At 73.8% G+C, this 56,421-nt stretch carries 53 protein-coding genes (2 of these 53 running past the window's edge); 30 read left to right on the plus strand and 23 right to left on the minus strand.

Annotated elements, in window-relative coordinates:
- Both IE308_RS20310 and IE308_RS20315 read right to left on the minus strand, forming a co-directional pair.
- Nucleotides 1–402 carry the 5' portion of a dihydrofolate reductase family protein gene (locus IE308_RS20310; RefSeq protein WP_190219019.1) on the minus strand. The gene continues 177 nt to the left of window position 1, outside the view, so 402 of the gene's 579 nt are visible here — the first part of the coding sequence; it begins with the start codon at nt 400–402; its stop codon lies beyond the left edge, outside the window.
- A gap of 322 nt (nt 403–724) precedes the next feature.
- The gene (locus IE308_RS20315) at nt 725–1,771 is read right to left on the minus strand and encodes a LacI family DNA-binding transcriptional regulator (RefSeq protein ID WP_229908968.1); all 1,047 of its coding nucleotides are present in this window, start codon (nt 1,769–1,771) and stop codon (nt 725–727) included.
- Nucleotides 1,772–2,031: 260 nt separating this feature from the next.
- On the opposite strand from IE308_RS20315, the gene IE308_RS20320 reads away from it, so the two are divergent.
- From IE308_RS20320 to IE308_RS20330, 3 genes are read left to right on the plus strand one after another with little or no spacing between them, the layout of a single operon-like run.
- Nucleotides 2,032–3,183, plus strand: coding sequence for a Gfo/Idh/MocA family protein (locus IE308_RS20320; RefSeq protein ID WP_190219020.1), 1,152 nt, complete (start codon nt 2,032–2,034; stop codon nt 3,181–3,183).
- Entirely contained in the window at nt 3,180–4,331 is a 1,152-nt protein-coding gene (locus tag IE308_RS20325) for a dihydrodipicolinate synthase family protein (RefSeq protein ID WP_190219021.1), read from the plus strand. The genes IE308_RS20320 and IE308_RS20325 overlap by 4 nt, the downstream gene beginning before the upstream one ends.
- Complete coding sequence (locus IE308_RS20330) at nt 4,328–5,158, plus strand: sugar phosphate isomerase/epimerase family protein (protein ID WP_229908969.1); 831 nt, start codon at nt 4,328–4,330, stop codon at nt 5,156–5,158. The genes IE308_RS20325 and IE308_RS20330 overlap by 4 nt, the downstream gene beginning before the upstream one ends.
- A gap of 191 nt (nt 5,159–5,349) precedes the next feature.
- Here IE308_RS20330 and rbsD read toward each other — a convergent pair whose 3' ends face one another.
- Genes rbsD through IE308_RS20355 form a run of 5 tightly spaced genes read right to left on the minus strand, consistent with a single transcriptional unit; the run spans nt 5,350 to nt 11,141 of the window.
- Nucleotides 5,350–5,739, minus strand: a complete 390-nt coding sequence (gene rbsD / locus IE308_RS20335) for a D-ribose pyranase (protein ID WP_190219022.1) — start codon at nt 5,737–5,739, stop codon at nt 5,350–5,352.
- Nucleotides 5,736–6,638, minus strand: a complete 903-nt coding sequence (locus tag IE308_RS20340; protein ID WP_190219023.1) for a ribokinase — start codon at nt 6,636–6,638, stop codon at nt 5,736–5,738. Before IE308_RS20340 ends, rbsD begins: the two co-directional genes overlap by 4 nt.
- A 15-nt stretch (nt 6,639–6,653) precedes the next feature.
- Entirely contained in the window at nt 6,654–8,600 is a 1,947-nt protein-coding gene (locus IE308_RS20345) for an ABC transporter permease/substrate-binding protein (RefSeq protein WP_190219024.1), read from the minus strand.
- On the minus strand, nt 8,590–10,110 hold the full coding sequence (locus tag IE308_RS20350; protein ID WP_190219025.1) for a sugar ABC transporter ATP-binding protein: 1,521 nt from the start codon (nt 10,108–10,110) through the stop codon (nt 8,590–8,592). Before IE308_RS20350 ends, IE308_RS20345 begins: the two co-directional genes overlap by 11 nt.
- Nucleotides 10,107–11,141 (minus strand): LacI family DNA-binding transcriptional regulator, encoded by a 1,035-nt coding sequence (locus tag IE308_RS20355; RefSeq protein WP_110628311.1) that lies wholly within the window; start codon nt 11,139–11,141, stop codon nt 10,107–10,109. The genes IE308_RS20350 and IE308_RS20355 overlap by 4 nt, the downstream gene beginning before the upstream one ends.
- A gap of 281 nt (nt 11,142–11,422) precedes the next feature.
- Between IE308_RS20355 and IE308_RS20360 the strand changes: the two genes are divergently transcribed.
- Nucleotides 11,423–11,938, plus strand: a complete 516-nt coding sequence (locus IE308_RS20360; RefSeq protein ID WP_308440118.1) for a DUF6624 domain-containing protein — start codon at nt 11,423–11,425, stop codon at nt 11,936–11,938.
- A gap of 48 nt (nt 11,939–11,986) precedes the next feature.
- Here the strand turns inward: IE308_RS20360 and IE308_RS20365 are convergent, their stop codons facing one another.
- Complete coding sequence (locus IE308_RS20365) at nt 11,987–12,535, minus strand: DUF1062 domain-containing protein (protein ID WP_229908970.1); 549 nt, start codon at nt 12,533–12,535, stop codon at nt 11,987–11,989.
- Nucleotides 12,536–12,725: 190 nt separating this feature from the next.
- A complete protein-coding gene (locus tag IE308_RS20370; RefSeq protein WP_162655515.1) occupies nt 12,726–13,205 on the minus strand; it encodes a hypothetical protein in 480 nt (159 codons plus the stop codon).
- Nucleotides 13,206–13,252: 47 nt separating this feature from the next.
- Here IE308_RS20370 and recD2 point away from each other — a divergent pair, with 47 nt between their 5' ends.
- Together recD2 and IE308_RS20380 are read left to right on the plus strand one after the other, a co-directional pair.
- A complete protein-coding gene (gene recD2, locus IE308_RS20375; RefSeq protein WP_110628307.1) occupies nt 13,253–15,505 on the plus strand; it encodes an SF1B family DNA helicase RecD2 in 2,253 nt (750 codons plus the stop codon).
- Between the two features lie 231 nt (nt 15,506–15,736).
- A complete protein-coding gene (locus tag IE308_RS20380) occupies nt 15,737–17,026 on the plus strand; it encodes a citrate synthase (protein ID WP_110628306.1) in 1,290 nt (429 codons plus the stop codon).
- Between the two features lie 618 nt (nt 17,027–17,644).
- On the opposite strand, the gene IE308_RS20385 is transcribed toward IE308_RS20380, so the two are convergent.
- Complete coding sequence (locus IE308_RS20385) at nt 17,645–17,884, minus strand: heavy-metal-associated domain-containing protein (protein ID WP_110628305.1); 240 nt, start codon at nt 17,882–17,884, stop codon at nt 17,645–17,647.
- Between the two features lie 162 nt (nt 17,885–18,046).
- Between IE308_RS20385 and IE308_RS20390 the strand changes: the two genes are divergently transcribed.
- Complete coding sequence (locus tag IE308_RS20390; protein ID WP_190219026.1) at nt 18,047–19,090, plus strand: zinc-dependent alcohol dehydrogenase family protein; 1,044 nt, start codon at nt 18,047–18,049, stop codon at nt 19,088–19,090.
- Between the two features lie 13 nt (nt 19,091–19,103).
- On the opposite strand, the gene IE308_RS20395 is transcribed toward IE308_RS20390, so the two are convergent.
- Together IE308_RS20395 and IE308_RS20400 are read right to left on the minus strand one after the other, a co-directional pair.
- Nucleotides 19,104–19,664, minus strand: a complete 561-nt coding sequence (locus IE308_RS20395; protein WP_373314542.1) for a GNAT family N-acetyltransferase — start codon at nt 19,662–19,664, stop codon at nt 19,104–19,106.
- 50 nt (nt 19,665–19,714) lie between these two features.
- On the minus strand, nt 19,715–19,915 hold the full coding sequence (locus IE308_RS20400) for a helix-turn-helix transcriptional regulator (RefSeq protein ID WP_110628303.1): 201 nt from the start codon (nt 19,913–19,915) through the stop codon (nt 19,715–19,717).
- A 326-nt stretch (nt 19,916–20,241) separates the two neighbouring features.
- On the opposite strand from IE308_RS20400, the gene iolC reads away from it, so the two are divergent.
- From iolC to mmsA, 3 genes are all read left to right on the plus strand, one after another.
- The gene (gene iolC / locus IE308_RS20405) at nt 20,242–21,192 is read left to right on the plus strand and encodes a 5-dehydro-2-deoxygluconokinase (RefSeq protein ID WP_110628302.1); all 951 of its coding nucleotides are present in this window, start codon (nt 20,242–20,244) and stop codon (nt 21,190–21,192) included.
- Nucleotides 21,189–22,178 carry a Cgl0159 family (beta/alpha)8-fold protein gene (locus tag IE308_RS20410; protein WP_229908971.1) on the plus strand — a complete coding sequence of 330 codons (990 nt, stop codon included), beginning with the start codon at nt 21,189–21,191 and terminating at the stop codon, nt 22,176–22,178. Before iolC ends, IE308_RS20410 begins: the two co-directional genes overlap by 4 nt.
- 418 nt (nt 22,179–22,596) lie before the next feature.
- Nucleotides 22,597–24,099 carry a CoA-acylating methylmalonate-semialdehyde dehydrogenase gene (gene mmsA / locus IE308_RS20415; protein WP_190219028.1) on the plus strand — a complete coding sequence of 501 codons (1,503 nt, stop codon included), beginning with the start codon at nt 22,597–22,599 and terminating at the stop codon, nt 24,097–24,099.
- Nucleotides 24,100–24,165: 66 nt separating this feature from the next.
- Here the strand turns inward: mmsA and IE308_RS20420 are convergent, their stop codons facing one another.
- Complete coding sequence (locus IE308_RS20420; protein ID WP_190219029.1) at nt 24,166–25,005, minus strand: SCO4651 family lipoprotein; 840 nt, start codon at nt 25,003–25,005, stop codon at nt 24,166–24,168.
- Nucleotides 25,006–25,363: 358 nt separating this feature from the next.
- Here IE308_RS20420 and IE308_RS20425 point away from each other — a divergent pair, with 358 nt between their 5' ends.
- The 4 genes from IE308_RS20425 to IE308_RS20440 all read left to right on the plus strand — a co-directional run bounded on the left by IE308_RS20425 (nt 25,364) and on the right by IE308_RS20440 (nt 32,098).
- Complete coding sequence (locus tag IE308_RS20425) at nt 25,364–26,794, plus strand: APC family permease (protein WP_190219030.1); 1,431 nt, start codon at nt 25,364–25,366, stop codon at nt 26,792–26,794.
- A 112-nt stretch (nt 26,795–26,906) separates the two neighbouring features.
- Nucleotides 26,907–29,555 (plus strand): alpha/beta fold hydrolase, encoded by a 2,649-nt coding sequence (locus IE308_RS20430; RefSeq protein WP_190219031.1) that lies wholly within the window; start codon nt 26,907–26,909, stop codon nt 29,553–29,555.
- On the plus strand, nt 29,552–30,439 hold the full coding sequence (locus IE308_RS20435; protein WP_190219032.1) for a DUF2705 family protein: 888 nt from the start codon (nt 29,552–29,554) through the stop codon (nt 30,437–30,439). Before IE308_RS20430 ends, IE308_RS20435 begins: the two co-directional genes overlap by 4 nt.
- A gap of 141 nt (nt 30,440–30,580) precedes the next feature.
- A complete protein-coding gene (locus IE308_RS20440; protein ID WP_190219033.1) occupies nt 30,581–32,098 on the plus strand; it encodes a VWA domain-containing protein in 1,518 nt (505 codons plus the stop codon).
- 58 nt (nt 32,099–32,156) lie between these two features.
- Here IE308_RS20440 and IE308_RS20445 read toward each other — a convergent pair whose 3' ends face one another.
- Nucleotides 32,157–32,549, minus strand: coding sequence for a rodlin (locus IE308_RS20445; protein ID WP_110628295.1), 393 nt, complete (start codon nt 32,547–32,549; stop codon nt 32,157–32,159).
- 242 nt (nt 32,550–32,791) lie between these two features.
- Between IE308_RS20445 and IE308_RS20450 the strand changes: the two genes are divergently transcribed.
- The 4 genes from IE308_RS20450 to IE308_RS20465 all read left to right on the plus strand — a co-directional run bounded on the left by IE308_RS20450 (nt 32,792) and on the right by IE308_RS20465 (nt 36,219).
- Nucleotides 32,792–33,184, plus strand: coding sequence for a rodlin (locus tag IE308_RS20450; protein ID WP_110628294.1), 393 nt, complete (start codon nt 32,792–32,794; stop codon nt 33,182–33,184).
- A 229-nt stretch (nt 33,185–33,413) separates the two neighbouring features.
- A complete protein-coding gene (locus tag IE308_RS20455; protein ID WP_110628293.1) occupies nt 33,414–33,644 on the plus strand; it encodes a chaplin in 231 nt (76 codons plus the stop codon).
- A gap of 133 nt (nt 33,645–33,777) precedes the next feature.
- Nucleotides 33,778–34,758: a chaplin family protein gene (locus IE308_RS20460; RefSeq protein WP_190219034.1), complete on the plus strand. Its 981-nt coding sequence runs from the start codon at nt 33,778–33,780 to the stop codon at nt 34,756–34,758.
- Nucleotides 34,759–34,953: 195 nt separating this feature from the next.
- On the plus strand, nt 34,954–36,219 hold the full coding sequence (locus tag IE308_RS20465; RefSeq protein WP_190219035.1) for a glycoside hydrolase family 26 protein: 1,266 nt from the start codon (nt 34,954–34,956) through the stop codon (nt 36,217–36,219).
- On the opposite strand, the gene IE308_RS20470 is transcribed toward IE308_RS20465, so the two are convergent.
- The 8 genes from IE308_RS20470 to IE308_RS20505 form a co-directional block, all read right to left on the minus strand.
- Nucleotides 36,216–37,316: a GNAT family N-acetyltransferase gene (locus tag IE308_RS20470; RefSeq protein ID WP_190219036.1), complete on the minus strand. Its 1,101-nt coding sequence runs from the start codon at nt 37,314–37,316 to the stop codon at nt 36,216–36,218. The two genes, IE308_RS20465 and IE308_RS20470, sit on opposite strands and share 4 nt — an antisense overlap.
- A complete protein-coding gene (locus tag IE308_RS20475) occupies nt 37,313–37,978 on the minus strand; it encodes a YveK family protein (protein ID WP_190219037.1) in 666 nt (221 codons plus the stop codon). Before IE308_RS20475 ends, IE308_RS20470 begins: the two co-directional genes overlap by 4 nt.
- Nucleotides 37,975–39,141 (minus strand): glycosyltransferase, encoded by a 1,167-nt coding sequence (locus IE308_RS20480; RefSeq protein ID WP_190219038.1) that lies wholly within the window; start codon nt 39,139–39,141, stop codon nt 37,975–37,977. Before IE308_RS20480 ends, IE308_RS20475 begins: the two co-directional genes overlap by 4 nt.
- Nucleotide 39,142: 1 nt before the next feature.
- Nucleotides 39,143–39,877, minus strand: a complete 735-nt coding sequence (locus IE308_RS20485) for a polysaccharide deacetylase family protein (RefSeq protein WP_190219039.1) — start codon at nt 39,875–39,877, stop codon at nt 39,143–39,145.
- Nucleotides 39,861–41,477, minus strand: coding sequence for a lipid II flippase MurJ (locus tag IE308_RS20490; protein WP_229909003.1), 1,617 nt, complete (start codon nt 41,475–41,477; stop codon nt 39,861–39,863). Before IE308_RS20490 ends, IE308_RS20485 begins: the two co-directional genes overlap by 17 nt.
- Nucleotides 41,478–41,977: 500 nt before the next feature.
- A complete protein-coding gene (locus IE308_RS20495) occupies nt 41,978–43,342 on the minus strand; it encodes an O-antigen ligase family protein (RefSeq protein ID WP_190219041.1) in 1,365 nt (454 codons plus the stop codon).
- Between the two features lie 9 nt (nt 43,343–43,351).
- Nucleotides 43,352–44,770 carry an exopolysaccharide biosynthesis polyprenyl glycosylphosphotransferase gene (locus IE308_RS20500; RefSeq protein ID WP_190219042.1) on the minus strand — a complete coding sequence of 473 codons (1,419 nt, stop codon included), beginning with the start codon at nt 44,768–44,770 and terminating at the stop codon, nt 43,352–43,354.
- On the minus strand, nt 44,767–45,951 hold the full coding sequence (locus IE308_RS20505) for a glycosyltransferase (protein WP_190219043.1): 1,185 nt from the start codon (nt 45,949–45,951) through the stop codon (nt 44,767–44,769). Before IE308_RS20505 ends, IE308_RS20500 begins: the two co-directional genes overlap by 4 nt.
- A 354-nt stretch (nt 45,952–46,305) precedes the next feature.
- On the opposite strand from IE308_RS20505, the gene chpG reads away from it, so the two are divergent.
- The 8 genes from chpG (at nt 46,306) to IE308_RS20545 (ending at nt 51,320) form a co-directional block, all read left to right on the plus strand.
- Nucleotides 46,306–46,545: a chaplin ChpG gene (chpG, locus tag IE308_RS20510; protein WP_190219044.1), complete on the plus strand. Its 240-nt coding sequence runs from the start codon at nt 46,306–46,308 to the stop codon at nt 46,543–46,545.
- Nucleotides 46,546–46,725: 180 nt separating this feature from the next.
- Nucleotides 46,726–47,457 (plus strand): hypothetical protein, encoded by a 732-nt coding sequence (locus IE308_RS20515; RefSeq protein WP_190219045.1) that lies wholly within the window; start codon nt 46,726–46,728, stop codon nt 47,455–47,457.
- A gap of 119 nt (nt 47,458–47,576) precedes the next feature.
- Nucleotides 47,577–47,858: a hypothetical protein gene (locus IE308_RS20520; RefSeq protein WP_190219046.1), complete on the plus strand. Its 282-nt coding sequence runs from the start codon at nt 47,577–47,579 to the stop codon at nt 47,856–47,858.
- Nucleotides 47,859–48,029: 171 nt separating this feature from the next.
- Nucleotides 48,030–48,530 (plus strand): DUF5949 family protein, encoded by a 501-nt coding sequence (locus tag IE308_RS20525; RefSeq protein ID WP_190219047.1) that lies wholly within the window; start codon nt 48,030–48,032, stop codon nt 48,528–48,530.
- The gene (locus tag IE308_RS20530; RefSeq protein ID WP_190219048.1) at nt 48,530–49,147 is read left to right on the plus strand and encodes a vitamin K epoxide reductase family protein; all 618 of its coding nucleotides are present in this window, start codon (nt 48,530–48,532) and stop codon (nt 49,145–49,147) included. Before IE308_RS20525 ends, IE308_RS20530 begins: the two co-directional genes overlap by 1 nt.
- A 109-nt stretch (nt 49,148–49,256) precedes the next feature.
- Nucleotides 49,257–49,778, plus strand: coding sequence for a hypothetical protein (locus IE308_RS20535; protein WP_190219049.1), 522 nt, complete (start codon nt 49,257–49,259; stop codon nt 49,776–49,778).
- Between the two features lie 176 nt (nt 49,779–49,954).
- Entirely contained in the window at nt 49,955–50,470 is a 516-nt protein-coding gene (locus IE308_RS20540; protein ID WP_190219050.1) for a tyrosinase family oxidase copper chaperone, read from the plus strand.
- Nucleotides 50,454–51,320, plus strand: a complete 867-nt coding sequence (locus IE308_RS20545; RefSeq protein WP_190219051.1) for a tyrosinase family protein — start codon at nt 50,454–50,456, stop codon at nt 51,318–51,320. The genes IE308_RS20540 and IE308_RS20545 overlap by 17 nt, the downstream gene beginning before the upstream one ends.
- A gap of 73 nt (nt 51,321–51,393) precedes the next feature.
- Here the strand turns inward: IE308_RS20545 and IE308_RS20550 are convergent, their stop codons facing one another.
- The gene (locus tag IE308_RS20550; protein ID WP_190219052.1) at nt 51,394–51,666 is read right to left on the minus strand and encodes a chaplin; all 273 of its coding nucleotides are present in this window, start codon (nt 51,664–51,666) and stop codon (nt 51,394–51,396) included.
- A 235-nt stretch (nt 51,667–51,901) separates the two neighbouring features.
- Between IE308_RS20550 and IE308_RS20555 the strand changes: the two genes are divergently transcribed.
- From IE308_RS20555 to IE308_RS20570, 4 genes are all read left to right on the plus strand, one after another.
- The gene (locus tag IE308_RS20555) at nt 51,902–52,612 is read left to right on the plus strand and encodes a TetR/AcrR family transcriptional regulator (protein WP_190219053.1); all 711 of its coding nucleotides are present in this window, start codon (nt 51,902–51,904) and stop codon (nt 52,610–52,612) included.
- Between the two features lie 128 nt (nt 52,613–52,740).
- Nucleotides 52,741–53,577, plus strand: a complete 837-nt coding sequence (locus IE308_RS20560) for an AfsR/SARP family transcriptional regulator (protein WP_190219054.1) — start codon at nt 52,741–52,743, stop codon at nt 53,575–53,577.
- Between the two features lie 201 nt (nt 53,578–53,778).
- On the plus strand, nt 53,779–54,552 hold the full coding sequence (locus IE308_RS20565) for a thioesterase II family protein (protein WP_229908972.1): 774 nt from the start codon (nt 53,779–53,781) through the stop codon (nt 54,550–54,552).
- Nucleotides 54,553–54,758: 206 nt separating this feature from the next.
- Nucleotides 54,759–56,421: the 5' portion of a 1-deoxy-D-xylulose-5-phosphate synthase N-terminal domain-containing protein gene (locus IE308_RS20570; protein WP_190219055.1), read on the plus strand. The gene runs 215 nt beyond the window's last position; only the first 1,663 of its 1,878 coding nucleotides appear in the window; its start codon is at nt 54,759–54,761; its stop codon lies beyond the right edge, outside the window.

Consider the following 56,421-nt stretch of genomic DNA (forward strand, 5'->3'; position numbering starts at 1 on the left):
CGTCCGCGCCAGGGTCGGGCTGCCCAGGACCAGCACATCGCCGCCCTCGGAGGCGCAGAGGTCACGGACGCGGCGGACGGCTCCGCCGGCCGGGACGAGGGTGGTGGGCCGCCAGGCCAGGTCCGCCTCGCCGAGCGTCCCGGAGACGACGTACTTGGGGATCGCGTTCATCCGGTCCGCGAACGGCTCCCCGGCCAGCCGTGGCCACCGCCGGGCCATCGCCTGCCAGGTCCGCCGCCCGAGCAGCAGCGCGTCCGCCTTCCGCAGGGCCCCGTCCAGCGCCCCGCCGACCACCTCCGGCTCGACATACGGCCGCGACCAGCCACCGGTGTCCTCCAGGGGCTCACCGGGCGCCTGCACGACCCCGTCGAGACTGATGAACACGCTGATCACGATGCGCATGGGCTCGTTTCCTCGGCGACCGGCAGCGGACATGCCCAGGATGCGCTCGCCGGGGGTGGGGACGCCAACCGGGCGGGCGCAGGGTGGTCATCCGGCGGACGACACGCTCCGCCGACGAGGCGGCAGCGCCCTGCTGAGCCTGCGCATTGCCCTCCAGCGTGGCCGAGGGCAGTACCCCCAGCCCGTCCGGCGTTTGAGGACGAGGCCGTTCAGGCCGAAGCGGGGGTGCGGGGGCGGCAGCCCCCGGCGAGGCCGGAACGGACGCCGGGCGCCAGGACAGCCGGCGGCGCCACCCCGTGCGTCAGGACAGCCGGCGGCACGCTCAGTCCCGAGGCCCCCCGGAGGACCCCCGCACCATCAGCTCCCCCCGCACCGTCGCGATCCCCCCGGGCGGCGGCTCCTCGCGGCCCATCGCGATGCGGCCCGCCCGTGCCCCCGCCTCCGCCAGCGGCAGCCGTACCGTCGTCAGGGCGGGCACCGCGTCGATGCTGAACGGCAGGTCGTCGAAGCCGGCGACGGAGACGTCCTCGGGGATCCGCAAGCCGGACTCCCGCAGAGCCGCGCACGCGCCGAGCGCGACGGAGTCGTTCGCGGCGACCACCGCCGTCAACGACGGGTCGCGCCGCAGCAGTTCGAGCGTGGCCTCGTACCCGGAGCGCCGGTCGTAGCGGCCGTACACGGTCCAGCCCGGCTCCTCCTCGATCCCGGCGGCGGCCAGCGCCGCGCGGTGCCCCTCCAGCCGGTGCCGGGTCGTCGTCCGCTCCTCGGGGCCCGCGATGTAGCCGAGCCGCCGGTGGCCGAGTCCGATCAGGTGCTCGGTGAGCGCCCGCCCGCCCCCGCGGTTGTCGAAGGTCAGCGCGATCGCCCCGGTGTCCTCGGCCGGCGGCCGCCCGCACAGCACGACCCGCGTCCCGGCCTCGGTCAGCTTGCGCAGCTTCTGCGCGACCGCCGCCTGGTGCGGCGCGTCCTCCACCGCACCGCCGGTGAGCACCACGGCCGCGGCCCGCTGCCGCTGGAGCAGCGTGAGGTAGGTCAGTTCGCGCTCGGGCGAGCCGCCGGTGTTGCAGACGACGGCGAGCCGCTCGCCGCCGGCCCGGCCGCCCGGACCGCCGATCTCGGACTGGATGGCGCTGGCCATGATCCCGAAGAAGGGGTCGGCGATGTCGTTGACGAGGATGCCCACGAGGTCGGAGGTGGCCGCGGCCAGCGCGCTGGCGGGCCCGTTGAGCACGTAGTCCAGCTCGTCGACCGCGCGCAGCACCCGCTCGCGGGTGGACGCGGCCACGGGGTAGTTCCCGTTCAGTACGCGCGACACCGTCGCGGGGGAGACCTGCGCGCGGGCCGCCACGTCCGCCAGGGTCACCGTCATCGTCGTCCTCCGGTCGCGCATCGTCGTACGCACTTGTACACACCAGGGCCCACGCCCTCGGTTCCGAGCAGACCATACGGCCAGACGGCCGACGTGTTCGCCCCCTCGAACAACTCCGGGCATCCACACCCTTGTCCGGAGCGCTGCTCAGAGGCTAGCTTCTCCCTCATAGAAAGCGCTTGCTAAAGGGTACTGCGGAGCGCTGCAGAGTGCTCCAGCGGCACGAACGAAGGGCGCCCGGCGCCCACGAAGGGACTGACGTGACACGCAAGACGGTGCGTATCGCCATGAACGGCGTGACCGGGCGCATGGGCTACCGCCAGCACCTGGTCCGTTCCATCCTGGCCCTCCGCGACCAGGGCGGCCTCGACCTCGGCGACGGCACCGTGCTGTGGCCCGAGCCGGTGCTGGTCGGCCGCCGCGAGCACGCGCTGAAAGCGCTCGCTGAACGGCACGGTCTGGAGCACGTCGCCACCGACCTCGACGCCGTCCTCGCGGACGACACCGTCGACATCTACTTCGACGCCCAGGTGACCTCCGCCCGTGAGGAGGCGATCCGCAAGGCGATCGCCGCGGGCAAGCACATCTACACCGAGAAGCCCACCGCCACCGGCCTCTCCGGCGCCCTCGAACTGGCCCGGCTCGCCGAGGGCAAGGGCGTCAGGCACGGCGTCGTCCAGGACAAGCTCTTCCTGCCGGGCCTGCTGAAGCTCAAGCGCCTGATCGACGGCGGCTTCTTCGGCCGGATCCTGTCCGTGCGCGGCGAGTTCGGCTACTGGGTCTTCGAGGGCGACTGGCAGCCCGCCCAGCGTCCGTCCTGGAACTACCGCGCCGAGGACGGCGGCGGCATCGTCGTCGACATGTTCCCGCACTGGGAGTACGTCCTGCACGAGCTGTTCGGCCGGGTGAAGTCCGTCCAGGCGCTCACCGCCACCCACATCCCGCAGCGCTGGGACGAGAACGGCAAGCCCTACGACGCCACCGCCGACGACGCCGCCTACGGCATCTTCGAGCTGGAGGGCGGCGCGATCGCCCAGATCAACTCCTCCTGGACCGTCCGCGTCAACCGCGACGAACTCGTCGAGTTCCAGGTCGACGGCACCGAGGGCTCGGCCGTCGCCGGGCTGCGCAACTGCCGCGTCCAGCACCGCAGCGCGACCCCCAAGCCGGTCTGGAACCCCGACATCCCCGCCACCGAGGTCTTCCGCGACCAGTGGCAGGAGGTGCCGGACAACCAGGAGTTCGACAACGGCTTCAAGGCCCAGTGGGAGCTGTTCCTCAAGCACGTCTACGCCGGCGCCCCCTACCACTGGGACCTGCTGGCCGGCGCCCGCGGCGTCCAGCTCGCCGAGCTGGGCCTGCAGTCCTCGGCCGAGGGCCGCCGTATCGACGTACCGGAGATCGCGCTGTGACCATCCAACTGCCTGACGCCGACGGCCGGTTGCGGACCTACGAGCCCCGCACCGAGCCCCTCGCCGTCACCCCCGGCGCCCCCCTCACCTCCCGTACGGTGTTCTCGGCGGCGCACGTCGTCGCCGATCCGTTCGCCGACGTCACCCCCGACTCCCCGGCCGCCGTCGACTGGGACGCCACCCTCGCCTTCCGCCGCCACCTGTGGTCACACGGGCTCGGCGTCGCCGAGGCGATGGACACCGCCCAGCGCGGCATGGGCCTGGACTGGGTGGGAGCGGCCGAGCTGATCCGCCGCAGCGCCGCCGAGGCCAGGGCGGTCGGCGGCCGGATCGCCTGCGGTGTCGGCACCGACCAGCTCGCCTCCGGCACGCTCGCCGAGGTCCGCGCGGCCTACGAGGAGCAGCTCGCCGTCGTCGAGGCCTCCGGCGCCCAGGCCATCCTGATGGCCTCCCGCGCCCTCGTCGCCGCGGCCCGGGGCCCCGAGGACTACCTGGAGGTCTACGGCCATCTGCTGCGCCAGGCCGCCGACCCGGTGATCCTGCACTGGCTCGGCCCGATGTTCGATCCGGCGCTGGAGGGCTACTGGGGGTCCAGCGACCTCGACGCGGCGACGGACACCTTCCTGGAGGTGATCGCCGCCCACCCCGACAAGGTCGACGGCATCAAGGTCTCCCTCCTCGACGCCCGGCGCGAGATCGACCTGCGCCGCCGCCTGCCGCAGGGCGTGCGCTGCTACACCGGCGACGACTTCCACTATCCCGAGCTGATCGCCGGCGACGACCAGGGCTTCAGCCACGCCCTGCTCGGCGTCTTCGACCCGCTGGGCCCGCTCGCGGCCGAGGCGGTCCGGGTCCTGGACACCGGTGACACGGCGGGCTTCCGCGCCCTTCTCGACCCCACGGTCGAGCTGTCCCGCCACCTCTTCCAGGCCCCCACCCGCTTCTACAAGACGGGCGTGGTCTTCCTGGCCTGGCTGGCCGGCCACCAGAGCCACTTCACCATGGTCGGCGGGCTGCAGTCGGCCCGCTCCCTGCCGCACTTCGCCCGCGCCTACGAACTCGCCGACTCCCTCGGCCTGTTCCCCGACCCGAAGCTGGCCGAGGAGCGGATGAAGAACCTGCTCGCCCTGTACGGAGTCGCCCGGTGACCGGTCTCGAACGCTTCAGCATCAACCAGATGACGGTCAGGCAGCTGACCCTGCCCGAACTGGTCGACGCCTGCGGACAGTTGGGTGTCGGCCTGGTCGGCCTGTGGCGGGAACCCGTCCAGGAGTACGGCGTCGAGGCCACCGCCAAGCTGGTCCGCGACGCCGGTCTGACGGTGACGACCCTGTGTCGGGGCGGCTTCCTCACCGCCACCGACCCGGCCGAGCGGGCCCGCGCCCTGGCCGACAACCGGCGGGCGGTCGACGAGGCCGCGACCCTCGGCACGGACGTCCTGGTCCTCGTCTCCGGCGGCCTCCCGGCGGGCTCCAAGGACCTGCACGGCGCGCGCGAGCGGATCGCCGACGCCCTCGCGGAACTCGGCCCGTACGCCGAGCGGCACGGGGTGAAGCTGGCCATCGAACCCCTGCACCCGATGTACGCCGCCGACCGCTGCGTGGTCTCCACCCTCACCCAGGCCCTCGACCTCGCGGAACGCTTCCCCGCCCACCAGGTCGGCGTCACCGTGGACACGTACCACATCTGGTGGGACGACCGGGCGCCCGAGCAGATCGCCCGGGCGGGCGCGCAGGGCCGTATCCACACCTTCCAGCTCGCCGACTGGACGACCCCGCTGCCCGAGGGCGTCCTCAACGGCCGCGGCCAGATCGGCGACGGCTCGATCGACATGCGCGCGTGGCAGTCCTGCGTGGAGGCGGCCGGCTACACCGGCCCGATCGAGGTCGAACTGTTCAACGACGGCCTGTGGGCCCGGGACGGCCGGGAGGTGCTGGCGGAGACGGCGGAGAGGTTCGTGCGGCACACCCTGTAGCGCGCCTGGCGCGCCGGCCCGGAAAAAAATCTTGGAAGCGGTGTGCAACCCTTCGCGCCCGCGGCGGGTCGTACGTGGCATCAGGACTTCTGGAGGGGGGATCTGGGGGGATCCGCGGGGGTTCTGATGCGGAGGGGGTGAGCCGAGGGGGCTGCGGTCGACGGACCGCGGCCCCCTCGCAGCTTCCCGGGTCAGAAGAAGACGCCGCAGGTCAGCAGCACATTGGCGTACGGCCGTGCCTCGCCCGTGCGGACCACCAGCCGGGCGCCCGCCGACCGCTCCTTGAGCGCCGCGTGCGGCACCAGCTCCAGCTCGGGGAAGCGGCCGTCGAGCAGCGCCGCCGCCTCCGGGTTCGCGCCGCGCACCTCGCTCGCCGCCGTCGCCCCCTCCACCACCAGCTCCGCCAGCAGCCCGTCCAGCACCTGGGCGAAGGACGGCACCCCGGCCCGGAACGCCAGGTCGACCACGCGCGGCCCGTCCGGGATCGGCATGCCCGCGTCGCACACCAGCACCCGGTCCCCGTGTCCCAGCTCGGCGAGGGCCCCGGACAGGTGCCGGTTGAGGATTCCCGCCTTTTTCACAGCGCAGCGACCTCCGCCGCCGTCGGGAACGACTCCTGCGCCCCCGGCCGGGTGACGGCCAGCGCCCCGACCCGGGCCGCGTACCCGGCCGCTTCCGCCAGCGGGGAGCCCGTGCCCAGCCGCCACGCCAGCGCCGCGGTGAACGCGTCGCCCGCGCCGGTCGTGTCCACGGCGTCGACCGCGACCGGCGCGATCCGCGCGACCCCGTCCGCCGACGCCACGAGCGCGCCCTCCGCGCCGAGCGTGACCACCACCGACCGTGGCCCCTTCGCCAGCAGCAGCCGCGCCCAGTCCTCCGGCCGGTCGCTCACCGCGGCTCCGCCCAGGATCACCCGCGCCTCGTGCTCGTTGACGATCAGCGGGTCGCAGGCGTCCAGCACCTGCCGCGGCAGCGGACGCGGCGGCGAGGGGTTCAGCACGAAACGGCTGTCCGGCCCCAGCGCGCGCACCACCTCCACGACCGTCTCCAGCGGGATCTCCAGCTGGGCGGACACCACCCGCGAGGCGTGGAAGAGGCTGCCCGCCGCGCGCACGTCCTCGGGGGTGAGCCGGCCGTTCGCGCCCGGCGACACCACGATGCTGTTGTCCCCGGACGGGTCCACCGTGATCAGCGCGACCCCGGTCGGCGCCCCGCCGACCAGCACCCCCACCGTGTCCACCCCGGCCGCCCGCTGCGCGTCCAGCAGCAGCCGGCCGTACGCGTCGTCGCCGACCCGCGCCAGCAGCGCCGTACGCGCCCCGAGCCGGGCCGCCGCCACCGCCTGGTTGGCGCCCTTGCCGCCCGGGTGGACGGCCAGGTCGGAGCCGAGGACGGTCTCCCCGGCCGCCGGGCGGCGTTCGACCCCGATCACCAGGTCGGCGTTGGCCGACCCCACGACCAGCAGGTCGTAGTCGTACATGAAGTGACTCCCCTGTCAGCCGCTGAAACCGGCCACGTTGTCCCGCGTGACCACCTTCACCGGCACCTTGACCGTCTGCTCGGTCTTCCGGCCCTTCAGCGCCGTCAGCGCGTTGTCGACGGCGATCTTCCCGAGCCGGCTGGGCTGCTGGGCCACGGACGCGTACAGCGTGCCCGCCTCGACCGCCTTCAGCCCGTCCGGGGTGCCGTCGAAGCCGACCACCTGCACGGACTTCCCGGCCTTGGAGCCCAGCGCCTTGACCGCGCCGAGCGCCATCTCGTCGTTGGCGGCGATGACGCCCTGCACGTCGGGGTGGGCCTGGAGCAGGTTCGACATCACGTCGAGGCCCTTGGTGCGGTCGAAGTCCGCGGGCTGCTGGGCGACGACCTCGATGCCCGGGTAGGCCTTCAGCCCCTGTGCGAAGCCCTGGGCACGCTCCCGGGCGGCGGACGTACCGGCCTGCCCCTGGAGGATCACGATCTTCCCGTGGCCGCCCAGCTTCCCGGCGATGGTCTTCGCCGCCAGCTCGCCGCCGGCCACGTTGTCCGAGGCCACCAGCGCCTTCGTCTGCGCCTTGCTGACGCCGCGGTCCACGGCGATCACCGGGATGTCCGCCTTGTCGGCGGCCCGTACGGCGGGCCCGGCGGCGTCGGAGTCCACCGGGTTGACGACGATCGCGTCCACGCCGGAACTGGTGAAGTTCTGGAGCTGGTTGGCCTGCTGCGAGGCGTCGTTCTGCGCGTCGGTGACCGTGAGGTCCACGCCCAGCCGCTTCGCCTCCGCCCGGGCGCCCGCCTCGATCTGCACGAAGAACGGGTTGTTCAGGGTGGACAGCGCGAGGCCGATCCGCGGGTTCGCCGCCGCCGACGAGCCGCCGTGCAGGAAGGACGTGGCGCCCACGACGGCCACCGTCACCACGGCCGCCAGCCCGTACGTCACCGCCTGCCGCCCCTTGCCGCCCTGCGAGGCACCCGCCACCGGCGTGGCACCCGCCTTGCGGCGCAGGGTGTCCAGGAGCACCGCCAGCGCGATCACGACACCGATGACCACCTGCTGCCAGAACGCCGACACGTTCAGCAGGTTCAGGCCGTTGCGCAGCACCGCCAGGATCAGCGCGCCGATCAGCGTCCCGGACGCCTTGCCGGTGCCGCCCGCGAGCGACGCCCCGCCGATGACGACGGCGGCGATCGCGTCCAGCTCGTAGCCGTCGGCGGCCTGCGGCTGCGCCGAGGACAGCCGCGCGGCGAGCACGACACCGGCCACGGCGGCGAACAGCCCCGACAGCGCGTAGATGGCGAGCTTCTGCTTCCTCACCCGCAGCCCGGACAGCCGCGCGGCCTCCTCGTTGCCGCCGATCGCGTACATGGACCGGCCGATGTACGTCCGCCCCAGCACGAACGCGGCGACCAGCCCCATGACGGCCATGACGAGCACCGGCACGGGCAGCCATCCGCCGAGCGTGTCCCCGAGGTGGGAGACGGAGTCGGGGAACGGGATCGGGGAGCCCTCGGAGATCACCAGCGACAGACCGCGCCCCACCGACAGCATCGCGAGCGTCGCGATGAACGGCGGCAGCTTGCCGTACGCGATGAGGAAACCGTTCACCAGCCCGGCCGCGATCCCGGTCGCGACGGCGAGGACCACCGCGAGCGCCACCGGCACGCCGTGCTGTGTGGCGCTCCAGGCCAGCACGGTCGCGGACAGCGCGGCGACGGAGCCGACCGACAGGTCGATGCCCGCGGAGACGATCACGAAGGTGACACCGAAGGCGAGGACGGCCGTCACGGCCGCCTGCACCCCGATGTTGAGCAGGTTGTCCGTCGTCAGGAAGTCCCCGGACAGCGCCGACAGCGCGACGACGAGGACGATCAGCGCGGTGAGCGCGCCGTTGTCGAGCAGCACACGGCGGACCGCCGCGGCGCCACCGGCGCCCGAGGTGCTCTTGAGCGTTTCAGCGGCCACGGACGGCCTCCTTGTCGGTCGTGGGGTTGCTGACGGCGAGCGCCATGACGGCGTCTTGTGTGGCCTCCTCGGCGGACAGCTCTCCGGCGATCCGGCCCTGGGCCATGACCAGCACCCGGTCGCTCATGCCGAGCACCTCGGGCAGATCGCTGGAGATCATGAGGACGGCGGCACCGGCGGCCGTCAGCTCGTTGACGAGCTGGTAGATCTCGACCTTGGCGCCGACGTCGATGCCGCGCGTCGGCTCGTCGAGGATCAGCACCTTGGTGTCGGCGAGCAGCCACTTGCCGATGACGACCTTCTGCTGGTTGCCGCCGGACAGGGTCCGCACCCGCTGCCCGAGGCCCGCCATCCGCACGCCGAGCTGCCCGGCGATCCGCTCGGCCGCCGCGCGCTGCCCCTTCAGGTCGACCAGCCCGGCCCGGGTCGCGGACCGCAGGGTCACGAGCCCCAGGTTCTCCTCGACCGACGCGTCCAGCACCAGCCCCTGGCCCTTGCGGTCCTCGGGGACGAGCCCGATCCCGGCGGCCATCGCCGCGCCCACGTCATGCCGCCGCACGGCGGCACCGGAGACCTTCACCGCTCCCTTGTCGTACGGGTCGGCGCCGAACACCGCCCGCACGACCTCGGTCCGCCCGGCGCCGACCAGTCCGGCGATGCCGACGACCTCGCCCGCGTGCACCTCGAAGCCGACGTCGTGGAAGACGCCGTCGCGGGTCAGCCCCTCGACGGTGAGCAGCGGGGCGCCCTTGCCGGCCCGCTCGCGCGGGTACTGCTGCTCGATCGACCGCCCCACCATGAGCCGTACCAGCTCGTCCTGGGGTGTGGAGGCGGGCACCTGGCCGACGCTGCGGCCGTCCCGGATCACCGTCACCCGGTCGCCGAGGGCGGCGATCTCCTCCAGGTGGTGGGTGATGAAGACGATGCCGACGCCGTCCTCGCGCAGGGTGCGCACCAGGCCGAAGAGCCGGTCGACCTCCTCGGAGGTGAGCACGGCGGTGGGCTCGTCCATGACGAGCACCCGCGCCCGCAGGCTCAGCGCCTTGGCGATCTCGACCATCTGCAGCCGGGCGATGCCGAGTTCGCGCACCCGCGCGCGGGGCGACACGTCGACGCCGACCCGCTCCAGCAGGGCCGCGGCGTCGGCCTCCATCCGCTTGCGGTCGATCATCCCGAAGCGGCGCGGCTGCCGGCCGAGGAAGATGTTCTCGGCGACGGTCAGGTCGGGTACGAGGTTGAACTCCTGGTGGATGGTGGCGATCCCGAGGCGCTCGGAGTCCTGCGCCCCCTTGATCCGCACCTCCTCGCCGCCGACGAGGATCCGCCCGGAGTCCGGGGTGTGGGCGCCGGAGAGCATCTTGATGAGGGTGCTCTTGCCCGCGCCGTTCTCACCGAGGAGCACATGCACCTCGCCGCGGCGCAGGTCGAAGTCGACGCCGTCGAGCGCGACCACGCCGGGGAAGGTCTTGCGTATGCCCTCGATGCGCAGCAACTCGTCCGGGTCGCTCACGACGTGCTCCTTTGCACTGGGGAGGGGGGAAGCGGCTGGGGCGGCTCACCGCACGAGCGGCGTACGACGAGCCGGGCGGGCAGGGTCACCGACCGCGGCGGCCGCCCTTCGATGCGGTCGACCAGCGCCCGGACGGCGGCCCGCCCCAGCTCGCCGGTCGGCTGGGCGATCGCGGTGACCGGCGGATCGGTGTGCACGAACCAGGGGATGTCGTCGAACGCGGCGAGCGCGAGGTCACCGGGGACGGTGAGTCCCCGTGCCCGTACGGCGTCCAGCGCGCCGAGCGCCATCAGGTTGTCGGCGGCGAAGACGACCTCGGGCGGCTCGGGCAGGTCGAGGAATCCCTCGGTGACCCGCCGCCCGCTCTCGGCCTGGAAGTCGCCCTGGCCGATGTAGGCGTCCGGCAGCGGCAGCCCGAGGTCGGCGAGCGCCTCCCGGAACGCCTCCACGCGCTCGCGGCCGGTGGTGGTGGCGGCCGGCCCGGCGATGATGGCGAGCCGCCGGTGCCCGAGCCCGTGCAGGTGGGCGACGAGGTCCCGGACGGCGGCCCGCCCGTCGGACCGGACGACGGGCACGTCGACGCCGGGGATCCAGCGGTCGACGAAGACCATGGGCGTCCCGGCGCGCGCGGCGTCCAGCATGAGCGGGGAGCCGCCGTCGGTGGGGGAGACCAGCAGCCCGTCGATCCGCCGGTCGAGCAGGGTGCGGACGTGGTGGTCCTGGAGGTCGGGCCGCTCGTCGGCGTTGCCGATGATGACGCTGTAGCCGAGGGCCCGCGCCTCTTCCTCGACGGACCGGGCCAGCTCGGTGAAGTAGGGGTTCAGGACGTCGCTGATGACCAGCCCGAGGGTGTGGGTCTGGTCGGTGCGCAGCGACCGGGCGACGGCGTTCGGCCGGTAGCCGAGGGCCGCGACGGCCGCCATGACCCGCCGTCGCGCGTCCTCGCTGACCGAGGGATGGTCGTTCAGCACCCGCGACACCGTGGCCACGGACACCCCGGCCTCGGCGGCCACGTCCTTGATGCTCGCCATGCGCCGCGCCACCTCCTCGTGGAATCGATTACACGACCGCGACAGGAGGAGATTGGAAACGATTACACGCCGCCGGATCAACCCCCCGGCCGCATCCCGAGACCGGATCGTGATGAGGGGGCGCTCAGACGGGCGCGAGGTGAGGGGGGAGGGGGTAGATCAATTCTCCCCCGCGGAGAGGCCCCGTGTCACCGTCCTGCGGAATGATCTTTATGTGTGTTCTGTCCCTTTAGGCTGGCGGGGCGCGAAGGCAACAGCCCGTCATGGAAGGGGACTTGAGAGTGGCAGGGCAGGATCCGGAGACGACGGCACTGGCCGCGGAACTCGCCGGCATGGCGGAGGCGGACCACGCGGCCGCGGCAGGAGCGAACAGTGACGACCCGGCGGCCCAGCTGGCCTGGCGGCGGCTGACCGCACGGCACGGCGACCGGCTGAACGAGATCATGGACCGGGTCGGCTGGCCGACGGCCGACCTGGTCGGCGCGGAGGCGGCCCGCGCGGCCTGGCTGATCGCCCAGCACGCGGACCGCCAGCTCGACGTCCAGCGACGGGCGCTCGCCCTGCTGGAGCAGGCGGTGTCCGAAGGCCGGGCCGAGTCGCGCGACCTGGCCTTCCTGCGCGACCGCACGCTGGTCAACGAGGGCCGCCCCCAGATCTACGGCACCCAGATCGCCGGCGTCCGGGACGGCGCCCCGGTGCCATGGCCCTGCGAGGACCCCGACGGTGTGGACGCCCGCCGAGCGGAGGTGGGGATCGAACCGTTCGAGGAGTACGTGGGGAAGTTCCGGGTGGGGTGAGGGCCTGCCCGGCAGTGCGTGCCGGGCAGGCCCGCGGACGAGGGAAGGTCAGCGCTTGAGCGTGAACGTGAAGTCGGCCGAGAGCCTGCCGTTCAGGCGGACCGCCGAGACGAGGCTGCCGTCCTCGACCAGCCGCTCGGTCGCGGCCCGCGACAGACCGCACCCCTCGGCGATCAGCCGCACCGGCCGGACCGGGATCCGCGCCGCGAAGCGCACCGACACGTCGATCACCTCCTGGTCCAGGTGGTCCGCGCCGCCGGTGTCGAGGCGCCAGGCGCCGTCCCAGTCGAGCGCGACGCGGTTACGGCGCCGCAGGACCGGATCCTGGAGCAACTCGGCGGCCAGGCCGGGGTCGTTGCCGTGCATCCGGTCGAGCAGTCCGGGCGCGACGGAGCGCACGTTGGTCCGCTCGAAGACCGTGAGTTTCGCGGTGTCCCCGCACGCCGCGCACAGCACGAGGAGCCAGGCGTCGAGGAGCTTGTGGTTCGCGTTGACGCGGAACTTGCCGTTCGCCGCGAAACGCCCGGACGGGCAGGCGTGGCAGCGGCGCAGGACAGCAGGAAGGCAGGTGGGCATGACCGCCCAGGTGGTGAGCACAGAAGTACACCGGTTTCAGTGAGAAGTCCGCAGCAGGAAGCAGCACGGCGCGGCATGCGCGACGCGCGACAGATCAGCGCTCGGGAGGTCTCACACGGTGTACAACGGCACGCCCTTCATCCGACGACTCGCAACGGCAGCACGGTAGTTGCCCTCGCGGCGCCGCTCCACTGCTTTTCGGGGCCGGCCCTCAGGCGCGCCCCAGGAACACGACGGCCAGCGCGACCAGCGTGCCCAGGGCCACCACCGCGCCGATGACGCCGGCGACCCTCGCGGCCCTCAGGACGGCCGGCTTCTCCTCCCGCCAGCCCAACTCCCCGGCCACGCCCCGGATCAGCCGGTGGCCGTCGGCCGACGAGAAGCGGTACCGGCCCGAACCGTCCGGGCGCACGGCCGTCACCACGTACACGTTCCGCCCGACGGACACCGACCGCTGGAAACGGTCCCGCACCCGCACGACGTCCGTCAGCGTGAACACCCGCTCATCCGGCCGCAGTTCGACCCGGTAGGTGTGCGTCTGCGGCGGCCGGCTGTGGACGTCGACGGTCAGCTCGAACCCCCGCGCCGTCCCGCGCACCGCATACGGCGTCTCCGCGTCGGCGGCCGCGGCCGCCACCCTCGCCCGGAACGCGGCCACCGCGTCCGCACTGCTCGCTCCCCACATGGCCACGCACCGTAACAGTGCCCGCTGTCAGACCCCACCGGTACCGTCGGATCATGGCTCAGCAGGCGGGGACCCAGACCGGCGAGCGGCGGTTCGCCACGCTCGAAGGCGTGCTGGAGCGGATCACGTACGCCAACGAGGAGACCGGCTACACCGTCGCCCGGGTGGACACCGGAAGAGGCGGCGGCGACCTCCTCACGGTCGTCGGCGCGCTCCTCGGCGCCCAGGTGGGGGAGTCCCTGCGGATGGAGGGCCGCTGGGGCTCCCACCCGCAGTACGGCCGCCAGTTCCACGTGGAGAACTACACCACCGTGCTGCCCGCCACCGTCCAGGGCATCCGCCGCTACCTCGGCTCCGGCCTGGTCAAGGGCATCGGACCGGTCTTCGCCGACCGCATCACCCAGCACTTCGGCGTGGACACCCTGAGGATCATCGAGGAGGAGCCGAAGCGGCTCGTCGAGGTCCCCGGCCTCGGACCGAAGCGGACCAGGAAGATCGCCGACGCCTGGGAGGAGCAGAAGGCGATCAAGGAGGTCATGCTCTTCCTCCAGACCGTCGAGGTCTCCACGTCCATCGCCGTGCGGATCTACAAGAAGTACGGCGACGCCTCGATCTCGGTCGTGAGGAACCAGCCCTACCGGCTGGCCTCCGACGTCTGGGGCATCGGCTTCCTCACCGCCGACAAGATCGCCCGCTCGGTCGGCATCCCGCACGACAGCCCGGAGCGGGTCAAGGCCGGCCTGCAGTACGCGCTGTCCCAGTCCGCCGACCAGGGCCACTGCTATCTGCCCGAGGAGCGCCTGATCGCCGACGCGGTCAAGCTGCTCGGCGTGGACACCGGCCTGGTCATCGAGTGCCTCGCCGAGCTGGCCCGGGCCCCCGAGGACGGCGAGGACCCCGGTGTCGTACGGGAGAAGGTGCCCGCCCCGGACGGCGGCGAGCCCGTCACCGCCGTCTACCTCGTCCCCTTCCACCGCGCCGAGGTCGCCCTCTCCGCCCAGCTGCTGCGGCTGCTGCGGACCGACGAGGACCGGATGCCCGCCTTCCGGGACGTCGACTGGGGCAGGGCACTCGGCTGGCTCAAGCAGCGCACCGGCGCCGACCTGGCGCCCGAGCAGGAGGCCGCCGTCCGGCTGGCGCTCACCGAGAAGGTCGCCGTGCTCACCGGCGGCCCGGGCTGCGGCAAGTCCTTCACGGTCCGCTCGATCGTGGAGCTGGCCCGCGCCAAGCAGGCCAGGGTCGTCCTCGCGGCGCCCACCGGCCGGGCCGCCAAGCGCCTCGCCGAGCTGACCGGCGCGGAGGCCTCCACCGTGCACCGGCTGCTGGAGCTGAAGCCGGGCGGGGACGCCGCCTACGACCGGGACCGGCCGCTTCAGGCCGACCTGGTCGTGGTCGACGAGGCGTCGATGCTGGACCTGCTGCTCGCCAACAAGCTGGTCAAGGCCGTGCCGCCCGGCGCGCACCTGCTCTTCGTCGGGGACGTCGACCAGCTGCCCAGCGTCGGCGCGGGCGAGGTGCTGCGCGACCTGCTCGCTGACGGCAGCCCCGTCCCGGCCGTCCGCCTCACCCGGGTCTTCCGGCAGGCCCAGCAGTCCGGCGTGGTCACCAACGCGCACCGCATCAACGCCGGGCAGCATCCGCTCACCGACGGGCTGAAGGACTTCTTCCTCTTCGTCGAGGACGACACCGAGGAGGCCGGCCGCCTCACGGTGGACGTGGCGGCCCGCCGCATCCCGGCCAGATTCGGGCTCGACCCGCGCCGGGACGTCCAGGTGCTCGCCCCCATGCACCGGGGGCCGGCCGGGGCGGGCGCGCTGAACGGGCTGCTCCAGCAGGCCATCACCCCGGGCCGGCCGGACGTGCCGGAGAAGCGGTTCGGCGGGCGGGTCTTCCGTGTCGGCGACAAGGTCACCCAGATCAGGAACAATTACGAGAAAGGGAAGAACGGCGTCTTCAACGGCACCGTGGGTGTGGTCACCTCGCTCGACCCGGTCGACCAGCGTCTGACGGTGCTGACGGACGAGGACGAGGAGGTGCCGTACGACTTCGACGAACTGGACGAGCTGGCCCACGCGTACGCCGTGACCATTCACCGCTCCCAGGGAAGTGAATATCCCGCTGTGGTGATCCCCGTCACCACGGGAGCATGGATGATGCTCCAGCGGAACCTGCTCTATACGGCGGTGACCCGGGCCAAGCGGCTGGTCGTCCTCGTCGGTTCGCGCAAGGCGATCGGTCAGGCGGTGCGCACGGTGTCGGCCGGCCGGCGCTGTACGGCCCTGGATTTCCGGCTCGGAGGCCTGTGAGGTCGGGCGGATCGTGAGGCTTCGCAAAAAATGATCGATCAAATGAGTCGCGAAGGTCACAGAGCCCTTCCGGAAGGGCAACACAGGGGGCAGGATGAGAAAGTTGACGGCACTGAGTGCCGCCAATAGGCCCGATGGTCGACCCCGAGTGCACTCTCCTGAGCCGAGTGGGGGAAGGTAGAGACAGTCAGGGCACCTCGAAGATGAGGCACAACGTCGGTGAGGGAAGACGTGAGCGACAACTCTGTAGTACTGCGGTACGACGGCAACGAGTACACCTACCCGGTGGTCGACAGCACCGTCGGCGACAAGGGCTTCGACATCGGGAAGCTGCGCGCCCAGACCGGTCTGGTGACCCTGGACAGCGGGTACGGCAACACAGCCGCCTACAAATCCGCCATCACCTATCTCGACGGCGAGGCGGGCATCCTCCGGTACCGCGGCTACCCGATCGAGCAGCTGGCCGAGCGCTCCACCTTCCTGGAGGTCGCCTACCTGCTGATCAACGGCGAGCTGCCGACCGTCGACGAGCTCACCGCGTTCCAGGACGAGATCACCCGGCACACCCTGCTGCACGAGGACGTCAAGAACTTCTACCGGGGCTTCCCCCGGGACGCGCACCCGATGGCCATGCTGTCGTCGGTCGTCTCGGCGCTGTCCACGTTCTACCAGGACAGCCACAACCCGTTCGACGAGCAGCAGCGCAACCTCTCCACGATCCGCCTGCTCGCCAAGCTGCCGACGATCGCGGCGTACGCGTACAAGAAGTCGGTCGGTCACCCGTTCGTCTACCCGCGCAACGACCTCGGGTACGTCGAGAACTTCCTCCGCATGACCTTCTCGGTCCCGGCGCAGGAGTACGACCTCGACCCGATCGTCGTCTCGGCCCTGGACAAGCTGCTCATCCTGCACGCCGACCACGAGCAGAACTGCTCGACCTCGACGGTCCGCCTGGTGGGCTCCTCGCAGGCCAACATGTTCGCGTCGATCTCGGCCGGCATCAACGCGCTCTGGGGCCCGCTGCACGGCGGCGCCAACCAGTCCGTGCTGGAGATGCTGGAGGGCATCCGCGACGCCGGCGGTGACGTCGACTCCTTCATCCGCAAGGTGAAGAACAAGGAGGACGGCGTCCGCCTGATGGGCTTCGGCCACCGGGTCTACAAGAACTTCGACCCGCGCGCCAAGATCATCAAGGCGGCCGCGCACGACGTCCTCTCCGCGCTCGGCAAGTCCGACGAGCTGCTGGACATCGCGCTGAAGCTGGAGGAGCACGCGCTCTCCGACGACTACTTCGTCTCGCGCAGCCTCTACCCGAACGTCGATTTCTACACCGGCCTGATCTACCGGGCCATGGGCTTCCCGACCGAGATGTTCACGGTCCTGTTCGCCCTCGGCCGCCTGCCGGGCTGGATCGCCCAGTGGCACGAGATGATCAAGGAGCCGGGCTCGCGCATCGGCCGCCCGCGCCAGATCTACACCGGCGTCGTCCAGCGGGACTTCGTCCCCGTCGAGGAGCGCTGACCCGGAGCGCTGACCCGGCTGTCGCCGAGGGGCCGTCCGCAAGGGCGGCCCCTTCGGCGTGTTCCGGGCATGGTGTGCGCCTGCGGGTGTGGGTCTATGCAGAAGGCGCCCCGGTGCGCCGGTCCCCCCACGGGCCGACGACCAGGGCGCCTTCCCATGTCCCGGTGCGGATTCCCCCCACGGGATCCGGCCGGGCGTCTGTGAGGACACAGCGCCTGAATCGCTGTTTGAGCAGAATGAGCAGAACTGCTCGTACTACTCGACGTGCCATCGTCGTGCTCGATGTGCGGTCTGCCGGGACAGCGCACGCTGGGAGGGCCGCTCAAAGCTTCCCGGTGTACGTGTCCCGGCAACGCAGCTCTGGAGAGGTCCCCCAAGACATCTCCAGATGTCAGTCGGCGCCCCCCAAGACGCTTCCTGACATCGCCAACTTAGACCTTCGAACCCCTTCGATGGTTACGTTCACATCACTGTGATCTGTGTCTCTTGCATTTGTCCGTTAAATGCGCAAGGGCGCCGATATGGCAATCGGAGTCCACGCGCGAGGATGATGCGCAAGACTTGTGAAGAGCTTATGTGAGTCCCGCGCCCGAGCGAAAGGGCGGGGGTGGGGCTCGGTCAGGCCCGGCCCTTGAACTCGAAGCCCGCCTCGTCGACGGCCGCGCGCACCGCCGCCTCCTCCAGCGGGGCCGCCGAGACGACGGTGACCTCGCCGGTCGCGGCGACCGCCGTGACCGAGCTGACGCCCGGGATCCCGGAGATCTCGCGGGAGACGGAGCCCTCGCAGTGGCCGCAGCTCATGCCGCTGACCTGGTAGACGGCGGTGACGGATCCGGGGGTGTCGGTCTGGGCGGTCATGTCGTTACTCCTTGTCGAAGGAACCCTTCTCGGTGGCCCACACTATACCCCTGGGGGGTATTGAGGGCTTTTCCGGAGGGGTTCGGCGCGTCAGGCCCCCCGGGTGGCGGCTAGCGTTCTGCCGGAGATCGTCGGCCGGGACGGAAGGGCGGGGCGTACGGCATGCGCGCGGTGGTGTTCGAGGAGTACGGCAGGCCCGCCGGGGTGCGGGAGGTCGCGGACCCCAGGCCCGCGGAGCACGGCGTCGTGGTGCGGGTGGAGGCCACCGGGCTGTGCCGCAGCGACTGGCACGGCTGGCAGGGCCACGACCCGGACATCACGCTGCCGCACGTGCCCGGTCACGAACTCGCCGGTGTGGTGGAGGCGGCCGGCCCCCGGGTGACCCGCTGGCGCCCCGGGGACCGCGTCACCGTCCCCTTCGTGTGCGCCTGCGGCACCTGCGCCGCGTGCGCGGCCGGCGAGCAGCAGGTGTGCGAGCGGCAGACCCAGCCCGGCTTCACCCACTGGGGCTCCTTCGCGCAGTACGTGGCGCTGGACCACGCCGACGTCAACCTCGTCGCCGTACCGGAGGAGATGTCGTACGCCACGGCCGCCTCCCTCGGCTGCCGGTTCGCCACCGCCTTCCGCGCGGTCGTCCAGCAGGGCCGTACGGCCGCCGGGGAGTGGGTCGCCGTGCACGGCTGCGGCGGTGTGGGGCTGTCCGCGGTGATGATCGCGGCGGCCTGCGGGGCGCGGGTCGTCGCCGTCGACGTCTCGCCCGGGGCGCTGGAGCTGGCGCGGGAGTTCGGCGCCGCCGCGTGCGTCGACGCCACACGCGTCCCGGACACCGCGGCGGAGATCCGCGACCTCACCGGCGGCGGGGCACACCTGTCCCTGGACGCCCTCGGCTCACCCGGCACCTGCGCCGCGTCCGTGAACTGCCTGCGCCGCCGCGGCCGGCACGTGCAGGTCGGCCTGCTGCCCTCGGCCGACGGCACCACCCCCGTGCCCATGGCCCGCGCGATCGCCCTGGAGCTGGAACTGCTCGGCAGCCACGGCATGGCCGCGCACACCTACCCCGCGATGCTGGAACTCGTCCGCTCCGGTGCCGTACGCCCCGACCGCCTCGTCACCGCCACGATCCCGCTGGACGCGGCCCCGCGGGCGCTCGCCGGGATGGGGAGCGCGCCCGCGGCCGGGGTGACGGTCGTCGAACCCTGGCGCTGACCCGCGGGGCGGGTCAGGCCGTGCCGCGGCGGGCCGCCCACTCGTGGTCGAGGATGGCCATCAGCACCTCGTCCACCCAGACCCCCTCGCGGAACTGAGCCTCCCGCCGGACGCCCTCCACGACGAAACCGGCCTTCTCGTACACGCGCAGCGCCCGCAGGTTGTGGCTGTAGGCCTCCAACTGGATGCGGTGCAGGCCCAGTCGGTCGAAGCCGTGGCCGACGATCAGCCGCGTCGCCTCGGTGCCCAGGCCCCGGCCGCGGCCCCGCGGGCCGATGAGGGTGCGGAAGGTGCAGCTGCGGGCGTGCGGGTCGACCTCGTACAGGACGACCTCGCCGACCAGCTCGCCGGTGGCGCGGTCGGTGACGGCCAGGTCGAGCCGGTCGGGCTGCTCGGCGCGGGTGCCGTACCAGGAGCGCAGCCGCTCCAGGGTGAGGTCGGTGCCGGGCTCGAAGGTGAAGCGGACCACCTCGGGGTCCCGGACGATCTCCCACATCGGGTCCGCGTCGGCCTCCGTGAAGGGCCGCAGCACGGTCTTCTCGCCGGTGAGGACGGGTTTCTCGGAGAAGTTCACCCGACGCACTGTGCCCCACACGGCGGTGGGGCACACAGCGGTTTTCCGGCTCAGTCCGGCCTGCGGTTCCGGTTGCCGGGCCGGGAGGCCACCCAGGCGCGGACGGTGTCGTCGTACCAGTAGGGCTTGCCGCCCTCCACATGGTCGGGTGGCGGCAGCAGCCCGTGCTTGCGGTAGGACCGTACGGTGTCCGGCTGCACCCTGATGTGTGCCGCGATCTCCTTGTAGGACCAGAGCCTGCGGTCGGTCATGAGTTGCACCTCCCTGCGCGCGCCGCGGCGGCGGCCTTGGGACGGCCGTCGGGGGAGCCGGGCGCTGTGCTGGCGATCACCAAGCCTGCGTCCGGAGAACGACGCCGGGTGAGGACGGGGCAGGGGCTGTCGTGCGGGTGTGACGCACAGCCCGCGTACATGCGACATGTGTGACACAAGAGGGGCGTTTGTGACAGACGTGATGCAAAGGCGGCGGGAGGGGCGCCGAAGTTCTCGTCCGAATGTCCGGACAAAACATTGACAGGGCTTCGGGCCGGGGGCTAGAAAACCGGGGGAGGGCCGATGGCCGATGTGAAGGGAAGCCGATGGCGTACGACCTGATCACCATGGGGCGGCTCGGCGTGGACCTGTACCCGCTCCAGACCGGTGTGCCGCTGCCGCAGGTGACGTCCTTCGGCAAGTTCCTCGGCGGCTCGGCCGCCAACGTGGCCGTCGCCGCGGCCCGCCTCGGCCGGCGCACGGCGCTGATCTCCCGGACGGGGGACGACCCCTTCGGGACGTATCTGCACGAGCGGTTGCGGGAGTTCGGGGTCGACGACCGCTGGGTCACACCCGTCGCCGCCTACCCCACGCCGGTCACGTTCTGCGAGATCTTCCCGCCGGACGACTTCCCGCTGTACTTCTACCGCCGGCCCAAGGCCCCCGACCTGGAGATCGACGCGCACGACCTCGACCTCGACGCCGTCCGCGCGGCCCGGATCTTCTGGGTCACCGGCACGGGGCTCAGCGAGGAGCCGAGCCGTACGGCGACGCTGGCGGCGCTCGCCCACCGCGCGAAGGCCGGGACGACCGTGTTCGACCTGGACTGGCGCCCCATGTTCTGGGCCGACCCGGACGCGGCCCGCCCCTTCTACGCCGAGGCCCTGCGGCACACCACCGTCGCCGTCGGCAACCTCGACGAGGTCGAGGTCGCCACCGGCCTGCGCGACCCGCACGCCGCCGCCCGGGCCCTGCTGGACGCGGGCGTGGAGCTGGCGGTGGTCAAGCAGGGGCCCAAGGGCGTCCTCGCGGTCGGCCGGGACGGCGAGCAGGCGGAGGTGCACCCGCTGCCGGTCGAGGTCCTCAACGGCCTCGGCGCCGGCGACGCCTTCGGCGGCGCGCTCTGCGACGGCCTGCTCGCCGGCTGGGACCTGGAGCGGACCATGCGCTGGGCCAACGCCGCCGGCGCCATCGTCGCCTCCCGCCTGGAGTGCTCGTCGGCGATGCCGGCCCCGGACGAGGTGGCGGCCGCCCTGGAAGCGGGAGCGGTCCGATGAGAGCGGGCCGCGTCACGGGCGCCCACCAGGAGACGACCACGCCCGAGGGCACCTCCGGCGCCTCGGCCGCCCCCGCCGCGGACGCGTCCGCCGTCCCGCCCCGCCCCCGCATCGACGTCCACACCCTCGTCCGTACCCGGGCCCGGCATCCCGAGGCCGTCGCGGAGGCCGCCGCGCGGCGGCGGCGCAGGCCGTTGCTGAACGAGCAGGGCAGGCTGATGATCGTCGCCGCCGACCACCCGGCCCGCGGCGCGCTCGGCGTGGGGGAGCGGCGGCTCGCCATGGCGAACCGGGCCGACCTGCTGGAGCGGCTGTGCCTCGCGCTGTCGCGGCCCGGTGTGGACGGCGTCCTCGCCACCGCCGACATCCTCGACGACCTGCTGCTGCTCGGCGCCCTCGACGACAAGGTCGTCATGGGGTCGATGAACCGCGGCGGCCTCCAGGGCGCCTCCTTCGAGCTGGACGACCGCTTCACCGGCCACCGCCCCGAGGACATCGAGCGCCTCGGCTTCGACGCGGGCAAGCTGCTGCTGCGCATCGACTACGACGACCCCGGCTCGCTGGCGACGCTGGAGTCCACCGCGCGCGCGGTCGACGCGATGGCGGCCCGCCGGCTGCCCGTCTTCGTCGAGCCGTTCATCAGCCGCCGCACCCCGGACGGCCGGCTGGTGAACGACCTGTCCGCCGAGGCCGTCACCCGCTCCCTCGCCATCGCCTCCGGACTCGGCGGCTCCTCGGCCTACACCTGGCTGAAGGTGCCCGTCACCGAGGACCCCGACGACATGGCCGAGGTCATGGCCACCAGCACACTGCCCGCCGTCCTCCTCGGCGGCGACGTCGGCGACGACCAGGACGCGGCGTACGAGAAGTGGCGCGGCGCCCTGCGCCTGCCCACCGTGCGCGGTCTGGTCGTCGGCCGCTCCCTGCTCTACCCGCCGGACGACGACGTGGCCGTCGCCGTGGACACCGCCGTGGGGCTGCTGTGACCGCCGGCCACAACCGTGAGGGCCTTGTGACGGCTCGCAACTACTCAGTGTCCGACGGTGCTTGTACCGTGCAGGGAGGGAGCGGCACCACAGCACCCCCGGCACCCACCCCCCTGATCGCCTCCGGCGCGGGAGGCCGCTTCGCCCTGGCAGGAGCGAAGTGCGAGCGACGACTCCCCGCCCGCTACGGCCCCGCGCCGGAGGTTCCGCACGGCCGCGGCCCGCGCACCGGCGCCACCGCATGTGTCTACGCCGGGACCCGAACGGCAGACACAGTGTCGGGCGCGCCGCCCGTCCGGGCCTGGTGGGATGGTCCTGTGGCCGAGACCGCGACCCGACCGTCGCCGGTCACGCCACATGAGCTGTACGCACGGCACGTCTCCACCCGACGCCGCCATCTGTGAAGGAGTAACCGGGCATGACGAAGATCGTCAACCACTGGATCGGCGGCAAGGCCGTCGAGGGCACGTCGGGCAGCTTCGGCCCGGTCACCGACCCGGCCACGGGCCAGGTCACCACCAAGGTCGCCTTCGCCTCCGTCGAGGAGGTGGACGCGGCGGTCGCGGCGGCCAAGGACGCCTTCGCGACCTGGGGGCAGTCCTCGCTGGCCCAGCGCACGTCGATCCTGTTCCGGTTCCGGGCGCTGCTGGACGCGCACCGCGACGAGATCGCCGAGCTGATCACCGCCGAGCACGGCAAGGTGCACTCCGACGCCCTCGGCGAGGTGGCGCGCGGCCTGGAGATCGTCGACCTGGCGTGCGGGATCAACGTGCAGCTGAAGGGCGAGCTGTCGACGCAGGTCGCCAGCCGTGTGGACGTCGCCTCGATCCGGCAGCCGCTCGGTGTCGTCGCGGGCATCACGCCGTTCAACTTCCCGGCGATGGTGCCGATGTGGATGTTCCCGATCGCCATCGCGTGCGGCAACACCTTCGTGCTGAAGCCGAGCGAGAAGGACCCCTCGGCCTCCCTCAAGCTGGCCGAGCTGCTGGCCGAGGCCGGTCTGCCGGACGGTGTGTTCAACGTCGTGCACGGCGACAAGGTGGCCGTCGACCGCCTCCTGGAGCACCCGGACGTCAAGGCCGTCTCCTTCGTCGGCTCCACCCCGATCGCCCGCTACATCCACACCACGGCCTCCGCCCACGGCAAGCGCGTGCAGGCCCTCGGCGGCGCCAAGAACCACATGCTGGTCCTGCCGGACGCCGACCTGGACGCCGCCGCGGACGCCGCCGTGTCGGCCGCCTACGGCTCCGCCGGCGAGCGCTGCATGGCGATCTCGGCCGTCGTGGCGGTCGGCGCGATCGGCGACGCGCTGGTGGAGAAGATCCGCGAGCGCGCCGAGAAGATCAAGATCGGCCCGGGCAACGACCCGGCGTCCGAGATGGGCCCGCTGATCACCGCCGCCCACCGCGACAAGGTGGCGTCGTACGTGGCGAACGCGGCGGACGAGGGCTGCGAGGTCGTCCTGGACGGCACCGGGTACACCGTCGACGGCTTCGAGGACGGCCACTGGGTCGGCATCTCGCTGCTGGACAAGGTGCCCACCAGCGCCAAGGCCTACCAGGACGAGATCTTCGGCCCGGTGCTGTGCGTGCTGCGCGTGGACACCTACGAGGAGGGCGTGGCCCTCATCAACGGCTCGCCGTTCGGCAACGGCACCGCGATCTTCACCCGGGACGGCGGCGCCGCCCGCCGCTTCCAGCTGGAGATCGAGGCCGGCATGGTCGGCGTGAACGTCCCGATCCCGGTCCCCGTCGGCTACCACAGCTTCGGCGGCTGGAAGGACTCCCTCTTCGGCGACCACCACATCTACGGCAACGACGGCACCCACTTCTACACCCGCGGCAAGGTCGTCACCTCCCGCTGGCCGGACCCGTCCGAGGCCCCGGCCGGCGTCGACCTGGGCTTCCCGCGCAACCACTGAGCGGCCCCCGGCCCTGCCCGCGGCGCCCCCGTCCCTCCGCGCAGGAGGGACGGGGGCACCCGCGCGTCACTGCTCCAGCGCGCCTTCGCGCTGCTGCCTGACCTGCTCGCTGAGGTCGCCGGTGTCCCCGGCGGGCGGGGCAGTGATCGGCTTGGTGGCGCCGAACTTCAGGAAGTCCATCGTCACCGTCATGCCGGCGCCGCTCTGCCGCATGCGCACCGGCAAGTCCTTGCCGTCCACCCAGATGTCGCAGGTCATCTTGCCCCCGTTGGCCTTCAGGGCCTGCACGGCGGCCTTCTTCTCCGCCTCGGAGAGCTTCGGGCTGGCGTTGATCTCCGCCACGCCGACGCTGCCCTGGTAGTGGTGGGCCTTCTTGCCGAGGACGGTCTCCTCGCCGAGGTCCTTCACGTCCGTGGAGGTCTTCATGTAGTGCAGGGACGCCGTCGGGTCGGCGTTGGCCTCCATGTTGTCCACGGCCGCCTCGCCCATCACGGCGGAGACGTCGACGCGCATCCAGTGCTTGCCCTTCAGGGGGCCGCTGGGCTGCGGGTCGATGCCGTAGTAGTAGGCGCCGTCGACCATGATGGTCCGCGTCGTCGGATCGTCCTGCAGCGAGGTCATCTGCGCCGCGGCGGTGTCCATCTCGACATCCATGGCGGCACCGTCGCCCCACGAGTACGTGCCGTTCATGGCGACCGGCTTGCCGCCGGCCGCCGCGAGCGTCGTCGTCGTGGCGATCTCGGCCGAGCCGAGCTGCTCCGTGCGGTCCGACGCGCGCGCCAGGACCGCCATGATCTGGTCGGCGCTGTCCGCCGCCACCTTGGCCGACTCCGCGCTGCACGCGGACGTCGCCATCAGCGCCGCGGTCGTGAACCCCACCCAGACCGCGCCGTGCCTCAGCTTCATGTGCCCCACCCCAAGTGGCCGCTGTGATTCAACTGTGGCTGCCGACTCTAGCGACCCCCTCTGACAGCCGTCCGGCCTCCCCCGGGCGTCCGGATACCGGACAGCTCACTTTTTCTTGACGCCGCCGCTGCGATTCTCGTACGGACCCAAGTCCCCTGGATGTCCGGCAGTAGTGACGTATCCGCGATCAACCGCCCTCTGGATCTACGGATTCCGTAGGTAAACACCTATTGACGCAGCGGTTTTCGTCGGGGTTCGATGCGGCGTCGGGAGCGGACGACAACAGCACCACCCCAGCCGCCGGAGGCGATAGCGCTCCCGCCCGAACCACCCCGTACCAGTCGATCGGAACCGCTGCATGACCGACACGCTCCGCCCTGCCGCCCCAGCCGTCCCGCACGCCGCGGGCAGCAGTCCGAAGACCCTCAAGCGTTCCATCGGCGTCGTCGGCGGCACCCTGCTCACGCTGTCCTGCGTGACACCCGCCTCCACGCTCTTCGTGGTCGTCCCCGACCTGTTCGGCTCCCTCGGCACCGCCACCGCCCTGACGATCGCCATCGGCTCCCTCCTCTGTATCGCCGTGGCGTTCTGCTACTCCGAGCTGGGCACCCTCATCCCCAGCGCGGGCGGCGAGTACGCCATGGTCTCCACGATGGCCGGACGGCTCGCGGGCTGGCTCGTCTTCGTGCTCTCCCTGCTCGTCGTGATGATCGTCCCTCCGGTGATCGCGATGGGCACCGCCGACTACCTCGCCCCGCTGGTCCACCTCGACCCGTCGATGACCGGCGCCGGCGTCATGCTGCTTGCCACCCTCGCCGGCCTGCTCGACCTGCGCGCCAACGCCTGGATCACCGGCATCTTCCTGGTCCTGGAGGTCATCGCCGCGGCCGTCGTCGCCGTCCTCGGCTTCGCCCACGGCCACCGCGGCGCCGGCAGCCTCGTCTCCATGCAGGTGGCAGGCGCGGACGGGCACGCCGACACCGTCACCGCCATGCTGGTCGTCTCCGGCCTCGCCATCGCCCTCTTCGTCACCCAGGGCTTCTCGACCGCCGTCTACCTCTCCGAGGAGCTGGAGAACCCGCGCCGCAACGTCGCCCGCACGGTCCTCGCCACCCTCGCCATCTCCTCCGTGATCATCCTGGTCCCGGTCGTCGCCATCACCTTCGGCGCCTCCGACCTGTCGGAGCTGACCGGCGGCGACATCGGCTCCATGGTCACCGCCTGGTCCAACTCCGCCGTCGGCACCTTCGTCAGCCTGTGCGTCGCCCTCGCGATCATCAACGCCGGCATCGTCATGGTCATCCAGAACTCCCGCGTGCTGTTCGCCTCCGCCCGCGACAAGGCCTGGCCCGAGCCGGTCAACAACGTCTTCTCCAAGCTCGGCCGGTTCGGCTCCCCCTGGGTCTCCACCCTCGCCGTCGGCGTCCCGGGCGCGGTCCTCTGCTTCGTCAACCTCGACACGCTGTACGGCGTCACCGGCGTGTCGGTGACCGGCATGTACCTGCTCGTCGCGATCGCCGCGCTGCTCTCCCGCCGCGGCGCCCACCGGCACGGCTCCGCCTGGCGGATGCCGCTGTGGCCGGCCGTGCCCGTCCTGCTGATCGCGGTCCTCGCCTACATCCTGACCCAGCAGGAGACCTCCTACCTGCTGTGGACCGGCGGCATCACCGCCGTCGCCACCCTGTACTGGGCCCTGTACCTGCGCCCGCGCCGCGACACCCGCTGGCTGGTGTCGATCCCGGAGGACGCGCAGGAGGCCGAGGAGGCGCGGGAGGCGCACGCCGTCTGATCCGGCGTACCGCCACCGCGGTACACGACGGCCGCCCGTACCCCTGGGGGAGGGGCGGCCGCTCCGTCCACAGGCTGCATCGGTTGTCGGTGGCGGCCCGTACCGTGGAGCCATGGATCTTCGTCAGCCCTTGCGGGGGTTGCTGCGCGGGCCCCGACGGCTGCTGGCCGCCGGGGCCGCCGCCGTCGTCCTCGCCGGGGCCGGCACCTGGACCGTGGCGGCGGCCTCCGGCGACACGCCCGCCGTACACCGCAGCGACCAGATCATGACCATGGGCGGCGGAGTGCGCGTCGACACCTCGTACTTCACCCCCACCACCCCCGGCCGCCATCCGGCCGTCCTGCTCGGCCACGGCTTCGGCGGCAGCAAGGACGACGTCCGCGCCCAGGCCCAGGACCTGGCCGAAGACGGATACGCGGTCCTGACCTGGTCGGCGCGCGGCTTCGGCAGGTCCACCGGGAAGATCGGGCTGAACGACCCCAAGGGCGAGGTCGCCGACGTCTCGAAGCTCATCGACTGGCTGGCCCGCAGGCCCGAGGTCCGCCTCGACAAGCCGGGCGACCCGCGCGTGGGCATCACCGGCGCCTCCTACGGCGGCGCGATCGCCCTCCTCACCGCCGGGCACGACCGGCGCGTCGACGCCATCGCGCCGGCGATCACCTACTGGAACCTCGCCGACGCGCTGTTCCCGAACGGCGTGTTCAAGAAGCTGTGGGCGGGCTTCTTCATCAACAGCGGCGGCGGCTGCGCGAAGTTCGAGCCCGACCTGTGCCGGATGTACGAGCGGGTCGCCGAGTCCGGCACCCCCGACGACCGGGCCCGCAGGCTGCTGGAGGCACGCTCGCCGTCCGCCGTCGGCGACCGCGTCACGGTGCCCACCCTGCTGGTACAGGGCCAGACCGACTCGCTCTTCCCGCTGAACCAGGCCGACGCCGCCGCCCGCGCGATCCGCGCGGGCGGCGCCCCCGTGGACGTCGACTGGATCGCCGGCGGCCATGACGGCGGCGACCCCGAGCAGTCCCGCGTACAGGCCCGGGTCACCGCCTGGTTCGACCGGTACCTCAAGGACGACCGGGGCGCCGACACCGGCCCCGCCTTCCGCGTCACCCGCACCGGAGGCGTCGACTCCACCGACGGCGCCGCCCAGCTGCGCGGCGCGAGCGCCGGCACCTACCCCGGCCTGCACAGCGCACCACGCGACATCCCGCTGTCCGGCGGCGTCCAGCGCGTCGCCAACCCGGCCGGCGCCAGCCCGCCCGCCGTCTCCGCGCTGCCCGGCCTCGGCACCGGCGGCGGCCTCGCCCAGCTCTCCGCCCTCGGCGTCGGCGTCTCCCTCGACTTCCCCGGCCAGTACGCGGCCTTCCGGTCCGCGCCGCTCACCCGCGACCTGCGGATCACCGGCGCCCCGACCGCGACCGTCCACATCACGTCCACCACCGACGACGCCGTCCTGTTCGCCAAGGTGTACGACGCCGGCCCCGACGGCGGCCGGCAGGTGCTGCCCTCCCAGCTCGTCACACCCCTGCGCGTCACCGGCGCCAAGGCGGGCAAGGACGTCACCGTCACCCTCCCGGCGATCGACCACGAGGTGCAGAAGGGCCACCGCCTCAGCCTGGTCCTCGCCTCCACCGACCTCGGGTACGCCTCACCGGCGGCCCCCGCGACGTACACCGTGGCCCTCAAGGGCGACCTGAAGGTCCCCACCGCCCCCGGCGTCAGCACCGCCGCCGCGCCCCTGCCGTCCTGGGTGTGGTGGCTGCCCCTGACCGGCGCCGCCGTCGCGCTCGCCCTGCTGCTCACCGCCCGCCGCCGTACGGCCGCCCCCGCGCCCGACCCCGAACTGGCCGACGTACCGCTGGAGATCACCGGCCTGAGCAAGAAGTACAGGAGCGGCGACACTTACAGCGTGCGCGACCTGTCCTTCCGCGTCGAGAAGGGCCAGGTGCTCGGCCTGCTCGGACCCAACGGCGCCGGGAAGACCACCACCCTGCGCATGCTGATGGGCCTGATCCGGCCCGACGGCGGCGAGATCCGCGTCTTCGGCCACGCGATCCGCCCCGGCGCGCCGGTGCTCTCCCGGGTCGGCGCCTTCGTCGAGGGCGCCGGATTCCTGCCGCACCTGTCGGGCCGGGAGAACCTGGAGCTGTACTGGCGGGCCACCGGCCGCCCCGCCGAGGACGCCCACCTCGACGAGGCCCTGGAGATCGCCGGACTCGGCGACGCCCTCGCCCGCGCGGTGCGCACCTACTCCCAGGGCATGCGCCAGCGCCTCGCCATCGCCCAGGCCATGCTGGGCCTGCCCGACCTGCTCATCCTCGACGAGCCGACCAACGGCCTCGACCCGCCCCAGATCCGCGAGATGCGCGAGGTGATGATCCGGTACGCCGCCGGCGGGCGCACCGTCATCGTCTCCAGCCACCTCCTCGCCGAGGTCGAGCAGTCCTGCACCCACCTCGTGGTGATGGACCGCGGCCGGCTCGTGCAGGCGGGCCCGGTCGGCGAGATCACCGGCTCCGGCGACACCCTCCTCGTCGACACCGCCACACCCGTGGAGGAGCCCGTCGCGGAGAAGGTGGCCGCGCTGCCCGGCGTCGCCTCCGCGCTGCGCACCGACGACGGCCTGCTCGTCCGGCTCGACGCGGACGGCACCGCCCAGCGGCTCGTCGCCGAACTGGTCCGGCTGGACGTGCCGGTGACCTCCGTCGGCCCGCACCGCCGCCTCGAAGACGCCTTCCTCACCCTGATCGGAGGCTCCGCGTGAGCACGCCGACCGAGACCCGCACACCGGCCGAGCGCACCGCCGAGGCCACCGCCTCCGGCTACCGCCCCGGCCGCACCCTGCCCGTCCGCGTCGAGCTGGTCCGCCAGCTCAAGCGGCGCCGCACCCTGATCATGGGCGCGATCCTCGCCGCGCTGCCGTTCGTCCTGGTCGTCGCCTTCGCCATCGGCGGCGACCCCGGCGGCCGCAACGACCGCACGACCCTCATGGACACGGCGACCGCGTCCGGCGCCAACTTCGCCGCCGTCAACCTGTTCGTCTCCGCCGGCTTCCTCCTCGTCATCCCCGTCGCCCTGTTCTGCGGGGACACCGTGGCCTTCGAGGCGAGCTGGTCCTCGCTGCGCTATCTGCTCGCGGCACCCGTGCCCCGCGCCCGGCTGCTGTGGTCCAAGCTGGTCGTCGGACTCGGCCTGAGCCTCGCCGCGATGGTGCTGCTGCCGGTCGTCGCCCTCGCCGTCGGCACCGCCGCCTACGGCTGGGGCCCGCTGCGGATCCCCACCGGCGGCGCGCTCGACGCCGGCACGGCGGCCCAGCGTCTCCTGGTCGTGGTGGCGTACGTCTTCATCTCCCAACTCGTCACCGCCGCGCTCGCGTTCTGGCTGTCCACCCGGACCGACGCCCCGCTCGGCGCGGTCGGCGGCGCCGTCGGACTGACCATCGTCGGCAACGTCCTGGACGCCGTCACCGCCCTCGGCCACTGGCGCGACTTCCTGCCCGCGCACTGGCAGTTCGCCTGGGCGGACGCCGTACAGCCCCGCCCCGAGTGGTCCGGCATGATCCAGGGCAGCGCCCTGTCCATAACGTACGCGCTGGTGCTGTTCGCGCTGGCCTTCCGCGCTTTCGCCCGCAAGGACGTGGTCAGTTAGGTCAACGGAGGGACACCTACCGGTCTCGGCGGACGCCCGCCGTGCCCGGTTCGAGATCCATCCGCAACGCTCCGTCACGCACGTTCCGGCCCCCTGCCGCGTCACAGTCGCAGAAGTCAACCGACACAGGGGGCACGGACGATGAACCGGTACGGCACACGACGGCTCAGGGGCGCGCTGGTCGCCCTCACCGCGCTCGGGGGCCTGCTGCTCACCGGCTGCAGCGGCACCGATGGCGGCTCGGCGGTGGACCAGAGCGACGGCTTCCCGGCACCGGCCACCGGCGAGGGCGGCGACCAGCGAGCGGACGGCTACGACACGGACCCCTCACCCGGCCGCGACCACCTGTCCACCTTCGCCCTCGACGTCGACACCGCCTCCTGGGACCACACCCGCCGCCTGCTCTCCGAGGGCCGCCGGCCCGACCCGTCCGAGGTGCGCCCCGAGGAGTTCGTCAACAGCTTCCGCCAGGACTACCGGCGCCCCGACGGCAACGGCTTCACCGTCACCGTCGACGGAGCCCGCACCGGCGACGACGGCTGGTCCCTGGTCCGCGTCGGTCTCGCCACCCGCGCCCCGCACCCGGACGCCGAACGCCCGCCCGCCGCGCTGACGTTCGTCATCGACGTCTCCGGCTCCATGGACGAGCCCGGCCGTCTCGACCTCGCCCGGAAGTCCCTCGGCGTGATGACCGACCGGCTGCGCGACGACGACTCCGTCGCCCTGGTCACCTTCACCGACGAGGCGGAGACCGTGCTGCCGATGACCCGCCTCGGCGGCCACCGCGGAAAGATCCACGACGCGATCGACGGCCTGGAGGCCCAGGACTCCACCAACCTCGGCGCGGGCGTCGAGACCGGCTACGACACCGCCGTGGAGGGTCTGCGCGAGGGCGCCACCAACCGGGTCGTGCTGATCTCCGACGCGCTCGCCAACACCGGCGACACCGACCCCGACCCCATCCTGGAGCGCATCTCCGCCGCCCGCCGCGAGCACGGCATCACCCTCTTCGGCGTCGGCGTCGGCAGCGAGTACGGCGACGCCCTGATGGAACGCCTCGCCGACAAGGGCGACGGCCACACCGTGTACGTCTCGGACGAGGAACAGGCCCGCGAGGTCTTCAGCGAGCAGCTCCCGCGCAACATCGACCTCACCGCCCGCGACGCCAAGGCCCAGGTCGCCTTCGACCCGGAGACCGTCGCCGAGTTCCACCTCATCGGCTACGAGAACCGGCGCGTCGCCGACGACGACTTCCGCGACGACCGGGTCGACGGCGGCGAGGTCGGCCCCGGCCACACCGTCACCGCCCTGTACTCGGTCCGCACCAGGGAGGGGGCGCACGGCCACCTCGCCACCGCGACCGTCCGCTGGCTCGACCCCCGCACCCGCACCCCCCACGAGGAGAGCGGACAGCTGGAGACCGGCACCCTGCGCGCCGACGTGTGGAAGGCGAGCACCCGCTTCCAGGTCGACGCGACGGCCGCCTACTTCGCCGACGCCCTGCGCTCCGGCGACGGACTCGACGGCGCCCTGCCCGGCGCCCCGCCCTACGGCGAGCTGATCGAGCACGCGGCCCGCCTCGCCTCGGCCACCGAGGACAAGGACGTACGCGAACTCAGCGAGGCCGTCCGGGCGGCGGCCCACCCCGACGGACGCTGACACGCGAAAGGGCGGGCCCGCCAGGTCGGCGGGCCCGCCCTGCCACGGGGGCGTCGGATCAGTTCTCGCCGTTGGCCGACAGGATCGACACGTCCTCCAGCAGGTGGGCCAGCGCACCGTCGCGCTTGCTCTGGGTGGAGTTGTCGGAGCACTGCTGGTCCAGGTCGTCGGACAGGATCGGCAGATCGTTGATCGGCACGATGTTCAGGACCGGGACGTGGATGTCGTTCAGCGCGAGGCAGGGCTTGTTGAAGGAACCCTGGATCAGCGCCATCTGGGGGCTCATGTTGCCGTAGGTGGCGGAGTTGCCGAAGCTGTTGGACGCACCGTTGCCGTTGGCGGTCCACGGACCACCGTCGTTGCCGATCGCCAGGGCCTGGGGCGCGGTAGCGGCGGCGACTCCCACGACGGAAGCGGCGATCGCCGCAGACGCAACAACCTTCTTGATCATTGAACAGTCCTTTTCTCGTAAACCCCGTCCACCGGAGCGCACTGGTTCAACTCCCCGTGGACGTCCCGGTTTCGCCCATTCACTCCGTCGGCCCACAGCGCGACGGCGCGCCGCGCCGAGCCCGGCGCCCGCCGCGCCGGACCGGACATGCCGCCAAGCGGGTGAACCCCCGCAACCAAACGCCGGGCGCCGGGTTGATGAGGCCGTAGGACACAGCGTCGCTACGAGGAAAGGAACGCGAAGTGTTCAAGAAGGCCATGGTCGCCGCGGCGGCCGCCGCTTCTGTGATCGGCATGTCGGTGGCGGCCGCTCCCGCCGCGCTTGCCATCGGGAACGACGAGGGCCCGCTCGTGGCCAACGGCAACGGCGCCGAGACCGCGTTCGGCAACTCGGCGACCAAGGGCGACATGAGCCCGCAGCTCTCGCTCGTCCAGGGGACGCTGAACAAGCCCTGCGCCGCGCTCAACGACATCCAGGTCCCGATCATCAACATCGTGCCGATCAACGACGTGCCGATCCTGTCGGACGACCTGGACCAGCAGTGCTCCGACAACTCCAGCAACGTCAAGCGTGACGGTGCGCTGTCGCACATCCTGGAGGACCTCGCGGTCCTGTCGGCCAACGGCGAGGGCTGAGGACTTTCCGTCCCTCGCGTCGCACAGGCGGCCCGCTGACGTTCAGTGGGCCGCCTGGTCATGTCCGGTGGTCTTTTCGAATGAATTCCTCGGCGCGGCACGTTCCGTGATCGCGCCGACCGTCAATCCCTGCGTGTGCAGGCTGCAGGTCATGGTGCGAGCCGCCCAAGCTGGTTCGCTCGGTTCATCGGCCCTCACAGGAGCATGACCGGCAGAGAAGGGAAATTCCATGAAGAAGAGCGTTGCTGTCGTTGCGGGCCTCGTGCTGGCCCTCGGCGGTGCGGCCGCCCCGGCCTTCGCCGACGCCGGTGCCGAGGGGCTCGCGGCCGGCTCGCCGGGCGTCCTGTCCGGCAACGTCATCCAGGTGCCCATTCACGTGCCGATCAACGTCTGCGGCAACACGATCAACGTGATCGCCGCCCTGAACCCGGCCGTGGGCAACACCTGCGTCAACCACTGACGGCGAAACCCACCAGCCGTTCGGCTGTGACAAGGCCGGCCTTGGCCACTGCTCTCCTCGCGCCCAAGGCCGGCCTTCTCCCATTTCTTCAAGCAGGAAGACCACGAGATTGCGACAGACCCTGAGCAGGGGAATGGTCGTGGCCGCGGCCGCGACGAGCATGCTGTCCTTGTACGGAAGTTCCGCCCTCGCCGACTCGCACGCGGCCGGCGCGGCGAAGAACTCGCCCGGTGCCCTCGCCGGCAACGCCGTCCAGGCCCCGGTCGAGGTTCCGGTCAACGCCTGCGGCAACTCGGTCGACGTGATCGCCGCACTCAACCCCGCCTTCGGCAACTCCTGTGCTGGTGCCGCCGCTTCGGACCGGCACGAGCACGCCACGCCGGACCGGTCACTGCCGCACGGCACGCCGTACGGCGACGACGACGCGGACGACGGGTACGGCTCGGGCCACGGGGACGGCTCGGGCTACGGGTACGGCTCCGACGAGGGGTACGGCTCGGACGACTCCGACGACTCCGGGTACGGCTCGGACGACTCCGACGACTCCGGCTACGGCTCGGACGACTCCGACGACTCCGGGTACGGCGGCTCCGGCGGCCACACGACGCCGCCTCCCGGTGGTGGTGACCACACGACGCCGCCTCCCGGTGGCGGTGACCACACGACGCCGCCTCCCGGTGGTGGTGACCACACGACGCCGCCTCCCGGTGGCGGTGACCACACGACGCCGCCTCCCGGTGGTGGTGACCACACGACGCCTCCGCCCGGCGGTGGTGACCACACGACGCCGCCTCCCGGCGGTGGCGATCACACGACGCCGCCTCCCGGCGGTGGCGATCACACGACGCCTCCGCCCGGCGGTGGCGATCACACGACGCCGCCTCCCGGCGGTGGCGACCACACCACACCTCCCCCCGGCGGTGGTGACCACACGACGCCCCCGCCGACCGGTGGCGACCACACCCCGCCCCCGCCCGGTGGCGGGCACCACAAGCCGCCGCAGCTGCCGCACACCGGCAGTGAGGCCATGCTGGCCGCCTCCGGCGTCAGTGCCGCGCTGATCGTCGGCGGGGCGCTGCTGTACCGACGCGGCCGGGCCGCGAACCGCCGGTAGCACACCGGGTGCCGGACGCCCCGCGCCCGGCACCCACCGCCTCCCCTCCCCTGCCCTCCCCTCCCGTCCCCACCTCCGCACCGGTGAGCCGGCCACTCGGAAGCCGTAACCAAAGTGGCGGCCGGTCCTCTCATATGACTGAGTGTCAGTACGTGTCAGTGCCGACAGGTGCCGAGCGTGGAGAGAGGAGCAGGCATGGCCCCACAGCAGCGACGCGCCCGGTTCCGGCGGCCGGCGATCGTCGCGGTCACGGTCGCCGCGTCGGCGGCCCTGGCGTGCGGCCCCGGATTCGCCGCGGGCGCGGGGTCGGCCCGGGTCGCCGACCCGCCCGCTCCCGCTCCCGGCGCGGCCGGGACCGCCCCCGCCTTCGGCGCCTACCTCGACTTCGGTGCCCGTGGCGTGGCCCGCATGGCCGCGCTCAGCGCCTGGCTCGGCGGGACCGAGCTGCGGGTCGGCCACACCTACCTGCCCGGCGACCGCTGGAGCAACATCGAGGGGCGGCCCGGCTTCCTCGACATCTGGGCGGACTGGCGGCGCGAGAAGGACGACCGGATGCTCGTCCTCAACGTCCCCATGCTGGAACGCAACGAGGCCGGCCTGAGCGACGCGCAGGTGCGCGGACTGCTCCGGCAGGGCGCGGCCGGGGCGTTCGACCACCACTTCCGCAGGCTGGCCGAGCGGCTGGTGGAGCTGAAGGTGCCGGACACGGTCCTGGTGCTCGGCTGGGAGATGAACGGCATCACCTACTCCCACCGCTGCGGACCGGACCCGGAGGCCTGGAAGGCGTACTGGAAGCGGATCGTCACGACGATGCGCGCGGTGCCGGGCCAGAAGTTCCGGTTCGACTTCACCCCGAGCCGGGGCCGGGACGCCGTGCCGTGGACGGAGTGCTACCCGGGCGACGACACCGTCGACATCATCGGCATGGACTCCTACGACCAGCCGTCCGGCATGTCCTTCGACGAACAGGTGAGGGAGCCGTACGGCCTCCAGGCGCACGTCGACTTCGCCAAGGCCCACAAGAAGCCCGTCTCCTATCCGGAGTGGGGGCTCTTCCGCAACGGCGACAACGACGCCTACATGCGGCGCATGCTCGCCTGGATGGACGAGCACAAGCCGCTGTACAACACGCTGACCGACTACTGCCCGCACGGCGTGTGGCAGTGCGGCCAGAACCCGCGGGCCTCCCGGATCTACCGCTCGATCCTCTCGGGCCGCACGGACGGGCCGACCACCCCCACCAGCCCCACGCCGACCACCCCCACCACACCGGTACCCACGACACCCCCGACACCCGTACCCACCACGCCCGTCAACCCCACCACACCGCCCTCGCCCACCACCCCGCCGAACCCCACCCACCCGGCCGACTGCTCGCCGCTGGACCTCGGCGACTGGGTCGAGTACTGGCTGGGCGGGAAGCTGTGCATCAAGTTCGACTGGTGGTCGCGGTCCCGCTAGCGGGATTCCCGGCGGCGCAGCAGCTCCTTGCCGCGCCGCCGGGCCGCGGCGTGGGCGAGGGCCGCCGCGAGCAGCGGGGCGGTGCGGCGGCGGGCCAGCAGCAGCCGGGAGTTGGGCACCCTGACCGGCCGCCAGTGCAGCTTGTACGGCTCCTCGCCGCGCAGCAGGCTCAGCGTGCCGCGCCCGCCGCCCGCCGTGTGCCCGGTGCACGCCTCCAGCAGCATCACCGCCACGTCCGCTTTGCGTTCGCGCAGGCAGGGATGGGCGCCGTAGAGATAGCCGCCCGCCAGCCGGGGGGAGAGCAGGGTCAGGTCGACGGCGACCACGTCGTCCTCCAGGCGGAACTCGGTGACCACGGCGTCCCCCGAGCGCACCATCGGGCCGGCCGCCCGCACCAGGAGGTCGCGGAACCGGTCCGTGAGGTGCTCGCCGGTCACCTTCCGCCCCTCCCACTGCAGCCGGTGCAGCTCCAGCATGCGGCGCAGCGCCTTGTCGACCTCGTCGGGTCCGACGGCACGGCGTTCGATGCCGAGCGCGTCGAGCTTGCGGAGCTTGGCGCGCACCCGCTGCTGGGCCTTGGCCGAGGGCAGCCGGGCGATCAGCGCGTCCATGGGGACGCCGGGCAGCTCCAGGCAGACCGAGCCGGGCAGGACGCGGCGGGGGCCGGGCCACCGGTCGAGGAGGAGTTCGGCGGCGCCGCCCGGCCGTACCTCGCGCAGGTCGATCAGCGCGGTGCGGGCCGCCCGGGCGAGCGCGTCGGTGAGCGCGGCCAGCGCCGGCGCCCGGTGCTCGTCGTCGACGAGGACGTCCGTCCAGTCGGAGACGGCCCCGCCGAGCGGCACGAGCGCGGGCAGCGGACGGCGTACGGCCATCAGCGGGGCGGCCGCCACCAGCGCGCCCCGGCCCGCGCCGCCCGCCCGGACGAGCAGCAGCCGCAGCCGGCCGGGCCTGCCGTAGGACCGCCACCACGCGTGCAGCCAGGCGTGGCTCTGGAACGGGGTCGCCGTGCCGCAGGCCCGGTACAGCCGCTCCCACTCCCCGGCCAGCCGGGTGAAGGCGAGCGTGTCGGTGACCAGTTCGGTCGTGTACGGCGTCACAGCTGGCCGTGGGTGTCGGCGGCGAGGGCCGGGCCGGGCACCGCCGGGGACCGCCCGGGCTCGTCCTGCGCGCGGCGCGGCCGGACCAGCAGGGCCAGGGCGCCGAGCAGCCCGCCCGCGCTCGCGCCGACCAGGCCGGTCACCCCGGCCGACGCCGAGGACGGCTCGGCGGGTTTCACCGCCCGGGCGAACTGCTGGAGTTCGACGTGGGTGGAGGCGCGTGCGTCCTGGGCGTGCCGGGTCAGGGCGCGGGCCACCGCGTTGGCCATGTCGGCGGCCTGGTCGGGGCGGGCGGCGGTGGCGGTGACGGAGACCATCGGCGCGTCCGGCGAGGTCGCCGTCTGCACGTTCTCCTGGAGCGTCCGGGCCGGCACCCCGGCCCACACCTGGGCGTCGCCGAGCACCGCGAGCTGGGTGGCGACCCGGCCGTAGGCCTGGGCGAAGCCCAGCGCGGACGCCGGGTCGGACTTCTCGGTGGGGACGGCGACGACGTACGCGGTGGCCGTGTACACCGGCGGCTGCGCCAGGCCGTACGCGCCGCCGAGCAGCGCGCCGGCGAGGGCGCCGGCCGCCACCAGCGACCACGGGGGCAGGGCCCGCAGCCGGTGCGGGCGCGGGGCGGGGCTGCGCGGGCCCGGGGCGGCGGTGGTCTTGTCGGTCATGAGGTGGGGGCTCCCTGGAGTGAGGCGGACGAGTCGGAGAGCGCGGCCCGGTAGACGTCCATGAGCCGGCCGGCGCTGCGGTCGATGCTGTAGTGGCGGGCGGCCTCGGGCGCGCCGCGCGGCCGTGGGCCGGAGGCGCGGGCGTCGGCCAGGGCACGGGCGAAGGCGTCGGGGCCGCCGGTGACGCGCCGGGCGGGCCCGGTGGTGTGCGGCGGGAGGTCCGCGACGGCCGGGCAGGAGGCGTACAGCACCGGCAGCCCGGCGGCCAGCCCCTCCACCACCGCAAGGCCGAAGGCCTCCTCCGGGGACGGCGAGGCGAGCACGTCCATCGCGGAGAGCAGCGCGGGCAGGTCGGGGCCGGGGGTGCCGTCGGGGACGTAGGGGCGTTCGCCGGTGAACAGGACGCGGTCGGTGACGCCCGCCTCGTGCGCGGTGCGGCGCAGCACGCTCTCCTCGGGGCCGCCGCCGACCAGCAGCAGCCAGCAGTCCGGGGGCAGGGAGGCCAGGGCGCGGATCAGGACGTCGAAGCGTTTCCCGGCGGCGAGGCGGCCGACGCCGCCCACGACGTACGCGCCCTCGGGCAGCCCGAGCCGCTGCCGGGTGCGGTGCCGGGCGGCCGGGTCGAAGCGGAAGCGGGCCAGGTCGATGCCGTTGGGCACGACCGCGATGCGCGGCGCGGGCACCCCCCAGCGCTTCAGCCGGTCGGCGACGGTCGGGGAGACGGCGACCGTGGCCCGGCCCAGCCGCTCGCTGGCCAGGTACAGCGCGCGCACCCCACGGGTCAGCGAGCGGCCCTCCATCTGGGAGTCGCCGAGGGAGTGCTCGGTGGCGACGACGGCCCTGACCCCGGCGAGGCGGGCGGCGAGCCGGCCGTAGACGCAGGCGCGGTACAGGTGGGTGTGGACCAGGTCGTAGCCGCCGGAGCGGATGAGCCGGGCCAGGCGGGGCAGCGCGGTCAGGTCGCGGTTGCCGGCCATGCCGAGGTGGTGGACGCGCACCCCGTCGGCGGCCAGGCCGTCGGCGACCGCGCCGGGGTTGGTGAGGGTGACCACCTCGCAGTCGACGGGCAGGTGCCGCAGCAGCAGCCGCAGCTGCTGCTCGGCGCCGCCGACCCCGAGACCGGTGATGATGTGCAGCGCCTTGCGCGCCTGACGGACGGTCATCTCACACTCCCACCACCGGTCGGCGGCGCAACCGGTGCAGTCGGCGTTTCAGCAGCAGGCGTACGGCCGTGTCGCGCTCCCCGATGTGGACGCGGGGCAGGGCGAGCGGGCCGGTCAGCGGGCCGGGGTCGATGGCGCAGGCGTGCCGGTAGCCGGCCGCGCGGACGGCGGCCACCACGCGGGCGTCGACGCGGCCGTAGGGGTAGCAGAAGCCGTCGACGTCCCGGCCGAGCAGGTCGGCGAGGGCGGCCCGGCTCTCCACCGTCTCCGCCTTCAGGGTGAGGTCGTCGGCGGCGGTGAGGTCGACGTGGGTCAGGCCGTGCGAGCCGATCTCCATGCCCTCGGCGGCGGCCCGCCGGATGCCGTCGGCGGTCAGCAGCGGCTTGCGCGGGCCGGGGGAGTCCCAGGTGTTGTCGCCGCCGAGCCGGCCGGGCAGCACGTACAGGGTCGCGGTGCAGCCGTGGCGGCGCAGCAGGGGCAGCGCGTCGGTGACGAAGTCGGCGTACCCGTCGTCGAAGGTGAGGCCGACCAGGCCGTGGTCGGCGCCGCGGGCGCGGGCGGCGAGCAGCTCGGCGACGCTGACGCCGCGCAGGCCGCGGGCGCGCAGCCACAGCAGTTGCCGCTCCAGGCGTTCGGGGGTGACGGTGATGCGGTACGGGTCGCAGGTGCGGTCGCCCACCGAGTGGTACATCGCCACCCAGGGGACCGTGCCGGGGCGTTCAGCGGTGTCGCGCATGGCTGAGCTTTCGGGTCGCGGTACGGGCGAGGTGGAGTGCGGGTGCGAGACCTTCGGCGCCCAGCGCGAGGCCGAGCAGGACGAAGACGGTGGTGACGGTCAGTGCGCCGGCCGCGAGACCGGCCGGGGCGGAGTGCGGCAGGCTCGCCGCGCCGGCCCCGGCGAGCGCGGCGGCCAGCGCGGCGGCGGCGGGCCGGCCCAGCTCGCGCAGGACGCGCCGGACGCGGACCGGGACGCCGCTGCGGCCCATGCCGGACAGCAGCAGGGCGGCGGTGAGGGTGATGCCGGCGGCGTTGGCGGCGGCGATGCCGAGCACGCCGTACGGCTCCACCGTCCGGGCGCCGGTCCAGGCGGTGACGGCGATACCGGCGGCCATCGCGCCCACCGGGTACCAGGCGGCGCGGGCGGCCGAGAAGTAGGAGCGGACCAGGACGCCGGTCAGGGTCTGACCGAGCAGCCCGAGCGCGTACACCCGCATCACGCCCGCGGTCGCGGCCGTGTCGGCGGCGGTGAACGCGCCGCGCTGGAAGAGGAGTTCCACGATCTGCGGGGCGCAGGCGGTCACCGCGGCCGTGCCGAGCAGCACGGTCGCCCCGGCCAGCGCGAGGTCCTGCTCCACCCGGCCGCGGGCCCGCTCGGTGTCGCCCTCGGCGAGCGCCCGGGCGACGAGGGGGAAGGTGACCGTGCACACCATCAGCGACAGCACCATCGGCATCTGCGCCACCTTCTGCGCGTAGTTCAGGTGCGAGATGGCGCCCGCGGGCAGCGGGGAGGCGAGGTAGCGCTCGATGAGGACCTGCGACTGCCGGCACAGCGCGAACAGCAGCACGGTCGCCAGCAGCGCGGTGTCCAGCGGGCGCGCCCCGTCCGCACCGCCCGGCACCGCGTCCGGCCCCGGCCGCCCGCGCAACTGCCGCAGCAGCGATGGCACTTGTACGGCGACCATCAGGCAGCCGCCCACCGCGACCCCGACCGCCGCCGAGCGCACCCCCCAGCGCCCGCCGAGCACGGACATCGCCGTGATGATGCCGGTGTTGTAGGCGACGTAGATCGCCGCCGGGGCGAGGAAGCGGCGGTGCGCGCGCAGGGCCGCGGAGCAGTACCCGGCCAGGCCGAAGCTGACCATGCAGGTCGCGGTGAGCCGGGTGCAGTCGACGGCGAGCGCCGGGTCGGGCAGGCCGGGCGCGAGCGCCGCGACGAACTGCGGGGCGGCGCCGACGAGCAGCGCGCCCGCGGCGGCGAACGCCAGCGCCAGCCGGGGCAGCGTGGCGGCGACCAGGGCGCGCACCGGGTCGCCGGGGACGCCCCGCGCCCGGCGGGCCAGCGCCACGCTGAACGCCGGGACCAGCGCGAACGCCAGACCGTCCTCGATCAGCAGGGTGGCGGCGAACTCCGGCACGGTCCAGGCGACCAGGAAGGCGTCCGTGTCACTGCCCGCCCCGAACAGCCGCGCCAGCGCCTGGTCCCGGACCAGCCCGAGCAGCGCCCCGGCCAGCGACAGGGAGGCGGTGATCAGGGTGGCGCGGGCGAGGAACCTCCCGGAGACGACGGGGAGTCCGGCGGGGACTTCGTCGGCGGACGGAGCGGAGACCGGGGGCAGTTCGCCGGGGGGCGCGTCCGCGGGTGGGGCGGACGGTGGTGTGGGCAGGGGTGACGTGGGGCGTGGGGGAGGCGACGAGACGGCGGGCAGGTCGCCGGGGGCCGCGTCCGCGGGTGGGGCGGAGGGCGGTGTGGGCAGGGGTGACGTGGGGCGTGGGGGAGGCGACGAGACGGCGGGGACATCGTCCGCGCGCGGGGCCGGCGGCGGTGCTGGCAGGGGTGTCACGGGGTGCGGGGGAGGCGGGAAGACCGCGGGCAGTTCGCCGGGGGCTGCGTCCGCGGGCGGGGCGGAGGGGGGTGTGGGCCGGGGTGACGCGGGGATCGGGGGATGTGCGGAGACCGGGGGCAGTTCGCCGGGGGACGCGTGCGCGCGCGGGACCGACGGCGGTGCCGGCAGGGGTGACGCGGGGTGCGGGGGAGGCGGGGAGGTCGGGGACGGCTGGGTCGGCGACGGGGGCACCGTCGCCGTGCCGTCGGCACCCGGCCCCGAGGGCGTCACCGTCATCGCGCCACGGCCTCCTCGGGAGCACGGGCCGCGGGCCGGGCGCCCGCCTCGGCCGGGTCGTCGTCCCGGCCGAGCGCCCACCGGGCCACGAGGCCCAGGCAGACGGCCGTCAGCACGGTCGAGGGCCCGCCGATGTCGGCGTACGCGAAGTCGACCAGCTGCCACACCAGCAGCCCGCAGGCGACCAGCGCGCAGTCCAGGGCGTCGGGCGCGGCCCGCCCCCGCCGTACCCGGACCAGCCCGCGCAGCGCGCACACCAGCAGCGCCAGCCAGCTCCCGGCCAGCGCGAGCAGTCCCAGCAGGCCCTGTTCGGCCAGGACCAGGAGATACATGTTGTGCGGGGACAGCAGCGGCTGCCGGCGGAACGCGGCGCCCGCGCCCTCGGTGTCGCTGCCCGAGGACAGCGCCAGCGAGGCGTGCGCGTCCCGGTGCTCGGGGAAGCCCTTGAGGCCGACGCCGGTCAGCGGCCGCTCGCGCCACATGCCGAGCGCCGCCGCCCACATCGTGTACCGGTCGGTGACCGACTGGTCGGGCGCGTCGGTGACCCGGGTGATGCTGTCGACGCGCTCCTGGAGCATCGCCGTACCGACGCCGAACCCGCCGACCAGGACCACGGACGCCGCCGCCAGCGCGGCGCCCGCCTTCAGCGCCCGCCGCAGCCCGGCGAGGACGAGCTGCACCGCGCAGGTCACGGCGGTGGCGATCCAGGCGCCGCGGCTGAAGGAGAGCGCGAGCGGGACCAGCAGGGCGGCCGCGGCGGCCCCCGCCAGGCAGCGCCGCCGCAGCTCGCCGCGGCCGAGCGCCAGCCCGAGCGCGCACACAAGGCCGAAGGACACCACGGTCGCCATGCCCATCACGTCCTGCGGGCCGAACGTGCCCACGGCGCGGATGTCCTCGCCCTGGTAGGAGGCGCCGGTGCCGGTGACGTACTGGTGCACGCCGAGCGCGCCCTGCCAGACCGCAAGGCCCACGAACGACCAGGCAAGTACCCGGAAGTCGGCCCGGTCGCGGACCAGCAGCAGCACCGCGGCCGGGACCAGCACGAAGATCTGGAGGTAGCGGCCGAGGCCGGTGAGCCCGGCGCCCGCCGAGGAGGCGCCCATCGCCGCGAGCGCCAGCCCCGCCACCGGCAGCCCGAGCACGAGCGCCGCCGTGCGGCTCAGCGGCCGCCGGCGCTGCCGCAGCAGCCGTACCGCGCAGTACAGGACGGCCAGCGCGGAGACCGCGTCGGCCGGGCCCGCGCCCCCCTCGCCGCCGGGGCCGGCGGGCAGCGCCAGCAGGGCCACGACGGCGACGACCGGCAGCACGGGGGAGACACGGGCAAGGCCGGGGCCGCGGCCGGGGGGCGGGGCGGGACTCATCAGCGGGTGTCAGCTCCCCGTCGGGCGCACGAGCGCGGCGGCGGTGCGCAGCAGGATGCAGACGTCCTGCCACAGCGACCAGTTGTCGATGTAGGCGTTGTCGAAGCGGGCCCGGTCCTCGATGGAGGTGTCGCCGCGCAGCCCGTTGACCTGGGCGAGGCCGGTGATGCCGGCCCGCATCCGGTGGCGGGCCGCGTAGCCGGGGTAGGTCTGGCTGAACTGGGCGACGAAGTACGGGCGTTCGGGGCGCGGTCCGACCAGGCTCATGTCGCCCCAGAACACGTTCCACAGCTGGAGCAGCTCGTCCAGGGAGGTGCGCCGCAGGAAGCGGCAGAACCACGGCATCTGCCGCTCGTCGGCCACGCTCCACCGGGTCGCGGCCTCGTGCGCGTCGACCGGGCGGTGGGTGCGGAACTTCAGCAGCGTGAAGGGGCGGCCGTCCTTGCCGATGCGCTCCTGCCGGAACACCACACCGGGCCCGCCGGTGATCCGCAGCACCGCCGCGCACACCAGCAGCACCGGGCTGACCAGCAGCAGCAGCGTCCCGGACACGGCCACGTCCAGCGCCCGCTTGCCGAGGCTGCCGGGCCGCCGCGCGCCCATCTCCAGGCGGCGGCAGGAGAACCCGGCGAGCTGCTCGTGCGAGGGGTACGACGGGCAGTCCGCGTCGACCTCCCACACCGTGCATCCCGACTGGGCCATCGCCCGCAGCAGCGGCCCGCGTTGGGTCCGCACCGACGGGTGCACGGTCAGCACGTCCCGCACCCCGTTCTGGATCAGCGCCCGCTGCACCTCCGCGCCGGTGGTCAGCACCGGCAGGCCGCCGCTGCCGTCCGGCCGGTCGGCCACCACGCCCACCGGCCGTACCCCGCACCGGGGATGCCGCAGCAGGGCCGCGGCGACCCGCTGCGCGGTCCCCGCCGGGCCGACGACCAGCGCGGGGCGGGGCCGGCGCAGCAGCGCGGTGCGCCGCCGCCAGTGCACGAGCGCGCGGCCGGTGAGGGCGGCGGCGCACTGCAGGGCCACGCCGAGCAGCAGGGTGCGCGCGGTGAGCGCGTGGCCGGGCCGGTACGCCGCGACCAGGGCGGCCAGGGCCAGCCAGCCGACCGTGATCCGCGCGCACACGGCGGGCAGTTCGTCCAGGACGCCGGTGACGGGCCGCTGCCGGTGCGGGCGCAGCAGCAGGGTCACGGTGACCAGGGCGGCGACGACCAGCGGGCGCCGCTGGCCGCCGCTGAACGCCAGCGCGCCCACCAGCGCCGCGATGCCGTCGGCGGCCAGCAGGGGCAGTGGGGAGGCGGGGCGCGCGGGCGGTCTGCGTACGGGGAACCGGAAGCCGCCGGTGTGCCGCGGCAGGACGGAGACGGGCGAGGAGGCGGGGTCCCACGGCGTGGTGCCGGGTGAGGGGACGGTGCTTTCCGCGGTCACGAGTGGACTGACTCCCTGTACTCGGAGGGCACGGTGGGCGCGGCGGGCGCCGGGAACCGGCCGCCGAGCAGGTCGCGGTAGACGCCCGCGACGGCCTCGGCCGTATGCCGCACGTCGTGCGTGGACAGGACGTGCCGGCGGGCCCGGTGCCCGAGGGCCGCGCGCAGCGGCGGGTCGGCGAGCAGGGCGGCGACGGCCGAGGCGAGCGCGGCCGGGTCCCCGGGCGGCACCAGGCAGTGCGCGGCGAGGTCGTCCGGCAGGCTCTCGCGGGCGCCGTCGACGTCCGTCACCACCACCGGCCGCCCGCAGCCCATCGCCTCCAGCGGCGCCAGCGCCATGCCCTCCCACCGCGAGGGCAGCACCACCAGATCGGCCGCCCGGTACCAGGGCACGGGGTCGGCGACGGCCCCGGCGAACAGCACCGGGCCGGGCGTCCGCGCGCGCAGCCGCTCCCGGTCCGGGCCGTCGCCGACCAGCACCAGCCGGGCGTCAGGCGACCGCCGCAGGACCGTCTCCCACGCGGCCAGCAGGACGTCCTGCCCCTTCTGCCGGCACAGCCGGCCCACGCACACCACCAGCGGCGCGGCGGGATCGCCGTCCGGCAGCAGGGCGGCGCGTGCGGCGTCGGCGGGAGCGGGGGAGAAGCGGGCGGGGTCGATGCCGTTGGGGATCACGGACCAGGACCCGGCGATCCCGGAGCGCACGCCCCGCACGCGCTCCGCCTCGCTGACGCACACCGTGCGCGCCGCCCAGCGTGCCCCGCGCCGCTCCCAGGCGAGGGCGAGGGCGGCGGTGGGGCCGCCGACCGCCTCGAACGACCAGGCGTGCGGCTGGAACACGGTCGGGATCCGGCCCCGTACCGCGAGCCGCCCGGCGAGCCCCGCCTTCGCGCTGTGCGCGTGCACCAGGTCCGGCCGTACGTCCGCGACGATCCCCGCGAGCCGCCGGACCTCACCGGCCAGGGAGGGGCCCGGCGAACGGGTCGCCCGCCAGGGCCGTACGTCCGCGCCGAGTCGCCGCAGGTCCGTGGCGAGGGGACTGTCGGGGCAGGCCACCGCGACCCGCAGGCCGGTGGCCAGCTGGGCCCGCACGAGGTCCGTCACGACGCGGGCGACACCGCCGTCCACGGGCTGGGCGATGTGCAGGACCCGGGGCGGAGGGTCGGTTGCTGACTGGTGCATTGCGCGGTTTCCTCGCTCACGGGGGCGCTCGGGACGGGGCGGGAGCGCGCCTGTCGCACGCCGTCGGCGGCGAAGAGCGCGCCGGCGCGCCGCGTCCGGCTGGCAAACGAGCCGGGAGGTCAGCTGGTCACCACCGCTCTGGGAGGCCTTTCGGGAAGCGGTCCCGGGTGGTCCGCCACTGTAGCCGCTTTCCGTACTAATCCGGAGAAACCGGTCAAGTGTGTCGGAATGGTGAAGCCCGGCCTGTCGGCCAATCACCCCTTTGGCGGCACAACTTGGAAGGGCGCAGCGCGTTGACACAACGCCGGGCATCCCGCCCAGGTGTTTGCGTCAATTTCCAAGGAGCACCTCTCCATGTCGCGTATTGCGAAGGGTCTGGTCCTGACCACCGCGGCCGTCGCGGCCGTTGCCGGTGGCGCGGGCATCGCCGCCGCCGACTCCGGCGCGCAGGCCGCCGCCGCCCACAGCCCGGGCGTGCTGTCGGGCAACGTCGTCCAGGTTCCGATCCACATCCCGGTCAACGTGTGCGGCAACACCGTGGACATCATCGGCCTGCTGAACCCGGCCTTCGGCAACACCTGCGTCAACCACTGACGCGTCCGCGGTCCGCGACCGGCCGCCCTCCCCCGGGGAGGGCGGCCGGTCCGCTGTTTTCCGGGACACCCCTGGGCCCCGACGGGACCCTCCCCCGAATGGGTTCGAACGGTTGCGTGGCGGGAGGGCCGCTCGCACGGTGGGCGGCGAGACCCGGCCCACCCCCCGAGAGGAACCCTCATGCGTGGTCTGCCCGTTCGGCGTATCGCCTCCACCGCACTGTGCGCCGCCCTCGCCCTCGCGCTCGCCGCCCCCGCCGCCGTGGCGGCCGACGGGGCCGCTGAGCGCACCAGCGCGGCGTCGCGTACGCCCGTCCCCGGCGCGGACGCGCTCCTCGCGCAGGCCGGCGGCCTGGGCGCGCTCGGCAGCGTGCTCACCCCGGTCACCCGGTTGCTCGACTCCGTCCTCAAGGCCGACGACGGCCAACTCTCCGCCGACCAGGCGACCCGGCTCACCGACGCGGTCCAGCAGGTCCTCGGCCGGCTCACCGGGACCGCGCCGCAGACACCGGCGGCGACACCCGCCACCACGCTGCCGGCCCCGGCCGCCACCACCCTGCCCGCCCCGGTCCCCTCGACGCTGCCCGCCCCGGCCGCCTCGACGCTGCCCGCCCCGGCCACGGCGGCGCTGCCCGCCCTGCCCGCAGCCCCCGGCAGAGCCGCCGGCACCCCCGGCAAACGGTCAGCAGCACCGGCCGACGACCTCAGAGCCGACGCGCTCGCCGCCCTGCGGAAGGCAGTCGACGCCCTCACGCAGGCCACCGCCTCCGGCGACGCCGCCAAGGTGGCGCCCGCGGCGAGCGGCGTCGTGAAAGGCCTCGTCGACCTCACCGCCGCCGTCCTGGTCGCCGGCGGACTGCCCGCACCTGACCTGGCCGGCCTGGCCGCGCTGCCGGACGTGCCGGCGTCCTGACCCGCCGGCCGGCCCCGCCCGGAATTTTCCGCACACGGGGTTTCCGCACCCGGCATGACTCGTTGGGCACGGCGTCAGAGTTTGCTGAGGCGACGTGAGTCGCCGAAGAAAGGAACCCGATGAAGTCCCTGAAGGCTGCCGCTGTCGTTGCCGGGTCCATCGCGCTCGCCGGTGCCGCCGCGCCCGCGTTCGCGTACAACACCGCCGACCTCACGCCCACCAGCCTCAACGGCGCCGTGAACTCGCTCACCAAGGGCCCCATCGACGTCATGCCGCTCCGGCACCAGTCGGACGCCCTCGACACCGAGAACAAGGACTCCGTGCTCAGCACGGTCAAGGGCGCGACCGGCACGCTCAACCAGCACAAGGACCTGCTGGGCGGGCTGCCCCTGCAGGGCTGAGGCCGCCGCAGGACTCCGGGGCCGGTACCGCACGCGGGCGGGACCGGCCCCCGGCGCTGTCACCGGGCGGCGCGCGCCGTGTCCCTCGTTCGTGTGGACGGCCCCGCGGGCGTCATCCGGTCGGGTGAGCGGGGCCCGGGCCGCGCGCCGCCCCGTCGATAAGGTCGCGCGGTGACCTCAACCGCACACGCACCCCTGCCCTTCGACATCGCCGGCCTGGGCACCCTGGTCGTGATGCCGTGGAGCGGCGAGGCCCCCGACGGCAGCGACATGCCCTACCTGCTCGCCTACTCCCTCGGCGACGCCGAGGGCGGCCCGGCCACCACCACCGCCGCCATCGAGCGGCTGCTCCGCGACCACGGCCTGCCCGTCGGCGGCGACCTGGTCGACGGCGCCGCCGAGCCGGACCTGCCGGTGGCCCTGCGGGTCGAGGGCGACACGGCCGTCGTCACCCTGCCCCACCTCAACGCCCGGTGCAGCCCTCCGCAGGAGTGGCTCACGGCGGTCCGCCGGCGCGGCCACGCCTACCTCGTGTTCACCTGCCGCCCGTGGCCGGAGGCCGTGCCGGGCCGGCAGGTCACCCCGGAGGCGCTCGCCGCGTTCGCCGGCGCCGAGGAGACCCTGGCCGCCGCGGCACACCTGGTCCTTCCGGCGCGCGGCCCGCGCTCCTGATGGCCGACCGCACGGCGGACCGGACGCCGCCGCGGGCGTCCGGCGCGGGCGGCGGCCGGGCCCTGGCGCTGCTGCTGGTGCTCACCGGCGCGGCCGGGCTGCTGGCGTCCTGGGTCATCACCCTCGACAAGTTCAAGCTGCTGGAAGACCCCCACTTCACCCCTGGGTGCAGTCTGAACCCGGTGGTGTCCTGCGGCAGCGTGATGAAGAGCGACCAGGCCTCCGCGTTCGGGTTCCCCAACCCGATGATGGGGCTGGTCGCCTACGGCATCGTCGTCTGCGTCGGCGTGAGCCTGCTGACCGGCGCCGTCTTCCCCCGCTGGTACTGGCTGACCTTCTGGGCCGGCTGCCTGTTCGGCGTCGGCTTCGTCTCCTGGCTGCAGTTCGAGTCGCTGTACCGGATCAACGCCCTGTGCCTGTGGTGCTGTCTCGCCTGGGTCGCCACGATCCTGCTGTTCTGGTACGTCACCTCGGTGAACGTGCGGCACGGATTCCTGCCGGCGCCGCGCTTCGTACGGGCGTTCTTCGACGAGTTCACGTGGGTGCTGCCGGTGCTGCACATCGGCGTCGTCGGCATGCTCGTGCTGACCCGATGGTGGGACTTCTGGACGAGCTGACAAATGACTACTGCTGCACTCGGGGGAATTGTGCGCTGACGCGGTTTTCCGGCTCGTTACTCGCTACGCACGCCAAGCTGCCGAATCTGCGAAAGGGCCCGTACCCGAGATGAAGTCGACCACCCGAGGAACCCTCGCCGCCGTGCTCACGGGCGTGGCCGCCGCGGCCGGTGCCGCCGCCGCGGCGACCCCCGCGGCCGCGGCCCGCGCCGTCCCCGTGCCGGTGCCGCTGCAGGGCGTCGAGCAGTCCCTCCACATGGAACTGCCGAAGCTGGGCGGCGAGGTGCCGCTGCCGATCCCGGGCGCGCCCGAGGGCCCGCGCTACGTCGAGGGCCGTCTCCTCCCCGAGCGGGCCCTGCCGCAGCTGCCGGTCGGCGCCGGAACGCCCGGCCTCGACATGCGCACGCCCGTGCCGCACCTCCTCGGCGACGACTTCGACCACCTCGCCCTCGACGCCCCCGCCTCCGACCTGCGCGCCCTCGGCCCCGGCCTGAACCTGGACGCCCCGCTCACCCCGCCCAACCCGGACAACTTCGGGCTGCCCGAGCCGAAGCTGCCGCAGGCCGGCGTGATCACGCCGGTGCTCCAGACGGTGCCGGGCGCGGACCTGGGCCTGGGCTCCGGGCTCTGACCCGACCCGTACGAAAGGGCCGCGGGCCCGGCGCAGGACGGCCGCCGGACCCGCGGCCCTCGTGCGCCCTGGGGGCCGTACGGGCGGGCCGGGGTGACCCCCCGCGCCCCCGGGCGGTTACCGCTACGGGCGACTTCCCCGAGAGCGGCATCCAGCACAGCGACGAGGAGTACAGCATGGTCACAGGCGTCGGCGACGTGGCGATGGGCGGAGCGCAGACGGAGGCGGGGCCCGCGAGACCGGCGCCCGGCGGCGGCACCCGCAGGGAGATGCTGCGCGGGCTGATCGCCCCGGCGCTCGCCCTCGCCCTCACCCCGGTCGTCGTGGCGTCCCGGTCGACGGACACCGGCGCCGCGGACGACGGCGGCAGCGGCGGCGGTGCCTTCGACGAGACGTACCACGGCCGCCGTATCCAGGGCACGCCCGTGCCCGGGGCGCGCGCCTACGACCCCGAGCAGTGGCAGGTCACCGTGGACGGCCGCCCGCTGCACCTGATGCGCCGCGCCGACGGCACCTGGCTGAGCGTCGTCGACCACTACGGCTCCTACGCCACCCCGCTGGAGGCCGCGCGGGCCGCCGTCGACGCGCTCGGCCCCGGCGAACAGCTGCGGGAGCGGGAGATGGCGCACGGGGGACACGGGGGACACGGGGGACATCACCACACGGGGGGAGACCATGGCGTACACGCGTAAGGACGTCAGCACGCTGACCGCCGCGGAGCGGCGGCGGTTCGTCAACGCGATGCTGGAGGTCAAACGGCGCGGCGAGTACGACGAGTTCGTGCGCACGCACATCGAGTTCTACACCTCCGACGGCGAGAACGGCCTGCGGACGGCCCACATGGCGCCGTCCTTCCTGCCCTGGCACCGCCGGTTCCTGCTGGAGCTGGAGCGGGCGCTGCGCCGGGTCGACGACTCGGTGACCGTGCCGTACTGGGACTGGACCCGGGACCGCACGGCGACCTCGGTGCCCTGGACGAAGGACCTGCTCGGCGGGAACGGCCGCCGCTCCGACCAGCAGGTGATGACCGGGCCGTTCGCCTACGCCGAGGGCCGGTGGACGATCCGGGAGGGCGTGACCGACGGGCGGTTCCTCACCCGGGACCTCGGGCGCGCCCGCGACCCGATCGAGCTGCCGACCAGGAGCGAGCTGGACGGGGCGCTGAACGACGCCGTGTACGACGTCTCGCCCTGGGACTCCACGGTGACGCGGGGGTTCCGCAACAGGCTGGAGGGGTGGGGCACCGGGCGGGGCAGCGCCTCCTGGCGCAACCACAACCGGGTGCACCGCTGGGTCGGCGGGGCGATGCTCGGCGGGGCCTCCGTCAACGACCCCGTCTTCTGGCTCCACCACGCCTTCGTCGACCTGCAGTGGACGCGCTGGCAGCGACTGCACCGCGGCGCCCGCTACCTGCCGGAGGAGCCGCCGGGCCTCGGCAGCATGCAGCACGGGCGGATCATCGCCCGGCACGAGAAGATGCCGCCCTGGGACGTCACCCCGCGGGAACTGGAGGACGTCAGCGGCATCTACCGCTACGTCTGACCCGCGTCCGGCAGGGGAAGAGCCCCGGTGCTCGAGGTACCGGGGCTCCTGCCTGGGGCGATGGGGCGGAACGTCAGTTGCCGTAGCCGCCGTGGTGCAGGCCGCCGCCGTCGTTGACGCAGGTGTTGCCGAACGCCGGGTTCAGCAGACCGATGATGTTCACGGTGTTGCCGCACACGTTGACCGGGATGTGGACCGGAACCTGGACGACGTTGCCCGACAGCACACCGGGGGAGCCGATGGCGTCACCCTGGGCGCCCGCGTCCGCCAGGGCCAGGCCGGCCCCGCCGAGCACCATGGCGCCCGTACCGAGCGTGACGGCGGCTGCCTTCGCGATGCGAGACATCACGTTCTCCTTCTGACTAGGGGAGCGCGGCGGCAGGTCGCGCCGCCGCACTTCCCGTTCAACGCGGACGCTTCGGGCGGGTCACGGCGACGATGCGCGGATCACCCTTTTTGAACAGGCCTTTTCGAACAGAGCTGTTCGGACGGCCTGTCCCGACGGGCTTGTTCCTGACCGTCGTTCCCTCGGGTTCCGTCGTGTTCCTTCAAGGTGATCTGCAAGGTGACATGCTTGCGTCATGGGAGCCAGCAGGACCGCCCGGGAGCGGGCGCGGGACGAGATCACCGCGAGCATCAAGGAGGAGGCCCGGCGCCAGCTCGCCGCCACCGACGCCTCCCAGCTGTCGGTGCGGGCCCTCGCCCGGGAGCTGGGCATGGTCTCCTCCGCCGTCTACCGCTACTTCTCCAGCCGAGACGAACTGCTCACCGCGCTGATCCGCGACGCCTACGACGCCCTCGGCGAGGCCGCCGAACACGCCCTGGACGCCACCGCGGACGCCGCGCCGGCCGAGCGCTGGACGGCCGTGTGCGGTGCGGTGCGCGGCTGGGCGCTGGCCCACCCGCACGAGTACGCCCTGATCTACGGCTCGCCCATCGCGGGCTACGCGGCCCCCGAGGACACCGTCGTCTCCGCCGCCCGCGTCGGCGTCACCCTCATCCGCGTCGTCCGCGACGCCGACGCGGCCGGCGAGCTGACCGAGCCGCCGGCCGACGCCCTGCCGGCCGGGGTCGCCGCCGACGCCGAGCGGCTGACCGCGCAGTACGCACCCGGACTCGGCGCCGCCCGCATGGCGGCCCTGGTCGCCGCGTGGGCGCAGCTCTTCGGGCTGGTCGGCTTCGAGGTCTTCGGCCAGTTCGACAACGTCGTGTCCGCGCGCGAGGAGTTCTTCCGCCACGCCTGCACGGGACTCGCCCGGCAGGTCGGCCTCCAGGTCACGCCACCCGTGTGACCCCGCGCCCCCGGGTGTGAGGAATTCACATGCGCGGGGGGCCGCTTTCATCCCCCGGTACGTGACCGGGTGGGTGGAGCGGCACCGCCCCGCCGTGCGAACGTCCTGATGGAGAAAAGGGGGCAGCCATGCAGATCGGGGTTCTCGGACCGCTCGTGGTGCAGGTGGCCGGCACGTCCGTGGTGCCCACCGCGGCCAAACCACGGCAGATGCTCGCGCTGCTGGCCGTCAACGCCGGGCGCGAGGTCGGCATGGCCACCCTGGTGGAGGAGCTGTGGGACGACCGGCCGCCCACCGGACCCGCCCAGGTCGTGCAGACGTACGTGAAGCAGCTGCGCCGCGCCCTGGCCGGCGCCGTCGACGTGCCGTGCGGCGCGCCCGAACCCAAGGAACTGCTGCGGCGCGGCCACACCGGATACACGCTGGACGTGCCCGCGCCCGCGATCGAGACCGAGGACTTCGCCCGGCTGGCGGAGAGCGGCCTGCGCCAGGCGGGCCTGCGCGCCGCCGGGCACGGCGACGACGACCCCGAGGCGGCCGCCCGGCTGCTGCGGCGGGCGCTCGGCGTGTGGCGCGGCCCGGTCTTCGCGGACGTACGCACCGGTCCCGTACTGCGGGCCGAGGCGCTGCGGCTGGACGAGGCACGCCAGGAGGTGCTGGAGGCGCGGATGACGGCCGACCTGCGCCTGGGCCGGCACGCCGAGATCCTCGGCGAACTGGCCTCGCTGGCCGAGCGGTTCCCCTTCCAGGAGAACCTGCACGCCCTGCTGATGGTCGCGCTCTACCGCAATGGCCGGTCCTGGCAGGCTCTGGAGGCCTTCCGGCGGCTGCGCGCCACCTGCGCGCGCGAACTCGGCATCGAGCCGTCGGCGCGGCTGCAACGCCTGCACCAGGCCATTCTCTCCTCCGACCCCCGCCTCGACACCCATCTGGCGGACGTCGACACAGGTTTGGTCGTCCTTTAGCCACTCCCGGCAGTGTGAACGCGTACCGGCCGGATCCGTTCCTTTCGAGGCGACGGTCTCCTTCCGCCCCGGTGATGCCACTCCCCGCGTAGCCCGTGCGCGGCGCGGGCGGTGCGCCGCCGGGCCGACAGGCCTCCGCTCGCCGTGCTGAGCGGCGGTTCCGGCCGGTTCCTCACGCTGGACGATCCGAGGCGGAACGAGATGACGCGATACCTGGCCCGGAGTGTCACCGACGACTCCGACGACACGATCCCGCTGTTCTGCTTCCCGTACGCGGGCGGAGGGGCCTCCGCCTACGGGCGCTGGCAGCGCTCCCTCGACGCGCACGGGGCCGGCGTGCAGGTCCTGCCCATCCAGCTGCCCGGCCGTGAAGGGCGCATCGGAGAGCCCCGGTTCACCGACCTGTGGGCGCTCGTGGAGGACATGGACGACCAGCTCGACGAGCAGCTGCGGCGGCCGCACATCTTCTACGGGCACAGCATGGGCGCCCTCATCGCGTACGCGCTGGCCTGGCGCCGCCAGCGGCGCGGCGCCGCCCTGCCGCTCGCGGTCGTCCTCAGCGCCTACCGCGCCCCGCACCTGCCCGCCCCGCGGATCGCCGAACCCGGCGCCAGCGACGAGGAGCTGATCGCCTCCCTCGCCGCGCTCGGCGGCATACCCCAGGTGCTGCTGAACCACCCCGACTTCCTCTCCGCGCTGCTGCCCGTCGCCCGCGACGACCTGATGCTGTGCACCGGGTACACCGCCGGGCCCGACACCGAGCCGCTGCGGGTGCCGCTGCACCTGTTCGCGGGGCGGCGCGACCGGCTGGTGACCGTGCCGGAGGTGCTGTCCTGGCGGCGGCACGCGGGGCGCGGCTGCGAGGTGCGGACCATGCCGGGCGGCCACTTCTTCGTCCGCGCGCACGAGGACGAGTTCCTGCGTGAACTCGCCGTGACGACACGGCAGTACGTGCGCGTGCCGGTGGCCGCCTGACACCGGGCCGACCGCCTGCCCCGGGTCCGGGTCCGGGCGTGACGGATTCACGGTGAGAGGACGGCGCTCCTCACTGCTTCCGGTCTCCTTCCGGGTGGGACATTGAGCCACCCGGAAGGAGCGGGCGGACCACGGTCCCCCGTCGACGTGCCGACCTGACCGCCGCCCCGGCGGGGCCGGCCTTCCGCCCCCGCAGGAGGTGCGCCTTGAACGAGCGTTCCCGCCCGTCCCGCAGAACGTCCGGCACACCGGGGCCCGGCCTGCCCGCCAGCCTGCCCGGACCGCGGGACGTCCGTCTCCTGGAGCCCGCCCGGATGCCCGCTCTCGCCGCCGAGCTGCGGGACGCGCTGCGTGCCTCGGGGCCGGGGGCGGACGCGGGTTCCGGCGCGGTCGAGCTGACCCTGGCGCTGCACCGGGTCTTCGACCCGTCGAGCGACGCGCTGTTGTGGGACAGCGCGGGGCGGGCGGCGGCGCACCGGCTGCTCGTGGGGTGGGGGGACTCCGCCCGGGAGCACGGCGCGTACGACGCGTATGGCACGTATGGCGGATATGGCGGGTACACGGTTCCCGCGGCTCTGTGTCATGCCGACGGGCTGGCGCGCGCCCTGCGGGCCGCCGGGCGTGACGACCGGCATGTCGTCGTGGTCGCCGGCGCCGAGGCGCTGGCCGGCGGTGCCGCCGGGGAGGCCCTGGACGGCATCGTGGCCGGGGGCCGGACGCGGCTGGTCGTGGTCGTCGTCGACGACCGGCGGGTCCTCGCCGGTCCCGGGGGCGCTCCGGGCGCGGCCCGTGGGTACGCGCGGTTCCTCGACGCGGGCGGCGAGATCCTGCGGCGGGCGCCGATCGTGGGCGGGCCGCTGCACGGGGCGCTGCACGGCGTGCTGCACAGCGCGTCGCTCGGGGCGCGGAAGGGGCTCGGTGGCCTGATCACCCCTCAGAGGGCCTTGAACGGGCCGGGGCTGACGTATGCCGGGCCTGTCGACGGACACAGCGTGGCGGAGCTGGAGGAGGCGCTGCGGGGGGCGAAGGCGGCCGGGGGACCGGTCGTCGTGCACTGTCTGACGCGGGCCACGGGAGGGCGGACGCGTGTCGCGGAGGGCGGTCTTCCGTCCCGTGCACGTGCGCGGCTCGGGTCCGCTGGGGCCACCGGCGGCGGCACCGGGGCGGCGGCGGGTGCCATGCCCCCGCCTCCGTCCTGGGCCTCCGTCTTCGCCGAGGAGATGGTCAAGGCAGGGGCCGATCGCCCCGATGTCGTCGCCGTCGCGGCCGGGGCGCTCGCGGCCGTCGGCCTCGGTCCGTTCGCCGGGACGTATCCCGAGCGGCTCGTCGACCTCGGCCGTGCCGGACAGCACGCCGTCCCCTGCGCGGCCGGACTCGCCGCCGGCGGGCTGCACCCCGTCGTCGCCCTGCCGTCGGGCGGTCTCGCCCGGATCCTCGGACAACTGCCCGGCCTGGCCCGGCACCGCCGGGGGGTCGTCCTCGCGGTCACCGAGTCCGAGGAGGGCTCCGGGCCGGAGGAGGAGGGTTCCGGTCCCGGTGGGGCGGACCTCGCGCTGCTGGAGTCCGTGCCCGGGCTGCGGCTCGCCGCGCCGCGTGACGCCGCCCGGCTGCGCGCCCTGCTGCGGCAGGCCCTGGAGACGCAGGACGCGCCGGCCGCGGTGCGGGTGCCCGCCGGGGTCGCCGGGCCCGACATCGAGGCCGTGGCGTACGACGGTGGCGTCGACGTGCTGCACCGGGGGACCGGGCAGGACGTCCTCGTCGTCTCCGTGGGCACGCTGGCGCCGCTGTGCCTGGAGGCGGCACGGCTGCTGGAGGCCGACGGCGTCGGCGTCACCGTGGCCGACCCCCGCTGGGTGACACCGGTCGACC

It is taken from the genome of Streptomyces griseosporeus, from assembly GCF_014656055.1.
GTDB lineage: Bacteria > Actinomycetota > Actinomycetes > Streptomycetales > Streptomycetaceae > Streptomyces > Streptomyces griseosporeus.

What these genes read in the sequence shown, in the direction of transcription:
- iolC (WP_110628302.1), top strand. Translation starts at nt 20,242, where the DNA reads ATGGCGTACGACCTGATCACCATGGGGCGGCTCGGCGTGGACCTGTAC.
- IE308_RS20560 (WP_190219054.1), top strand. Translation starts at nt 52,741, where the DNA reads ATGCAGATCGGGGTTCTCGGACCGCTCGTGGTGCAGGTGGCCGGCACG.
- chpG (WP_190219044.1), top strand. Translation starts at nt 46,306, where the DNA reads ATGTCGCGTATTGCGAAGGGTCTGGTCCTGACCACCGCGGCCGTCGCG.
- IE308_RS20430 (WP_190219031.1), top strand. Translation starts at nt 26,907, where the DNA reads ATGGATCTTCGTCAGCCCTTGCGGGGGTTGCTGCGCGGGCCCCGACGG.
- IE308_RS20460 (WP_190219034.1), top strand. Translation starts at nt 33,778, where the DNA reads ATGGTCGTGGCCGCGGCCGCGACGAGCATGCTGTCCTTGTACGGAAGT.
- IE308_RS20530 (WP_190219048.1), top strand. Translation starts at nt 48,530, where the DNA reads ATGGCCGACCGCACGGCGGACCGGACGCCGCCGCGGGCGTCCGGCGCG.
- IE308_RS20410 (WP_229908971.1), top strand. Translation starts at nt 21,189, where the DNA reads ATGAGAGCGGGCCGCGTCACGGGCGCCCACCAGGAGACGACCACGCCC.
- IE308_RS20505 (WP_190219043.1), bottom strand. Translation starts at nt 45,951, where the DNA reads ATGCACCAGTCAGCAACCGACCCTCCGCCCCGGGTCCTGCACATCGCC.
- IE308_RS20520 (WP_190219046.1), top strand. Translation starts at nt 47,577, where the DNA reads ATGAAGTCCCTGAAGGCTGCCGCTGTCGTTGCCGGGTCCATCGCGCTC.
- IE308_RS20485 (WP_190219039.1), bottom strand. Translation starts at nt 39,877, where the DNA reads ATGCGCGACACCGCTGAACGCCCCGGCACGGTCCCCTGGGTGGCGATG.
- IE308_RS20420 (WP_190219029.1), bottom strand. Translation starts at nt 25,005, where the DNA reads ATGAAGCTGAGGCACGGCGCGGTCTGGGTGGGGTTCACGACCGCGGCG.
- IE308_RS20495 (WP_190219041.1), bottom strand. Translation starts at nt 43,342, where the DNA reads ATGAGTCCCGCCCCGCCCCCCGGCCGCGGCCCCGGCCTTGCCCGTGTC.
- IE308_RS20340 (WP_190219023.1), bottom strand. Translation starts at nt 6,638, where the DNA reads ATGTACGACTACGACCTGCTGGTCGTGGGGTCGGCCAACGCCGACCTG.
- recD2 (WP_110628307.1), top strand. Translation starts at nt 13,253, where the DNA reads ATGGCTCAGCAGGCGGGGACCCAGACCGGCGAGCGGCGGTTCGCCACG.
- IE308_RS20440 (WP_190219033.1), top strand. Translation starts at nt 30,581, where the DNA reads ATGAACCGGTACGGCACACGACGGCTCAGGGGCGCGCTGGTCGCCCTC.
- IE308_RS20390 (WP_190219026.1), top strand. Translation starts at nt 18,047, where the DNA reads ATGCGCGCGGTGGTGTTCGAGGAGTACGGCAGGCCCGCCGGGGTGCGG.
- IE308_RS20540 (WP_190219050.1), top strand. Translation starts at nt 49,955, where the DNA reads ATGGTCACAGGCGTCGGCGACGTGGCGATGGGCGGAGCGCAGACGGAG.
- IE308_RS20445 (WP_110628295.1), bottom strand. Translation starts at nt 32,549, where the DNA reads ATGATCAAGAAGGTTGTTGCGTCTGCGGCGATCGCCGCTTCCGTCGTG.
- IE308_RS20480 (WP_190219038.1), bottom strand. Translation starts at nt 39,141, where the DNA reads ATGACCGTCCGTCAGGCGCGCAAGGCGCTGCACATCATCACCGGTCTC.
- IE308_RS20565 (WP_229908972.1), top strand. Translation starts at nt 53,779, where the DNA reads ATGACGCGATACCTGGCCCGGAGTGTCACCGACGACTCCGACGACACG.
- mmsA (WP_190219028.1), top strand. Translation starts at nt 22,597, where the DNA reads ATGACGAAGATCGTCAACCACTGGATCGGCGGCAAGGCCGTCGAGGGC.
- IE308_RS20400 (WP_110628303.1), bottom strand. Translation starts at nt 19,915, where the DNA reads ATGACCGACCGCAGGCTCTGGTCCTACAAGGAGATCGCGGCACACATC.
- IE308_RS20425 (WP_190219030.1), top strand. Translation starts at nt 25,364, where the DNA reads ATGACCGACACGCTCCGCCCTGCCGCCCCAGCCGTCCCGCACGCCGCG.
- IE308_RS20545 (WP_190219051.1), top strand. Translation starts at nt 50,454, where the DNA reads ATGGCGTACACGCGTAAGGACGTCAGCACGCTGACCGCCGCGGAGCGG.
- IE308_RS20355 (WP_110628311.1), bottom strand. Translation starts at nt 11,141, where the DNA reads ATGGCGAGCATCAAGGACGTGGCCGCCGAGGCCGGGGTGTCCGTGGCC.
- IE308_RS20515 (WP_190219045.1), top strand. Translation starts at nt 46,726, where the DNA reads ATGCGTGGTCTGCCCGTTCGGCGTATCGCCTCCACCGCACTGTGCGCC.
- IE308_RS20535 (WP_190219049.1), top strand. Translation starts at nt 49,257, where the DNA reads ATGAAGTCGACCACCCGAGGAACCCTCGCCGCCGTGCTCACGGGCGTG.
- IE308_RS20455 (WP_110628293.1), top strand. Translation starts at nt 33,414, where the DNA reads ATGAAGAAGAGCGTTGCTGTCGTTGCGGGCCTCGTGCTGGCCCTCGGC.
- IE308_RS20475 (WP_190219037.1), bottom strand. Translation starts at nt 37,978, where the DNA reads ATGACCGACAAGACCACCGCCGCCCCGGGCCCGCGCAGCCCCGCCCCG.
- IE308_RS20385 (WP_110628305.1), bottom strand. Translation starts at nt 17,884, where the DNA reads ATGACCGCCCAGACCGACACCCCCGGATCCGTCACCGCCGTCTACCAG.
- IE308_RS20555 (WP_190219053.1), top strand. Translation starts at nt 51,902, where the DNA reads ATGGGAGCCAGCAGGACCGCCCGGGAGCGGGCGCGGGACGAGATCACC.
- IE308_RS20315 (WP_229908968.1), bottom strand. Translation starts at nt 1,771, where the DNA reads ATGACGGTGACCCTGGCGGACGTGGCGGCCCGCGCGCAGGTCTCCCCC.
- IE308_RS20465 (WP_190219035.1), top strand. Translation starts at nt 34,954, where the DNA reads ATGGCCCCACAGCAGCGACGCGCCCGGTTCCGGCGGCCGGCGATCGTC.
- IE308_RS20550 (WP_190219052.1), bottom strand. Translation starts at nt 51,666, where the DNA reads ATGTCTCGCATCGCGAAGGCAGCCGCCGTCACGCTCGGTACGGGCGCC.